Origin of the sequence: Streptacidiphilus sp. MAP5-3, assembly GCF_041262505.1 — a bacterium.
In the GTDB taxonomy this organism is placed as follows: domain Bacteria; phylum Actinomycetota; class Actinomycetes; order Streptomycetales; family Streptomycetaceae; genus Streptacidiphilus.
The window spans coordinates 57261-111940 of sequence record NZ_JBGCCL010000024.1 but is presented as its reverse complement, the minus strand read 5'-3'; the positions used below and the strand labels follow the sequence as shown (position 1 = coordinate 111940).

The 54680-nt window shown below is 71.8% G+C and carries 47 protein-coding genes and 1 pseudogene; 19 read left to right on the top strand and 29 right to left on the bottom strand.

Translation table 11 applies throughout. The features are described 5' to 3' along the window. Nucleotides 1–368: pseudogene (locus ABH928_RS28075) on the bottom strand (electron transfer flavoprotein subunit beta); the annotation flags it as partial. A gap of 359 nt (nucleotides 369–727) precedes the next feature. Between ABH928_RS28075 and ABH928_RS28070 the strand changes: the two are divergent. Next, entirely contained in the window at nucleotides 728–1486 is a 759-nt protein-coding gene (locus ABH928_RS28070) for a lysophospholipid acyltransferase family protein (protein ID WP_370071399.1), read from the top strand. A gap of 191 nt (nucleotides 1487–1677) precedes the next feature. Here ABH928_RS28070 and ABH928_RS28065 read toward each other — a convergent pair whose 3' ends face one another. From ABH928_RS28065 to ABH928_RS28035, 7 genes are all read right to left on the bottom strand, one after another. Then, entirely contained in the window at nucleotides 1678–2328 is a 651-nt protein-coding gene (locus ABH928_RS28065) for an ATP/GTP-binding protein (protein ID WP_370071398.1), read from the bottom strand. Continuing rightward, nucleotides 2309–2737, bottom strand: a complete 429-nt coding sequence (locus ABH928_RS28060) for a DUF742 domain-containing protein (protein ID WP_370071397.1) — start codon at nucleotides 2735–2737, stop codon at nucleotides 2309–2311. The genes ABH928_RS28065 and ABH928_RS28060 overlap by 20 nt, the downstream gene beginning before the upstream one ends. Before the next feature lie 5 nt (nucleotides 2738–2742). Next, nucleotides 2743–3171: a roadblock/LC7 domain-containing protein gene (locus tag ABH928_RS28055; protein ID WP_370071396.1), complete on the bottom strand. Its 429-nt coding sequence runs from the start codon at nucleotides 3169–3171 to the stop codon at nucleotides 2743–2745. Continuing rightward, complete coding sequence (locus ABH928_RS28050) at nucleotides 3137–5920, bottom strand: nitrate- and nitrite sensing domain-containing protein (protein WP_370071395.1); 2784 nt, start codon at nucleotides 5918–5920, stop codon at nucleotides 3137–3139. Before ABH928_RS28050 ends, ABH928_RS28055 begins: the two co-directional genes overlap by 35 nt. Before the next feature lie 41 nt (nucleotides 5921–5961). Then, nucleotides 5962–6741: an MHYT domain-containing protein gene (locus ABH928_RS28045; protein WP_370071408.1), complete on the bottom strand. Its 780-nt coding sequence runs from the start codon at nucleotides 6739–6741 to the stop codon at nucleotides 5962–5964. A 169-nt stretch (nucleotides 6742–6910) separates the two neighbouring features. Then, complete coding sequence (locus ABH928_RS28040) at nucleotides 6911–7624, bottom strand: hypothetical protein (protein WP_370071394.1); 714 nt, start codon at nucleotides 7622–7624, stop codon at nucleotides 6911–6913. 100 nt (nucleotides 7625–7724) lie between these two features. Then, nucleotides 7725–8021 (bottom strand): YiaA/YiaB family inner membrane protein, encoded by a 297-nt coding sequence (locus tag ABH928_RS28035; RefSeq protein WP_370071393.1) that lies wholly within the window; start codon nucleotides 8019–8021, stop codon nucleotides 7725–7727. Between the two features lie 94 nt (nucleotides 8022–8115). Here ABH928_RS28035 and ABH928_RS28030 point away from each other — a divergent pair, with 94 nt between their 5' ends. Continuing rightward, a complete protein-coding gene (locus tag ABH928_RS28030; protein ID WP_370071392.1) occupies nucleotides 8116–8910 on the top strand; it encodes a MerR family transcriptional regulator in 795 nt (264 codons plus the stop codon). A gap of 147 nt (nucleotides 8911–9057) precedes the next feature. Here the strand turns inward: ABH928_RS28030 and ABH928_RS28025 are convergent, their stop codons facing one another. After that, entirely contained in the window at nucleotides 9058–9927 is an 870-nt protein-coding gene (locus ABH928_RS28025; RefSeq protein ID WP_370071391.1) for a hypothetical protein, read from the bottom strand. Nucleotides 9928–10064: 137 nt separating this feature from the next. Here ABH928_RS28025 and ABH928_RS28020 point away from each other — a divergent pair, with 137 nt between their 5' ends. Then, the gene (locus ABH928_RS28020; RefSeq protein ID WP_370071390.1) at nucleotides 10065–11636 is read left to right on the top strand and encodes an MFS transporter; all 1572 of its coding nucleotides are present in this window, start codon (nucleotides 10065–10067) and stop codon (nucleotides 11634–11636) included. Between the two features lie 150 nt (nucleotides 11637–11786). Continuing rightward, a complete protein-coding gene (locus tag ABH928_RS28015) occupies nucleotides 11787–12167 on the top strand; it encodes a hypothetical protein (RefSeq protein WP_370071389.1) in 381 nt (126 codons plus the stop codon). 57 nt (nucleotides 12168–12224) lie between these two features. On the opposite strand, the gene ABH928_RS28010 is transcribed toward ABH928_RS28015, so the two are convergent. After that, entirely contained in the window at nucleotides 12225–13106 is an 882-nt protein-coding gene (locus ABH928_RS28010) for an SDR family oxidoreductase (RefSeq protein WP_370071388.1), read from the bottom strand. A gap of 83 nt (nucleotides 13107–13189) precedes the next feature. Here ABH928_RS28010 and ABH928_RS28005 point away from each other — a divergent pair, with 83 nt between their 5' ends. The 3 genes from ABH928_RS28005 to ABH928_RS27995 all read left to right on the top strand — a co-directional run bounded on the left by ABH928_RS28005 (nucleotide 13190) and on the right by ABH928_RS27995 (nucleotide 18133). Then, complete coding sequence (locus ABH928_RS28005; protein WP_370071387.1) at nucleotides 13190–13771, top strand: TetR/AcrR family transcriptional regulator; 582 nt, start codon at nucleotides 13190–13192, stop codon at nucleotides 13769–13771. 160 nt (nucleotides 13772–13931) lie between these two features. Next, the gene (locus ABH928_RS28000) at nucleotides 13932–15092 is read left to right on the top strand and encodes an exonuclease SbcCD subunit D (protein ID WP_370071386.1); all 1161 of its coding nucleotides are present in this window, start codon (nucleotides 13932–13934) and stop codon (nucleotides 15090–15092) included. Then, nucleotides 15092–18133: an AAA family ATPase gene (locus ABH928_RS27995; protein ID WP_370071385.1), complete on the top strand. Its 3042-nt coding sequence runs from the start codon at nucleotides 15092–15094 to the stop codon at nucleotides 18131–18133. The genes ABH928_RS28000 and ABH928_RS27995 overlap by 1 nt, the downstream gene beginning before the upstream one ends. Before the next feature lie 63 nt (nucleotides 18134–18196). Here the strand turns inward: ABH928_RS27995 and ABH928_RS27990 are convergent, their stop codons facing one another. Further along, nucleotides 18197–18922 carry an MBL fold metallo-hydrolase gene (locus ABH928_RS27990; RefSeq protein ID WP_370071384.1) on the bottom strand — a complete coding sequence of 242 codons (726 nt, stop codon included), beginning with the start codon at nucleotides 18920–18922 and terminating at the stop codon, nucleotides 18197–18199. A gap of 234 nt (nucleotides 18923–19156) precedes the next feature. After that, nucleotides 19157–21664 (bottom strand): Tex family protein, encoded by a 2508-nt coding sequence (locus tag ABH928_RS27985; RefSeq protein WP_370071383.1) that lies wholly within the window; start codon nucleotides 21662–21664, stop codon nucleotides 19157–19159. A 109-nt stretch (nucleotides 21665–21773) separates the two neighbouring features. Between ABH928_RS27985 and ABH928_RS27980 the strand changes: the two genes are divergently transcribed. Then, on the top strand, nucleotides 21774–22262 hold the full coding sequence (locus tag ABH928_RS27980; RefSeq protein WP_370071382.1) for an N-acetyltransferase family protein: 489 nt from the start codon (nucleotides 21774–21776) through the stop codon (nucleotides 22260–22262). After that, a complete protein-coding gene (locus tag ABH928_RS27975; RefSeq protein WP_370071381.1) occupies nucleotides 22259–23047 on the top strand; it encodes a hypothetical protein in 789 nt (262 codons plus the stop codon). Before ABH928_RS27980 ends, ABH928_RS27975 begins: the two co-directional genes overlap by 4 nt. A 17-nt stretch (nucleotides 23048–23064) precedes the next feature. Here the strand turns inward: ABH928_RS27975 and ABH928_RS27970 are convergent, their stop codons facing one another. Both ABH928_RS27970 and ABH928_RS27965 read right to left on the bottom strand, forming a co-directional pair. Beyond that, on the bottom strand, nucleotides 23065–23382 hold the full coding sequence (locus ABH928_RS27970) for a Uma2 family endonuclease (RefSeq protein WP_370071380.1): 318 nt from the start codon (nucleotides 23380–23382) through the stop codon (nucleotides 23065–23067). Between the two features lie 313 nt (nucleotides 23383–23695). After that, a complete protein-coding gene (locus ABH928_RS27965; RefSeq protein WP_370071379.1) occupies nucleotides 23696–24565 on the bottom strand; it encodes a thioesterase family protein in 870 nt (289 codons plus the stop codon). Between the two features lie 84 nt (nucleotides 24566–24649). On the opposite strand from ABH928_RS27965, the gene ABH928_RS27960 reads away from it, so the two are divergent. After that, the gene (locus tag ABH928_RS27960) at nucleotides 24650–25426 is read left to right on the top strand and encodes an SDR family NAD(P)-dependent oxidoreductase (protein WP_370071378.1); all 777 of its coding nucleotides are present in this window, start codon (nucleotides 24650–24652) and stop codon (nucleotides 25424–25426) included. A 16-nt stretch (nucleotides 25427–25442) separates the two neighbouring features. Here the strand turns inward: ABH928_RS27960 and pgi are convergent, their stop codons facing one another. The 4 genes from pgi to ABH928_RS27940 form a co-directional block, all read right to left on the bottom strand. Beyond that, nucleotides 25443–27089 carry a glucose-6-phosphate isomerase gene (pgi, locus tag ABH928_RS27955; RefSeq protein WP_370071377.1) on the bottom strand — a complete coding sequence of 549 codons (1647 nt, stop codon included), beginning with the start codon at nucleotides 27087–27089 and terminating at the stop codon, nucleotides 25443–25445. A gap of 151 nt (nucleotides 27090–27240) precedes the next feature. After that, on the bottom strand, nucleotides 27241–28461 hold the full coding sequence (locus ABH928_RS27950) for a sensor histidine kinase (protein ID WP_370071376.1): 1221 nt from the start codon (nucleotides 28459–28461) through the stop codon (nucleotides 27241–27243). Beyond that, nucleotides 28458–29093, bottom strand: a complete 636-nt coding sequence (locus tag ABH928_RS27945; RefSeq protein WP_370071375.1) for a response regulator — start codon at nucleotides 29091–29093, stop codon at nucleotides 28458–28460. Before ABH928_RS27945 ends, ABH928_RS27950 begins: the two co-directional genes overlap by 4 nt. A gap of 654 nt (nucleotides 29094–29747) precedes the next feature. Continuing rightward, nucleotides 29748–30392, bottom strand: coding sequence for an RraA family protein (locus tag ABH928_RS27940; protein WP_370071407.1), 645 nt, complete (start codon nucleotides 30390–30392; stop codon nucleotides 29748–29750). A 110-nt stretch (nucleotides 30393–30502) separates the two neighbouring features. On the opposite strand from ABH928_RS27940, the gene ABH928_RS27935 reads away from it, so the two are divergent. Further along, nucleotides 30503–31159, top strand: a complete 657-nt coding sequence (locus ABH928_RS27935) for an MOSC domain-containing protein (protein ID WP_370071406.1) — start codon at nucleotides 30503–30505, stop codon at nucleotides 31157–31159. 43 nt (nucleotides 31160–31202) lie between these two features. Here the strand turns inward: ABH928_RS27935 and ABH928_RS27930 are convergent, their stop codons facing one another. The 3 genes from ABH928_RS27930 to ABH928_RS27920 form a co-directional block, all read right to left on the bottom strand. Continuing rightward, entirely contained in the window at nucleotides 31203–32204 is a 1002-nt protein-coding gene (locus ABH928_RS27930) for an alpha/beta fold hydrolase (protein ID WP_370071374.1), read from the bottom strand. Between the two features lie 69 nt (nucleotides 32205–32273). Next, nucleotides 32274–32765, bottom strand: coding sequence for a type II toxin-antitoxin system PemK/MazF family toxin (locus ABH928_RS27925; RefSeq protein WP_370071373.1), 492 nt, complete (start codon nucleotides 32763–32765; stop codon nucleotides 32274–32276). A gap of 91 nt (nucleotides 32766–32856) precedes the next feature. Then, the gene (locus tag ABH928_RS27920; RefSeq protein WP_370071372.1) at nucleotides 32857–33417 is read right to left on the bottom strand and encodes a YceI family protein; all 561 of its coding nucleotides are present in this window, start codon (nucleotides 33415–33417) and stop codon (nucleotides 32857–32859) included. A 107-nt stretch (nucleotides 33418–33524) separates the two neighbouring features. Between ABH928_RS27920 and ABH928_RS27915 the strand changes: the two genes are divergently transcribed. Then, nucleotides 33525–34067 (top strand): MarR family winged helix-turn-helix transcriptional regulator, encoded by a 543-nt coding sequence (locus ABH928_RS27915; RefSeq protein WP_370071371.1) that lies wholly within the window; start codon nucleotides 33525–33527, stop codon nucleotides 34065–34067. 86 nt (nucleotides 34068–34153) lie between these two features. Further along, the gene (locus ABH928_RS27910) at nucleotides 34154–35746 is read left to right on the top strand and encodes a CHAD domain-containing protein (protein WP_370071370.1); all 1593 of its coding nucleotides are present in this window, start codon (nucleotides 34154–34156) and stop codon (nucleotides 35744–35746) included. A 56-nt stretch (nucleotides 35747–35802) separates the two neighbouring features. Here ABH928_RS27910 and ABH928_RS27905 read toward each other — a convergent pair whose 3' ends face one another. After that, nucleotides 35803–36393: a DUF1062 domain-containing protein gene (locus tag ABH928_RS27905; RefSeq protein WP_370071369.1), complete on the bottom strand. Its 591-nt coding sequence runs from the start codon at nucleotides 36391–36393 to the stop codon at nucleotides 35803–35805. A 403-nt stretch (nucleotides 36394–36796) separates the two neighbouring features. Here ABH928_RS27905 and ABH928_RS27900 point away from each other — a divergent pair, with 403 nt between their 5' ends. Continuing rightward, complete coding sequence (locus ABH928_RS27900; protein ID WP_370071368.1) at nucleotides 36797–38065, top strand: PHB depolymerase family esterase; 1269 nt, start codon at nucleotides 36797–36799, stop codon at nucleotides 38063–38065. On the opposite strand, the gene ABH928_RS27895 is transcribed toward ABH928_RS27900, so the two are convergent. Both ABH928_RS27895 and ABH928_RS27890 read right to left on the bottom strand, forming a co-directional pair. After that, on the bottom strand, nucleotides 38037–38771 hold the full coding sequence (locus tag ABH928_RS27895; protein WP_370071367.1) for a pentapeptide repeat-containing protein: 735 nt from the start codon (nucleotides 38769–38771) through the stop codon (nucleotides 38037–38039). The two genes, ABH928_RS27900 and ABH928_RS27895, sit on opposite strands and share 29 nt — an antisense overlap. Before the next feature lie 65 nt (nucleotides 38772–38836). Next, on the bottom strand, nucleotides 38837–40507 hold the full coding sequence (locus ABH928_RS27890; RefSeq protein ID WP_370071366.1) for a purple acid phosphatase family protein: 1671 nt from the start codon (nucleotides 40505–40507) through the stop codon (nucleotides 38837–38839). A gap of 476 nt (nucleotides 40508–40983) precedes the next feature. Here ABH928_RS27890 and ABH928_RS27885 point away from each other — a divergent pair, with 476 nt between their 5' ends. Continuing rightward, nucleotides 40984–41973, top strand: a complete 990-nt coding sequence (locus ABH928_RS27885; protein ID WP_370071365.1) for a pseudouridine synthase — start codon at nucleotides 40984–40986, stop codon at nucleotides 41971–41973. Between the two features lie 51 nt (nucleotides 41974–42024). Here the strand turns inward: ABH928_RS27885 and ABH928_RS27880 are convergent, their stop codons facing one another. Together ABH928_RS27880 and ABH928_RS27875 are read right to left on the bottom strand one after the other, a co-directional pair. After that, entirely contained in the window at nucleotides 42025–43953 is a 1929-nt protein-coding gene (locus ABH928_RS27880; protein WP_370071364.1) for a long-chain fatty acid--CoA ligase, read from the bottom strand. Nucleotides 43954–44079: 126 nt separating this feature from the next. Continuing rightward, nucleotides 44080–45369: an acetyl-CoA C-acetyltransferase gene (locus ABH928_RS27875; protein ID WP_370071405.1), complete on the bottom strand. Its 1290-nt coding sequence runs from the start codon at nucleotides 45367–45369 to the stop codon at nucleotides 44080–44082. A gap of 125 nt (nucleotides 45370–45494) precedes the next feature. Here ABH928_RS27875 and ABH928_RS27870 point away from each other — a divergent pair, with 125 nt between their 5' ends. From ABH928_RS27870 to ABH928_RS27860, 3 genes are all read left to right on the top strand, one after another. Further along, nucleotides 45495–46889 carry a 3-oxoacyl-ACP reductase gene (locus ABH928_RS27870; protein ID WP_370071363.1) on the top strand — a complete coding sequence of 465 codons (1395 nt, stop codon included), beginning with the start codon at nucleotides 45495–45497 and terminating at the stop codon, nucleotides 46887–46889. A 4-nt stretch (nucleotides 46890–46893) separates the two neighbouring features. Beyond that, a complete protein-coding gene (locus ABH928_RS27865) occupies nucleotides 46894–47781 on the top strand; it encodes a MaoC family dehydratase (protein ID WP_370071362.1) in 888 nt (295 codons plus the stop codon). Between the two features lie 85 nt (nucleotides 47782–47866). After that, nucleotides 47867–48328, top strand: a complete 462-nt coding sequence (locus ABH928_RS27860; RefSeq protein ID WP_370071361.1) for an SCP2 sterol-binding domain-containing protein — start codon at nucleotides 47867–47869, stop codon at nucleotides 48326–48328. Nucleotides 48329–48393: 65 nt separating this feature from the next. Here the strand turns inward: ABH928_RS27860 and nadE are convergent, their stop codons facing one another. The 3 genes from nadE to ABH928_RS27845 form a co-directional block, all read right to left on the bottom strand. Then, entirely contained in the window at nucleotides 48394–49233 is an 840-nt protein-coding gene (gene nadE / locus ABH928_RS27855; RefSeq protein ID WP_370071360.1) for an ammonia-dependent NAD(+) synthetase, read from the bottom strand. 115 nt (nucleotides 49234–49348) lie between these two features. After that, on the bottom strand, nucleotides 49349–51073 hold the full coding sequence (locus ABH928_RS27850; protein ID WP_370071358.1) for a class I adenylate-forming enzyme family protein: 1725 nt from the start codon (nucleotides 51071–51073) through the stop codon (nucleotides 49349–49351). 191 nt (nucleotides 51074–51264) lie between these two features. Further along, entirely contained in the window at nucleotides 51265–53466 is a 2202-nt protein-coding gene (locus tag ABH928_RS27845) for a putative Ig domain-containing protein (protein ID WP_370071356.1), read from the bottom strand. Nucleotides 53467–53840: 374 nt separating this feature from the next. Here ABH928_RS27845 and ABH928_RS27840 point away from each other — a divergent pair, with 374 nt between their 5' ends. Further along, the gene (locus tag ABH928_RS27840; RefSeq protein ID WP_370071354.1) at nucleotides 53841–54596 is read left to right on the top strand and encodes a peptidyl-tRNA hydrolase; all 756 of its coding nucleotides are present in this window, start codon (nucleotides 53841–53843) and stop codon (nucleotides 54594–54596) included. Nucleotides 54597–54680 lie beyond the last annotated feature (84 nt).

Below are 54680 nucleotides of genomic sequence, written 5' to 3'. Positions count from 1 at the left end.
GTCGACGCCATCCCGCACACGACCAGGTCGAAACCGGTCTGCTCCACGGCCTTCGCCAGCACCAGCGAGGTCGCCATCACGTCCGAACCGTGAATATCCTCGTCATTGACGTGCACGGCCTTGTCCGCACCCATCGACAACGCCTTACGCAGCGCGTCCTTCGCGTCGTCACCACCCACGGTCACCACGGTCACCTCGGCGTCACCCGACGCCTCCTTGATCCGCAGCGCCTGCTCCACGCCGTACTCGTCCAGCTCGGACAACAGGCCGTCCACACCGTCACGGTCGGTCGTGAAATCCTCCGCGAACCGCCGCTCACCAGTCGCGTCGGGCACGTACTTCACACAGACAACGATCCTCAAGCTCACGACCTGTCTCCTGTACTGGTCACGTTGTTACTGCCAGGTAGCTTACGCCCTGCCGCGCGCCGACGAGAGGACACCCACCCTTGAGTGCTGTTCGAGGCCCATACTCCCCCACCGCGCCGAGAAGGGAATGCCGAGGGTGGCGCAACCACCTGTGACATCGACCCTATTGACCCTCGGTTGACCACCAATCGATCACCGATTGACCACCGCCGACAACGGTCCGGATGTGACGACAATCTCCCGCCCCGGCCTGCTCCCTACGTGACACGAGGTGCCCCAAAGGGGCACCATCTGACGTCAGCAACTTACGCTGACGTAACCGTAGGCTCGGGCACAGGCCCGCTGACGTTGGGCTGACTGTGGCAGATCTGGTGTACCCGCCGGTCATCGGGGCGGCGCTGACCGCATTCCGCGCGCTGGACCTCAAGATCGAGATCGTCGGCGCGGAGAACGTACCGCGCCAGGGCGGGGCCGTGCTGGTCAGCAACCACATCAGCTACCTCGACTTCCTCTTCGCCGGGCTCGGCGCGTTCAAGTCCGGCCGGCGCATGACCCGCTTCATGGCCAAGGACGACGTCTTCAAGCACCGGATCTCCGGCCCGCTGATGCGCGGCATGAAGCACATCTCGGTGGACCGCTCGGACGGCCAGCCCGCCTACGACGAGGCCGTTCGGGCGCTGCGCGCGGGCGAGGTCGTCGGCGTGTTCCCCGAGGCGACGATCAGCCGGTCGTTCATGCTGAAGAAGTTCAAGACGGGCGCGGCGCGGATGGCCGCCGACGCGCAGGTCCCGATGCTGCCGATGGCTCTGTGGGGCACCCAGCGGCTGTGGACCAAGGGCCGCCCGAAGAACCTGACGCGCCGCCACACCCCCGTCGCCATCTACATCGGCGAGCCGATCACCCTGTCCGAGAAGGACCGCCCGGTCATGGTCACCCGCCGCCTCCGCGCGGCCATGACCGACCTCCTCGAGCGCGCCCAGCGTGCCTACCCCGACCAGCCCTCCGGCCCCGACGACCGCTGGTGGCTCCCCGCAGCCCTCGGCGGCACGGCGCCGACCCCCGAGGTCGCGGAGGCGGAGGACGAGGCGGCCGCTGCACGCCGGGCGGAAGACGCCTGATTTTCTATCGCGCCGCAGTTGCACCGCCATTGCGGTTGCCAGGTGCGGAAGTTGCACTACCCATGGGCGCGGGGAACTGCGCGAGACACCACTGATGAGCGGATGGCCCTGCTCGATCCGGGCTCTACCGCACAGGGTGGCTTGTCGCGCAGTTCCCCGCGCCCCTCATATTGCAGCTGCCTGGTTGTCGCTCAGCGGAGCATCCGCGCCGCGTGCAGGCGGCTGGCGTGTTCGACCAGGGCGATGAGGACCTTCTTGCCCGAGTCGCGCTCGCGTGCGTCGCACAGCAGGACGGGGGTCTCGGCCTCCAGGTCGAGGGCGTCGCCGACCATTTCGACGGCGTGGCGGCGGGCGCCGCTGAAGCAGTTGACGGCGACGACGAAGGGGATGCCGCGGCGTTCGAAGTAGTCCACGGACGGGAAGCAGTCCTCCAGGCGGCGGGTGTCCGCCAGGACGACTGCGCCCAGGGCGCCGTGGGCCAGTTCGTCCCAGAGGAACCAGAAGCGGTCCTGGCCGGGCGTGCCGAACAGGTACAGCGAGAGTCCGTCGCGGATGGTGATCCGGCCGAAGTCCATGGCCACCGTCGTCGTGGTCTTCTGCTCGACGCCGCCGAGGTCGTCCACGCCGCGGCCGGCCTCCGTCAGGAGTTCCTCGGTACGCAGCGGGCGAATCTCGCTCACCGCGCCGACCAGCGTGGTCTTGCCGACACCGAAGCCGCCCGCGACAAGGATCTTCAGGGCGAGGGCGGGATCGTCGGGCGGCTCTTGAGCGTCGTGCTGGGCGTCGTGGTGAGCGTGCGTCTTGGTAGGGGTGGGGACGGCGTCAGAGTGCACGGAGGCCATTGATCACTTCTCGCAGGATGCGCTCGTCGGGGAGCATGGCGGGAGGAACGGGGCGGCTGACGCGGATCAGACCCGCGTCCAGGAGGTCGCCGAGCAGGACGCGGACCACGCCGACCGGGAGGTCGAGGTCGGCGGCGATCTCGGCCACGGACTGCGGGCGGTAGCGGCACAGACTCAGGATCGCGACGGACTCGGGCGCGAGGCCGGGTTCGGAGCCGTACGGGCCGTCCCCGGCGTAGGGGGCGTCCGCGCCGTACGGGGTGTCCGCGCTGTACGGGGTGTCGGCGACGACCATCGCGATCAGGTCGAAGACCTCGCTGGCCGGCCTGGTCCGGCCCTTGGTCAGGGCGTAGAGGCGGACCATCGGGCCCGCCTCCTCGTCGAACCAGTTGGGATCGTTCGGATCCATCACTCTCATCCCGCTGACGGCGAGTCCGCCGCGGTGCGCGGCGGCGTGTACAGGTGCTCGCCCACCCGGCGGACCAGGCGGGCCATCTCATAGGCGATCAGGCCGATGTCGGAGTCCGCGCCCGCGAAGACGGCCAGGCAGGTTCCGTCCCCGGCCGCGACGACGAAGAGGAAGCCGCCGTCAAGTTCGACCATGGTCTGCCGGACGTCGCCCGCGTCGAAGTGGCGGCCTGCGCCCTTGGCCAGGCTGTGGAAGCCGGAGGCCACGGCCGCGAGGTGGTCACCGTCCTCCCGGCTCAGCCCGGCGGAGACGCCCAGCGCCAGACCGTCGCGGGAGAGCACGACGGCGTGGCGCACCTGGGCGACGCGGGAAACCAGCTCGTCGAGGAGCCAGTTGAGCTCACCGGTGGGGGTCGGATTGGTCGTCGCGGCCATCTGCGGCCTTCCTCTCGAAGTCTGGTTCCTGGATCTTCAGATGGCGGGTCGGTCCGTTCATCGCCGGTCCGTTTGCCGCCGCGCCGCGACCACGGGTCCAGCCGTCGCGCAGCGCGGACATGGTGGCCCTGGCCTGCTCGGGGCTGCGTTCCGGCGTGCCGTCGGAGCGGTCGGGCGCCCGGTGTGTCTCGGTCGGCGCTTCGCGCAGCTGCACGGCGAGGCTGGCCTGCCGGACCCGTCGCGGAAGCTCGTCGCCGTTGCGGCGCAGCGGGGTCGGGGCGGGGACGGCCTCGGCTCGGTCAGGCCCAGGCTGGCCGGGCGCGATCCGGTCGGGCGCCACCTGCCGGTCCCTCCGCGGGTGCTGACGATGCGGCAGGCTCGACGGGCCTTGCCCGTGCTGCGGCGCATGGGCGGTCTCGGCAGCCTCGGCGGTCGGCGCCGACCTGCGCTGCGCCGGGGGTCGCGTCGGAGGCCCGGTCGGAGGCCGGGTCGGCAGTACGGTCCCCGCCTGCGCGGACGGCACTCGCACAGGCGGCGCTGTCGGCACAGGCGGAACAGTCGGCACAGGCGGAACGCTCGGTCGGGGCGGAGCCGCCAGCGGCGGGAGGTCGAGCTCGGCGTCGATCGGCGGCGCGGTGACGATCGCCGGACCGCCCGCGTCCCGCTGGCGTTGGCGGCCGGTCTCCAGCAGCGCGTTCGGGAGCAGCACGACGGCCGTCGTCCCCCCGTACGCGGACGGCCGCAGGCTGACCCGGACGCCGTGGCGGCGGGCCAGGCGGCTGACCACGAAGAGGCCGAGCCGGTCGCTGTCGAAGAGGTCCGCCTGCTGGGCGTCGGCGATCTTGCGGTTGGCGTCGCCGACGGCGTCCTTGCCCATGCCGAGGCCGCGGTCCTCGATCTCCACCGCGTAGCCGGTGCCGACCTGTTCGCCGGTGACCTGGACCCGGGTGTGCGGGGGCGAGAACGCGGTGGCGTTCTCCACCAGTTCGGCCAGCAGGTGGGTGAGGTCGGCCACCGCCGCGCCGACCACCGAGACCCCCGGCAGGGCGCGGACGTCCACCCTGGCGTAGTCCTCGACCTCGGCCACGGCCGAGCGGACCACGTCCAGCAGCGGGACCGGCTTGCGCCAGGCGCGGCCGGGCGTGGCGCCGGAGAGGATGATCAGGCCCTCGGCGTGGCGGCGCATCCGGGTGGTGAGGTGGTCGAGCCGGAACAGGTCCTCCAGCTCGGCCGGGTCCTCGGTGCGGCGCTCCATCACGTCCAGCAGGATCAGCTGACGGTGCACCAGCACCTGGCTGCGTCGCGCCAGGTTGACGAAGACGCCGGAGACGCCCGACAGCACCTCCGCGCGTTCGACGGCGGCGGTGAGCGCGGCGCGCTGGACGGTGTTGAGCGCCTCGCCGACCTGGCCGATCTCGTCGTCGCCGGGCTCGATCACGGGGGCCTCGGACTCGATGTCGAGCTCCTCCCCCGCGCGCAGCCGCCGCATCGCGTCGGGCAGCCGGCGTCCGGCCAGCTCCAGCGCGGAGTTGCGCAGGCCGACCAGCTCGACCACCAGGCCGCGGCCGATCCGCACCGAGATGATGAGCGAGAGCGAGACTGCGGCCAGACCGAGGACGACGGCCAGGCCGTTCTTGCTCAGCAGCCCGAGATAGGGGTCGTTCTGGGCTCCGGTCGCGGTCTCACGCGCCTGGGTGAGCACGGTGTCGAGCTGCTGCTCGACCCCGGTCGCGGTGGCGGTCCACCCCGCGCCGGCGGCCTGCACGGCGCGGGTTCCGCCGCCGCTGACCCGGACCGCGTCCTCCAGTTGGGCCAGCGCCACGGCCTGCTGACCCGCCGTCACCTGCTGGAAGGCGGCGCTGTCGGTCGCCGCCAGGTCCGGCGCGGCGGTCTGTGTCAGCGCCTGGCGCGCGTAGCGGGCGCCGACGAACTCCTGGTACTGGTCCGCCGTCATCCGGCCCTGCGCCTGGGCCGCCTGGACGGCGGCGTCCTCGCGGGTCAGCATGTCGCGGGCCTGGGAGAGCTCCAGCAGCACCCGCGCGTCGGAGGCGGCCGAACCGTTCTGCGCGCCGGTGATCGCCCCGGTGACGCTGCTGAGCGAGCCGACGACGCCGAAGCCGCTGTCGATCACGCCCGTGTAGGACGTCGACGCATCCGGCCAGCTCAGCTGACCGCCGGTCACCCGGTCGCGGAGCTGCTGGAGCGAGGCGGTGGCAGTGTCGAGCGCGCCGATCCGGGAGACCAGGGTCGCGGACAGGCCGCTGGCTGCGTCCTCGCCGCGCAGCACGTCCTGGTTCATCGTGCCGACCGCCATGTCGGAGAGGTGCTGCCTGCCCTGGTAGGTGGCCAGTCGGTCCGCTGCGGGCGCGGCCAGGTAGGCGAGCGCGGCGGTGCGTTCGGCCTGGACCGCGTCGACGGTGGCGCCGATCGGGGCGAGCAGGGTCTGGTCGACCTGCTTGAGCTGGATCAGCTCGTCGACGGACTGCGCGGTGGTGACGGTCGCGAAGGCCCAGAGCGCGAGCAGGGAGACGACGGGGACCATCAGCAGCGAGATGATCCTGGCGCGGACGGTCCGCGGTCGCAGCCGCACCGAGACGGTCAGCGGGCGGGACCGGTAGCCGGACGGGCGGTGCGCCGCGCCCAGCCCCTCGTCGGCGGGGCGACCGGCATGGGCGGGGCGCGGACGGGTGCGGTTCGCGCCGTCGGGGTTCTTGGCCGCCCTGGGAGGCTCGGGAGCCTTGGAAGTCATGGAAGTCTTGGGAGACTTGGGAGGCTCTGGGGACGCTGCGGTCATCGGGTCACCGCCGGGAGTTGGCGCAGGCCTTCGGCGCTGGCGTTGGCGGCACGTTCCTGTGCGGTGGGCGAGAGCGCGACGAACGCGGACGTCAGGAAAAGGTACGAGCCCAGGCCCACCGCGAGCGGGAAGATGAACTGCATCAGCGACGCGCCCGGCAGCGGGGTGTTGGACGGGTGCACCTGCACGCTGACCGCGCGCATCCCGGTGTAGTGCATCGAACTGACGGCCAGACCCATCACCATCGCCGCTCCGGCCGCCGCCAGCGGGCCGCTGACGTTCAGTCCGGCCCACAGCGCGGCCGTCGACGCGACCACGGCGATCACGACGGAGAGCGCCACCGTGGTCGGGTCGTAGTGCAGGGTGCCGTGCAGGTCGAGGGCCATCATGCCCAGGTAGTGCATGGCCGCCACGCCGAAACCGGTGGTGACCCCGCCGGCCAGCAGCGAGCGCCACTTGTGCGTGCCGTAACCGACGGCGAAGAGCCCGAAACCGACGAAGGCCATCGCACTGGCCAGGCTGAGCACCGTCAGCGGGACGTTGAAGCGGATGTCGGTCCCGGTGACGGTGAAGCCGAGCATCCCGATGAAGTGCATCGTCCAGATGCCCGCGCCGATCGCCGAGGCGGCGGTCAGCAGCCAGTTGCGCTTGGACCGCCCGGTCGCGGCGACCGCGCGGACGGTGCAGCGCAGCCCTAAGGCGGAGCCGAGGACCGCCATCAGATACGACAGGATCGGCGTGAGCCAGCCGTAGCCCAGCTCGGTCATGCTCCCCATGGCGCCCATGCGGCGGCCCTCCGTGCCCTCCGTGGTCCGGCAGAGGTCACGGACGCTATTCCGCGGTTCACTCGAAATCGCGGACATGGGCAAAAGCCCGGCGGGGAAGGGCGGGGTGTGCTGGACTAATGGGGCTTGTGCCCACCGGGCCCCAACACGTTCCTACCGCCTACTGCAGCACGTTGACGGCGCGGGCGATGATCAGCGCCAGGGCCAGCAGCGAGATCATCGACTGAGAGGCCATCAGCAGCTTCGCCCAGCGGGAGAGCGGCATGGTGTCGGTGGGGCTGAACGCGGTCGCGTTCGTGAAGGCAACGTAGAGGTAGTCGGCGTACTCCGGCTCCCAGTCGGGCGGCGCTATCCCCTGCTGCTGCATCTGCGGGAAGAGCAGGTCGGGGTACTGGTGCGTGCCCGCCGCCCGGGCCAACGGGCCGCCGCGGTCCCACTCCCAGTACCAGAGGCTGAAGGCGATGATGTTGGTCAGCCAGACGCCCGCGCCCGTCATCAGCAGCTGCACCGGGGTGAACCCGTGCGAGCCCTGGATCAGATCCCGGCCGAGCAGCACCGCGGACCACCCGTTGGCCAGGCTGACCGCTGCGGCCAGCAGCAGGCCGAGCACGCGCACGGCTCGCGACTGCTTGGCGATGCGCCGGTGCGGGTTGACCACGACCAGTGCCACTATCAGCGCGGCCTCCAGCACGGGCAGCAGCCAGTGCGGGTGGATCGTGAGCCGCTCCGGCAGCATCCACTGGATGACGATGGCCACGAGCAGCGCCGCGGTCACGCCCCAGCGCTGCTCGCCCTCGGTCCGCCGCAGCCACGCGGGGAGGGCGTCGGCGGGGGCGGACGTGTGGTGATCGTTCGGCTCGATGTGCTCTGTCACGGCGGACATTCTGCCGGGCACCGGTAAGGACGCCTCAACACCGACGCGTCGGACAGGCGGTGCGCGTCAGTATGCGGTGCACGTCAGTAGGCAGTGCACGTCAGGACGCGTCCACCCGGAACGGGTCGTGCTCGGCGAGGAGCTTGTCCAACCTGGCCTGGTCGACGCGGCTGCTGTAGCGGCCCTCGTCCTGGCGGTCGCGGACGACCTTGGCCAGGGTGAAGGCGGAGGTGACGACGTAGAGGAGCCCCAGCGCGAGGAACGCCCGCTCCCACGCGTCGGTGTGCAGGTAGGCGATGCCGAGACCCATCGCCGCCAGCGAGGCCGTGAAGGAGATCACGGCCTGGACGGAGTAAGCGCTGGTCGTGCCCGGTCTGACGGGCGGAGTGTTGGCCATGTCGGCAGAATGCGCGCCACGAACCCGACGCGCATGAGTACGCGTACTCAAAGGAGCATGATCCACAGGCGTCCGGATCGCTACTCTCGACCACGTGAACGAGAGCGGAACCTCCCACCCACGCGAGCCCCACGAGTACTGCGAGCCCCGCGAGTACCGCACCGAGGAGCTGGCCCGCGAGGCGGGCATTCCGGTGCGAACCCTCCGCTTCTACCGGGAACGCCGGCTTCTTCCGCCGCCCCGCCGCGAGGGCCGGATCGCCTGGTACAACGAGGACCATCTGGCCCGACTCCGGGTCATCGCCGACCTGTTGGAGCGCGGGCACACGCTCGGCGGCATCGCCGAACTGCTGGCGGCGTGGGAATCCGGCCAGGACGTCGCCGAGTTGCTCGGCCTGCGGGCCGCGATCGCCGAGCCCTGGTCGCAGGAGACCGAGGTCCCGTTGACCCGCGAGCAGCTGCTCGCCAACTTCCCGGAGGAGGAGGCCGAGGCCGCGCTGACCACGTCGCTCGAGCTGGGTTACCTCAGGCCGCAGGGCGAGGACGCCTACGTCCACGTCAGCCGCCGCCTGCTGGACGCCTCCGCGGCGCTGGTCGGCGAGGGCGTGCCGCTCGCCGCGGTCCTCACCACCGCGCGTGGGGTCCGCGCCAGCGCCGACGCCCTCGCCGACCAGTTCGTCGACCTGATCGTCGACCAGCTGCTCTCCGGCCTCGACGACCCCCTCCCGCCGGGCGAACCCACCCGCCTCGCCGACGCCCTCACCCGCTTGCGCGGCGTGGCGCGCACCGTCGTGGACGTCGAGTTCTCCCTCGCGATGGACCGCCGCGTCCAACGCGAGGTGAAGCGGATCTCGCCGCGCTTGGCGGAGGGGTTGGGCGCGGGAGACTGAGCGGTCGACGCTGCGCCCCCGCAGGTAGTTGCACCTCCAGGGCCAGCGAAGGCCCAGCGCGTCGCGCCGGCTCGGCGGAGCCGCACATCAGCCCGGCTCGGCGGAGCCGCACATCAGCAGGGCCCCCGCGCCCGTGGGTGGTGCGACTCACTCCGCAGGAAAAGCCTCCGGCCCGCCCCTGCGGAGGTAGCGCTCCATGACAGTCGCGCTCCAGGGCCGGACCAGCTCGTGCAGGCGACGCGTGCGGTCCCAGCCCAACGCCTGCCAGGGCGCCAGCCCCAGGCGGTCCGTCAGATCCTCGATCTCCTCGCGGATCTCGCGTCCGCGCAGGGTCAGTTCGCCGTCCTCCGTCAGCAGGCCGCGGTCGTGGAGGCGTTGCTCCGCCGCCTCCCACTCCGCGTCGGTCCAGCCGCGGCGCGGCTGGATGGAGGCGCGGCTCTCGTGGCCGGTCGCGACCGCGTTCACCAGGACCTCGACGGCGTCCAGGCCGGAGGCCAGCAGCGCGGTGTTGTGGCCGTCACCGCGCCACTCGCGGAACGTGGTGATCGACTGCCACAGCGCCAGGTGCGGCGCGTCCGGCAGCGGCAGCGCGGCGTTCGCCGCACCCAGCGGGCGGCCCGCCGGGCGGCAGGCCTGCGCGGCCTCCGTGGCAAGCTCCGCCGCCTCTGCCATGTCCGCGGAGGCCAGCACCTCCTCGCCCAGCACGTCGCGCAGCGCGGCGTCGGTCGCCTCCAGTCGCAGGGCGAGCAGCTTGTCAGGGGCTGCGGCGGCGCGGACCGCCGCCATCCACCGGGCGACCATGGCGGGCTCGAAGTGGTAGAAGATCGCCTCCACCAGGCCCTCCGACGCCGCGCCCAGCGGGGCCGAGCGGCCGGCGAAGTAGGCGCCCCACCGGTCCAGGCCGACCTTGTCGAACACCGGGACCGAGGCCGGGCTGAAGATCAGGGCGGCGTGGTACGCGTCCAGGCAGTCGCGCATCGCGCGGGCCGCACGCAGGTCGAAAGGTCGAGTCGTCATCGCGACAGCGTAGAGCCGGGGTGCCCCTCCGGTGAAGAGGTTGACTAACTAAACCTTTCTCGCCTAAAGTTTCGACAGATTTACTTCATGCTCTCAAGTATCCACACACTGAAACACCTGGCGAAGGACCCGCTCCGATGAGCAGCACTCCCCTCTCCCCCCGTCGCGGGAGCACCCCGCTGATCCTGGCCCTGGGCCTGGCGGCCATGGTCGTCTCCATGGCCCAGACCCAGGTCGTGCCGATCCTGGCGCTGCTCGGCAACGACCTGCACGCGTCCAGCGCGGGCGTCAGCTGGGTGACAACGGCCACTCTGCTCTCCGCCGCCGTCTTCACCCCGCTGCTCGGGCGGGTCGGCGACCTGTACGGCAAGAAGCAGACGCTCGTCGCCGTGCTCGCGGTGATGGTCGCGGGCTCGCTGCTGGCCGCCACGACCACCTCGCTGACGCTGCTGATCGTCGGGCGGGTGCTGCAGGGCTCGGCCACCGCGATCTTCCCGCTGGCACTGTCGATCATCCGCGACCAGGTGCCGCACGAGAAGCTGCACGGCGCGATGGCGCTGGTCAGCAGCACGCTGGCGTTCGGCTCCGGCCTCTCGCTGGTGATCACCGGCCTGCTCACCCAGGGCCACAACCCCAACTACCACTCGGTCTTCTGGGTCTCCACCGGCCTGTCGCTGCTCGCGCTGATCGCCGTCGTCTTCCTCGTCCCCAACCGCGGGCACGCCACCGGCGGGCGGATCGACTACCTCGGCACGGTCACCCTGGCCGGGTTCCTGGTCCTGCTGCTGCTCGGCATCTCGCAGGGCCACGAATGGGGCTGGTCGTCCGGCTCGATCATCGGCTGCTTCGCGGGCGCGATGGTCATGGCGGTCGTGTGGGTGCTGGTCGAACGCAAGGTCGCCGCACCGCTGGTGGACATGCGGATGTTCGCCCACCGTCAGGTCGCCTTCACCAACGCCGCCGGACTCTTCGTCGGTTTCGCCTCCTTCGCGCAGTTCATCGGCATCTCGTACCTGGTCCAGATGCCGCATCAGCTGACCGGCTACGGCTTCACCGCCTCGGTGCTGCGCGCCTCGGTCGAGTACCTGCTGCCGAGTTCGCTGATCGCGCTGATCGCCGCCCCGATCGGCGGCGTGCTGGTGCGGAAGATCAGCGCGCGCGGCACTCTCGCGGTGGGCGCGGTCTTCGGCGCGGCCGGCTTCGCCTGGCTCGCGTTCGGGCACGGCAGCAGCACCGGCGTGATCCTGGCCGGACTGCTGACCGGTACGGCGATCGCCTTCGGCTACGCCTCGATGCCGGCGCTGATCGCCGCCAGCGTGCCGCTGGAGCAGACCGGCATCGCCAACGGGATCAACTCCATCTCCCGGTCCGTCGGCAGCTCCGTCGCCTCGGCGGTGGTGACCTCGCTGCTGGCCTCCAAGCTGATCCACGGGCTGCCGCCAGGCGTGCCGCCGCTGCCGCAGGAGAGCCAGTTCACCACGAGCTTCGTGATCGGCATGGCGGCCATGGTGCTCACCGTCCCGGTGGCACTGATCGGCCTGAGCCGGCACCACCGACCGCTGACCACCGTTACAGCATCGTCAATTCCGGCCAAGGACGCGGCGAACACTTCGACCGCAGCCGTCACGGACGCCGTTGCCGCCGAGGCCCTCGCGCCGGTCGCGGACGGAGCGGAGGCCCCCGCCGAGGCGTTGGCCGAGCGGGACTGACCTGCTGTTTTGCGCCCGCCCTGGACCCGGCATTCCCTGCCGGGCCCCGGGCGGGTATCTTTGCGCCGCCACATGACCGGCTCACGTCACAAGGTGCACATCACCTGTCTCCTCTTACTTCGCGATCATCGGATGAGTAGCCTCTCCCCCGTGCCTGCACTCCCGGATGCCCCGACCGCGGTCGGCAGCTTCGCCGCGATCTGGAGTCGCGCGCTCTATCCGTCCGCGCGGAGCGGGCTGACGCGCGATCAGTTGACGCTGCTGCTGACCCCGCTCGCGGGGCAGCTGCGCGACGCCCTGCACCAGGACCGGTTCGACCCGCGCCCGGCCCGGGCCATCGGCTCGCAACTGGTCCGCAGCCACTCCGACGAGCCCGATGCCCTCGCCCAGACCCTGGGCGTCCTCGACGCCTACCTGCTGCTCTACTTCCCTCCGCCGAAGGAGTTCTCCGGCCCCATCGCCCGCGCCCGCTCGGCCCGCCTCCAACACGCCGTCGCGGCAGGCTTCGTGGAAGCGCTGCGGAACGGCTGACGCGCTTCAGCGGCCGCCGGTCGGTCCGGTGGTCGTCTCAGGCCGTCTCAGGTCGTCTCAGGCTTCGATGTTCTCCAGGTCGTCGAGCAGGCTCGGGTGCGTCGGCTCCCAGCCGAGAGCGGTGCGGGTGCGACCGCTGGATGAGGGCTGGTCGGTCGCGAAGATCGGGCCGAGCGGACCGAAACGGTCCTGCGGCACCGACGTGACCGGGAGGTCGAGCCGCCGCCCGATGACCGCGGCGATGTCGCAGACCGCGTCACCCTCGTCGGCAACGGCGTGCCACGAGCTTCCCGCTGGTGCCTTCTCCAGCGCGAGGCGGAACAGGACGGCGGCGTCGAGCGCGTGGACGGCGGGCCAGCGCTGCGCGCCGTCCCCGGGGTAGCCCGCGACGCCGGTGCGCCGGGCGATGTCCGCGAGCAGCCCGGCGAACCCGCCCCGGCCCTGGTTGTGGACCGTGCGCGGCAGCCGTACCGCCGAGCTGCGCACGCCGCGTGAGGCGAGAGCGAGTGCGCGCGATACCGACTGACTGCGTCCGCCGACGGGTCCGTCGGTCGGCAGCGAGTCTTCCTCGGTCGATGCGCGTCCCGCCACGTGGGGCGTGCCGGACACGGTGACCAGCGGTCGATCCGTGCCGACGAGGGTGTCGCCGAGCGTCGCGAGCGCGGCACCCTCCTCGGCGACGGCCTTGGCAAGCGCCTCGGGCGAGCTGAAGTCGTTGCCGAAGGCGAGGTGGATGACGCCGTCTGCCCGTTCGGAGCCGGTTCGCAGCACCTCGAGGTCGGTGAGTCCGCCGCGCAGCACGTCGGCCCCGGCGGCTTGTGCGCTCGCCGCGGACGCGTCGGAGCGGGCGAGGGCGGTGACGGAGTGGCCTGCGGCGAGCAGTTCGGCGACGACGGCCGTGCCGATCAGGCCCGTTCCGCCGGTGATGAAGACGCGCATGGTGGACTCCCAGAGTGATGCGACTACTGTCCCATCACCGTACACCGCGATGCGACACATGTCGCATCATCTAGAATGGCCATATGCCCAGATGGAAGCCCGATGCCCGACAGCGCCTGGTGGTGGCGGCGCTCGGCCTGTTCGCCGAGCAGGGTTACGACGACACGACGGTCGCTCAGATCTCCGAGCGGGCGGGGCTCACCCGGAGCACGTTCTTCCGCCACTTCACCGACAAACGGGAGATCCTCACTACGGGTCAGAAGGCCCTCAGCCGCCTGCTGGCCGAGGGCATCGATGCCGCCCCAGCGGACGCGACACCGATGACGGCCGTCGCAGCCGGCCTGGAACGCGCATCGGGCGAGATGACATCGTTCAACCGCGAGCTCAGCCCGCTGCTGCACGCGGCCGTCGAGGCGAACGAGGAGCTGCAGGAGCGCAACGCGCTGAAGAGCATCGGCATGGCCGCGGCCATGGTCGACGCGTTGCAGCGACGGGGCGTCCCGGAACCCGTAGCGCACGTGGCCGCCGAACTCGGCGTGCTCGCGTTCAGGCTCGGATTCAGCCGGTGGGCCGACCCCAGTCGCGACGAGGACCCCGGCGAACTGGCCCCGCACACCGGAGCCGCATTCGACGAACTGCGCGCGGCAGCCGCAGACCTGCACTGAGGGGCGGGACTGACCGGAGTTGTCAGTGGCACCTGTGATACTCGGTGCGGGTTGTGCGAAGCCGGGATGTGCCGACGTGCCGGTCCTCGCGTGACCCGTCCGGATCCGGTGCTGACTCGATGGTGTGGAGCGTGGCAAAGATGCAGGTGGGGGCGCCGGCGTGAGATTTCTGCACACCTCCGACTGGCACCTGGGCAGGTCGCTGCACCGGGAGAACCTGCTGCCCGCGCAGCGTGCCTTCCTGGAGCACCTCGTCCGCACCGCCGAGGCGGAGTCCGTCGACGCCGTGCTCGTGGCGGGTGACGTCCACGACCGGGCGGTGCCGAGTCTCGGGGCGGTCGAGCTGTTCGACGAGGTGCTGCACAAGCTGGCCGCGCTCGGCATCCCGGTGGTGCTGATCAGCGGGAACCACGACAGCGCGCAGCGGCTCGGGATCGGCGCGGGCTTGATCGCTCGCGCCGGGGTCCACCTGCGGACCGACCCGGACGCGGTCGCCGAGCCGGTGCTGCTGCGGGACGAGCACGGCGAGGTCGCCGTCTACGGCCTGCCCTACCTGGAGCCCGCGCTGGTCGGGCGGCGGGTCGGGGCCGAGGAGGTCAGCCACGCCGCCGTGCTCGGCGCGGCGATGGACGCGGTCCGCGCGGACCTGGCAGACCGTCGACAGGCACAACGCGGCTGCCGGTCGGTGGTGCTGGCGCACGCGTTCGTCATCGGCGGCGAGGTCAGCGACAGCGAGCGGGACATCTCGGTCGGCGGCGTGCCGAGTGTGCCCGCGTCCGTCTTCGACGGCGTCGACTACGCGGCGCTGGGCCATCTGCACGGCTGCCAGACCGTCAACGAGCGGGTGCGCTACAGCGGTTCACCGCTCGCGTACTCCTTCTCGGAGGCCGACCACCGCAAGTCGATGTGGCTGGTCGATCTCGGCCCGCGGGGCGAAGTCGCGGCCCGGCGCGTCGACTGCCCGGCGCCGCGCCGCCTGGTGCGGCTGCGCGGCGAGTTGCACGAGCTGCTCACCTCCCCCGACCACGACGACGTCGAGGACTGCTGGGTGCAGGCCACGCTGACGGACGCGGCGCGCCCGGCGCAGGCGATGGAGAAGCTGCGTCAGCGCTTCCCGCACACGCTCCAGCTGGCCTTCGAGCCGCAGAACCGCGCCGACGACGGCCTCGCCTCCTACGGCTCGCGCGTGCGTGGGCGGGACGACGGCGCGGTCGCGCTGGGCTTCGTCCGCCACGTGCGCGGCTCGGCGGCGAGCGAGTCGGAGTCGGCGCTGCTGGTCGCGGCGGTCGAGGCGGCGGCGCGGACCGAGGGGGACGACTGATGCGACTGCACCGGCTCACCGTCACGGCCTTCGGGCCCTTCGGCGGACGCGAGGAGGTGGACTTCGACGCGCTGGCCTCCGGCGGGCTCTTCCTGCTGGCGGGCCCGACGGGCGCGGGCAAGACGAGCGTGCTGGACGCCGTCTGCTTCGCCCTCTACGGCTCGGTCCCCGGCAGTCGTGGCCGGGCCCGCAGCCTGCGCAGCGACCACGCCGCGGCCGGGCAGCTGACCGAGGTCGAGCTCGAACTGACGCTGGGCGGCCGACGGTTGCGCATCCTGCGGCGCCCCGAGCAGCACCGGCCCAAGCGTCGCGGGGAGGGCAGCACGCCGGAGAAGGCGCAGACCCTGCTCAGTGAGTGGTCGGCCGAGCTCGACGAGTGGCGTCCGCGCAGCGGCTCGCACCAGGAGATCGGCGCGGAGCTGCAGCAGCTGATCGGCATGAGCCGGGACCAGTTCTGCCAGGTCGTGCTGCTGCCGCAGGGCGAGTTCGCCCGGTTCCTGCAGGCCAACGCGCAGGAGCGCAGGGAGCTGCTGGGCCGCCTCTTCGACACCGGCCGCTTCGGCGCGGTGGAGGCGTGGCTGACGGAGCGTCGGCAGCGCTGCGAGAAGGAGGCCCAGTCCGTCCAGGCCGACATCGCCGCCCGGGTGGAGCGCCTGTCCGAGGCTGCCGGGGAGCTCGCCCCGGCCGCTACCGTGCCCGAGGGGGTTCCGGCGCCGGACGAGGCGCTCGCCTGGGCGGCGGCGCTGCGCGAGGGTGCCGCGCTGCGGCAGGAGGTGGCGGAGGTCCGCCACACCCTGGTCGCCGAGCGCCGCGCGGCGGCGGACGAACGCCTGCGCGCGACACAGGAGCTGTTCGACCGTCAGCAACGCCACCGGCGTGCGCTGGACACGCGCGACGCCCTGGTCGCCGAGCAGCCCGCCCAGCAGGAGCGGGAGCAACGCCTCGCCCGCGCCGAGCGGGCCGCCACGGTCACCCCGCTGCTGCGCCGCCTGGCCGAGGCCGAGCGGGAGGCCGAGCGGGCCGCCACGGCCCGCGAGCGGGCGCTCAACGCGCTCAACGCGCTCACCGCGCTCCCGGCTGAGCTCCGCGACGCCGACGTTCGTGCCGCCGATGTGCGCGACGCCAACGTGCGTGCTGCGGATCTCCGCGCCAAGGAGCGCGAAGCGCTGGGCCGTACCGGGGAGTTGCGCGCCCTGCTCCAGGCCGAGCAGCGGCAGGCGGCGATCGTCCGCGAGGCGCAGCAGTTGGAGCGACGCGCTGCCGACGCCGAGGACGAGCGGTCCGAGGCCGAGGCCTGGCTCGCCGACGAGTGGCCGCGCGAACGCCAGGCCGCCCAGCGTCACGCGGAGGCCGCGCGCGAGGCGGCCACCGGCCGGGACGCGCTCGCCGAGCGGCTGCGTGCCGCCGCACAGCGGCTGGAGTCCGGTCAGCGCCGGGACGGGCTGTCCGCGCGGGTCGCCACGGGCGAGCGCGCGGTGGCCGGGCTGCGCGAGCAGCGGTCCGGCGCACAGGAGACCTGGCTGGAGCTGAAGCAGCGTCGGATCGAGGGCATGGCCGCCGAGTTGGCCGCCCGGTTGCAGCCGGGCGAGCCGTGCGCGGTCTGTGGGGCCACCGAACACCCGCGCCCCGCCGAGGCCGCGCCGGACCAGGTCACCCCCGAGGCGGAGCGGACGGCCGAGGCCGCCTACCGCGCGGCGGAGCAGCAGTTCCACGAGGCCGAGCAGCAGTTGGCGCGCCTCGCTGCCGACTCGGCCGCCGCTGAGGCCCTCGCCGACAGCCGCGCCACGGCCCAGCTGGCCCAGGAGGCCGAGACGCTGCGGCGCGAGCACGCCGACGCCGAGCGGGCCGAGGCCGCAGGTCTGGCCGCCGCACGGCAGTTGGAGCGGCTGGAGCGCGAGCACGAGCGGCGTTCGGCGGCGCTCTCGTCCGCACGCGAGACCCTGGCCGCCGCGGAGGAGGCACTCTCCCGGCTCACCGCCGAACGCGAGCAGCTCGACGTCCGGCTTGCCGAGGCCCGCGCAGGAGCGCCCTCGGTGGCGGCCCGGATCGCCGCGCTGGAGGCCCGGGGCGCGCTGCTGGGCCAGGCTGCCGAGGCGGTCACCGCCGCGTCCGCTGCGGCGGACGCGGCGTCAACGGCCCGTGCGGCGGCGGAGGAGGAGTGCACGGCGGTCGGTTTCCCGTCCCCTGCGGAGGCGCAGCACGCCGCGCTCGGCGCGGCCGAGGCGGACGCCCTGCGAGCGGCCGTCACGCGCCACGGCGAGGGCCTGGCCCGTACCCGCGCGGAGGCGGCGTCCCCGGAGCTCGTCGCCGCGGCGGCGCTGCCGGAGGCCGATCCCGCCGTCGACCAGGCGCGGGCGGCGGCAGTGGAGGCCGCGCTCTTCGACGCGCACGCCGCGCTGGAGAGCGCGACGCACCGGGTCGCCCAACTCGCCCGGCTCAGCGGGCAGCTGGTCGAGGACGTCACCCGCCTGCGCCCGTTCGCTGAGCGGCTGGCCACGGCGACGGAGCTGTCCCAGCTGGTCGCGGGCACGAGCCGGAGCAACGAGCTGCGGATGTCGCTGGAGAACTACGTGCTGGCCGCACGGCTGGAGCAGGTGGCCGCGTCGGCGGGCCTGCGACTGGCCGCGATGTCCGGCGGCCGGTACACCCTGGAGCACACCGACGCCCGCTCCCGCAACAACGCCCGCTCCGGGCTCGGCCTCCAGGTCCTGGACGCCTGGACCGGCCGCTACCGCGACACCTCGACCCTGTCCGGCGGCGAGTCCTTCTTCGCCTCCCTGGCCCTCGCGTTGGGCCTGGCCGACGTGGTGACGGACGAGGCGGGCGGCATGCCCCTGGACACCCTCTTCGTCGACGAGGGCTTCGGCTCGCTCGACGCGGACGCGCTGGAGGAGGTCATGTCCGTCCTCGACTCACTGCGCGAGCGGGACCGTGCGGTCGGCATCGTCAGCCACGTCTCGGAGCTGCGGGACCGGATCCCGAACCAGTTGCACGTCCGGAAGGGGCGAGCAGGGTCGCGGTTGAGCCAGACAGAGTGCTGAGCCAGGCGGGGTGTGTTCAGCCAGGCGGAGTAGAGCCACCTCTTCCAAGCGGGGGCCTAAGCGTCAGTCCGTCAGCGCCTCGACCACCGCCCGGAGTGCAACGTCAGCCCCGCCGACGATCGCGTCGCCGTGTCCGAAGCAGGCGACGTCGACGGAGTCGAGCTGCGGCAACCGCTTCAGCGACTCCCCCGCCTGCCTGCGGTTGACGTTGAAGATCCCGCGCATAGTGTGGCCCTCCACGTTGGCGACCGTGTCGCCGAGGAAGAGCACGCCGTGCTGCGGCAGGTGGTAGGCCGCGCTGCCCGGGGTGTGGCCCGGGAGGGCCACCACGCGGGTGCCACCGCCGACGTGGAGGGTGTCGCCTTCGTCCAGATCGGTGATCGCCTTGACGGGCGGCACGTCCGGCATGGGAGCCAGGTTGGCGTGGAACTCGCGCTCCCACTCCGGCGCGTCGGAGAGGTCCGGCGGGATCACCGGCTGCTCACCTCGGACGACCGCGGCGTCGAGGCGGTGGGCGAGAACCTCCACCCCGCCCCAGGCGGCCACCTCCGCCGCCGCGCCCGCGTGGTCGCGGTGGAAGTGGGTGAGCAGCAGCCGACGCACGTCGCCCGGATCGGCGCCGAGCTCACGCACGGCTGCCGCGATCCCGGGGCCGGAACCGGCGGGACCGGCGTCGATCAGGGTCAGCGTGCCGTCGTCGTCCCGCCAGACGAAGCCCTGACCCACCCAGAAGTTCAGCTGGTGCAGGCGACCCGGCAACAGCTCGACGATCTCGATGTCCGTCTCCATGACCTCACCGTAGGCCGGGGACGGTCCGCCTGGCCGGAATCGTTCGCCGACGGCGCAACGGGTGTTGCCTGGGGTGGAACGCGAAGAGGCCCCTGCCGCACGGGGGGACGGGAGGGGCCTCGGCACTCATGGTACGAGCTGTCGGACCGTCAACAATGCCAAATCCACGTCAGGATTCACTGAGCCATCGATCACTGGCAAGGTTGACGGTCCCATCCGTATGGTTCGTGCCCGCTATTTCGCCAAACCGGCGCGTCGCAGGGCGTCCGCCATCGCGCTGTTGGCGATCCCGCCGTCGCGCGGGGCCGGAGTGCGGCGGTCGCCGCCGCGACGGTCCCGGTTGCCGCCCTGACCGCCCTGACCGCCTTGCCCGCCCTGGCCCTGGCCAGGGTTCTGGCCACCGCCCTGGCCGCTCTGACCGCCCTGGCGCTGGCCACGGTTCTGCCCGCCGCCACCCTGGGCCTGGCCGCCCTGGCCGCCCGGACGCTGCCCGCCCTGACGCTGGCCGCGCGGGCCCCGGTCGCCGCGCTCGCCACGCTCGCCACGGTCTCCGCGCTCCCCGCCCGCCTGGGCGTCGTCGTCCAGACGCAGCGTCAGCGAGATGCGCTTGCGCGGGATGTCCACGTCCATCACCTTCACGGTGACGATGTCGCCGGACTTGACCACCTCGCGCGGGTCCTTGACGAAGGTCTTCGACAGCGCGGAGACGTGGACCAGGCCGTCCTGGTGGACGCCGATGTCGACGAAGGCGCCGAAGGCGGCGACGTTGGTGACCGTACCCTCCAGGACCATGCCCGGGGTGAGGTCGCCGAGCTTCTCCACGCCCTCCTTGAAGGCGGCCGTCTTGAAGGCCGGACGCGGGTCGCGACCGGGCTTCTCCAGCTCGCCCAGGATGTCGACGATCGTCGGCACACCGAAGGTGTCGTCAGCGAAGTCGGTCGGCCTGAGCGCACGCAGCTTCGCGCCGTCGCCGATCAGCGCCTTGAGGTCGCCACCGGTCGCGGTCAGGATCCGGCGGACCACCGGGTACGCCTCCGGGTGGACGCTGGAGCCGTCCAGCGGGTCCTCGCCGCCGGGGATCCGGAGGAAGCCCGCGCACTGCTCGAAGGCCTTCGGGCCGAGCCGCGCGACGTTCTTCAGCTCCTTGCGGCTGCGGAACGGACCGTTGGCGTCGCGGTGGGCGACGATGTTGTCCGCCAGGCCCGCGCCGATGCCGGAGACGCGGGTCAGCAGCGGCGCGGAGGCCGTGTTGACGTCCACGCCGACGCCGTTGACGCAGTCCTCGACCACCGCGTCCAGCGAACGCGACAGCTTGGTCTCGGAGATGTCGTGCTGGTACTGGCCGACGCCGATCGACTTGGGGTCGATCTTGACCAGCTCGGCCAGCGGGTCCTGCAGGCGGCGGGCGATGGAGACCGCGCCGCGGATGACGACGTTGAGCTCCGGCAGCTCCTGCGATGCGAAGGCGGAGGCCGAGTAGACCGACGCGCCCGCCTCGGAGACGACGGCCTTGGTGAGCTTCAGCTCCGGGTGACGCTTGATCAGGTCCAGCGCCAGCTTGTCCGTCTCGCGGGAGGCGGTGCCGTTGCCGATGGCGATCAGGTCCACCTGGTGCTGGGCGCAGAGCTTGGCCAGCGTGGCGATCGACTCGTCCCACTTGTTGGCCGGGACGTGCGGGTGGATGGTGTCGTGCGCGACGACCTTGCCGGTCGCGTCGACGACGGCGACCTTGACGCCGGTGCGGAAGCCCGGGTCCAGGCCGAGCGTGGCGCGGGTGCCGGCGGGGGCGGCGAGCAGCAGGTCGCGCAGGTTGGCGGCGAAGACGCGCACCGCCTCGTCCTCGGCCTCGGTGCGCAGGCGCAGCCGCAGGTCGATCCCGAGGTGGACCAGGATCCGGGTGCGCCACGCCCAACGGACGGTGTCCTTGAGCCACTTGTCGGCCGGACGGCCGCGGTCGGCGACGTCGAAGCGGTTGGCGATCCGGGACTCGTAGCCGCCGGGGGCCTCCGCGTCGGCCTCGTCGGCGTAGGGCTCCATGGTGAGTTCGAGCACGTCCTCCTTCTCCCCGCGCAGCATGGCCAGCACGCGGTGGGAGGGCAGCTTGACGTAGGGCTCGGCGAAGTCGAAGTAGTCGGCGAACTTGGCGCCGTCCTGCTCCTTGCCGTCGCGGACCTTGGCGGCCAGCCGACCGCGTCCCCACATCCGCTCGCGCAGCTCGCCGATCAGGTCGGCGTCCTCGCCGAAGCGCTCGACCAGGATGGCGCGGGCGCCGTCGAGCGCGGCTGCGGCGTCGGCGACGTTCTCGCCGAGGTAGGCGGCGGCCTCCGTCTGCGGGTCGCGCGTCGGGTCGCCGAGGAGGGCGTCGGCGAGCGGCTCCAGGCCGTTCTCGCGGGCGATCTGGGCCTTGGTGCGGCGCTTGGGCTTGAACGGGAGGTAGATGTCCTCCAGGCGCGCCTTGGAGTCGGCGGCGCGGATCTGCGCCTCCAGGGCCTCGTCGAGCTTGCCCTGGCTGCGGATCGACTCCAGGATCGCGGCCCGGCGCTCCTCCAGCTCGCGCAGGTAGCGCAGGCGCTCCTCGAGCGTGCGCAGCTGGGCGTCGTCGAGCGACCCCGTCGCCTCCTTGCGATACCGGGCGATGAAGGGGACGGTCGCCCCTCCGTCGAGCAGTTCCACGGCGGACTGCACCTGTGCGGGACGGACGCCGAGTTCCTCGGCGATGGTCTGCTCAATGGACAGGGTCACTCTTGGTTACCGCTCTCTCGCTGGATACGTGCGGCGCCATTCTGTCCCGACCGGCGCGGCGAGGAAAACCACCTCGCGTTCGGGCGGGTCGCGGTGTCACGATCACGCCATGCACATCCGCGAGGCCACGGACGCCGACTGGGCGTCGATCTGGCCCTTCTTTCATGAGATCACGGCGGCCGGAGAGACCTTCACCTACCCGACCGACGTCGACGAGCCGACGGGCCGCGCGATGTGGATGGTCCGCGCGCCGGGCCATGTCGTTGTCGCGGTGGACGACGACGGCACGGTGCTCGGCACGGCCAACGTGTACGCCAACAAGATGGGCCCGGGCGCGCACATCGCCAGCGGCAGCTTCATGGTCGCCGCTGAGTACTCCGGCCACGGCGTCGGCCGCGCGCTCTGCACCTACCTGCTGGCCTGGGCGCGCGAACACGGCTTCCGCGGGGTCCAGTTCAACGCGGTAGCGGCCAGCAACACCCGTGCGGTGAAGCTCTACGAGTCGCTCGGCTTCGAGGTCATGACCACGATCCCGGAGGGCTTCCGCCACCCGACGCTGGGCTATGTGGGGCTGCACATCATGTACGTGAGGCTGTGACGAACGTGCGGGACTGGGATTCGCTCACCCTCGCCGAGCAGACCCTGCTGCGCGCGGGGGCACGGAATCTCCTCGCGGCGTGGACGCCCGAGCACTACTCCACGGCGCAGCGGTGGGTCGGAGACGCGGACGCACCGTTGCGCAGCCTGACGACGGAGGAGTCGCGTGAGCGGGCGACCGAGCTGATGCCGGTCGCACTCGACCTCCACGAGCGTGGTGAGCTCTTCGTCGCCAAGGCCACGGGCCAACCCTGGGCCTACACACACGAATTGCTGCCGCCGACCGAACAACGCGCGTTCCTCGCCGATCCGGAGAACTGGCTCGTGAAGCCGGCCACCGAGCCTGCAGGGCGTCGCATCGCCCTCGCCGTCCAACCGGCGTTGCGCGAGCATCTGACCGCCGTCGTGGACCGCCTCGACCCGAAGGACCATCCCACGCTGAGCGCCGACGAGCACGAGCACATGATCTGTGCCTTCGAGTACAGCGGCTGGCTGACCGGCCCGTACGGCATCTGGCAGGAGATGCGGCAGGGGCTCGACGAGGCCGCTCGGCTGGCGTTCGTCGACGAACAGGTGGCCCCGCTGCTCCCACTGGTCCGCAACGGCTGGATCGAGGTCCGCCATGTGGCCGCCACCGACTCAGCGGACTACACCGTGATCCCCCTGGAGCAACTGCGCACGGCGCTGGCCGACCCTGCGATCCGCTACGAAGGCGACGATTGGGGCATCGGCGTCACCTGCGGCCTGACCTTCGCCGGTGTCGCGGTCTCGCGCCGGCCCAGGTAGACCTCAGCGCACGGCCGTCAGTCCTGGTAGAGGCGCAGGCCGGAGGTATCGACTGACCACGGCCCGACGGCGATGCGGTCACCGAAGGCGAAGGGGACCGCTTTGCGGTAGCGGATTCCGTCCGGCCCGTGGCTGGGCTCGGAATAGACGATGCCGTCACCCTTGCGCGGATCGACGATCAGATAGAGCGGCACGCCCATCGCCGGGTAGTCCCGCGCCTTGACCTCCAGGGCATTGCGCGGGTTGCTCGGGGACACGACCTCGGCCGCAAGCAGCACGATGCGGCTGCTGACCCGGCTTCCCACGGAGTCAACCTCGGACTCGGGCACCACCATCAGGTCAGGAACCTTACGCAGCCCGTGACCGGGTCCTCCGTGTCCGTGTCGGAGAACGCGGCAACGCTCGGGTCCTGCTGTTCGATCTGACGACGGAGCCGCACCACGTTGACCCCGAGCTGACCGCTGGGGCTCATCATCATCACGGTGACCTGGCCGTCGGTGATCTCGACCTTCCAGTGCTCCTACTGACGGTCGGTCACCTCGGCCAGCTCGTCCGCGACGGCGCGCAGCCGAACGATCTCCTCCACAGCCAGCTGGGGACGGTCGTCGGTCATGCATCGAGCCTATAGCCGTCCCGGTCCACGCCTCCTCAGCGCGGCACGACCGCCAACTGGCGCGACTGCGCGACCAGGCGGTCGCGGGAGTCCCAGATCTCGCAGTCCTCCTCCAGGTAGCCGCCCGCGAGGTTGCGGGTGGAGTGGGTCACGCGGAGCCAGCCCGGGGCGGGGAGGGCGCGGATGTGGGCGGTGAGTTCGACGGTCGGGGTCCAGCCGAAGAGGCCGAGGTCGAAGGTGACCGGCGGGAGTGCGTCGAGGGCGAAGAGGAGCGAGAGCGGGTCGGACTCGCGGCCGTCGGCGAGGCGGAGCCAGCCCTGGAGGCGGCCCTCGCCCGAGGGCTTGCCGAGGGCCCAGCCGACGTAGGCGGGGTCGAGGCGCAGGTCGATCCGCTCCAGCAGGTTGGCGGAGGCGAGGAACTCCGGCGGGGCGTGCTCGGTGCCGATGCACTGCTCGACCGGAGGCAGCTGCGGCGGGGTCGCGCTGGTGCGGACGTCCTCGTCGGCGCGGGCCAGGTCGCCGAAGTGGGCCAGCACGCGCAGCCGTTCGAACGTGCGGCCCTCGTCGTCGGCCTGCAGCAGCGAGGCCTGTCCGGTGGAGTGGCTGCGGGCGGTGCGGACGGTCTCGACGCGGAGCTCGGCCGGGCCGGGGCGGGAGGCGCTGACGTAGTAGCCGCTGACCGAGACGGGGTACGGGTGCGAAGCCCCTGCTGCCGCGAAGTGCTCCCCCACGGCGCGCGCCGCGAGGGAGAGCAGCAGGCCGCCGTTGATGCCGCCGCCGATCTGCCAGCCCTTGTCCAGCTCGGCGTCGAAGACGCTGGTGGTCGCGGCCATCGTCCCGGCCGTCGTCCCGGCGGCCTCGTCGGGACGGCGGACGACGGCGGTGCCCTCGTCGAACTCGCTCACGGTGCACTCTCCCATAAGTTACTTATCAGTAGCTAACTACACCTTCGCTTCCAACGTCAAGACGCATCTGCTACCACCACAGACATGCTTCCTTATGCGCTGGACGGACGGGTGGCCATCGTGACGGGCGCCGGCAGCGGCATCGGGCGGGCGACCGCCCGGGTGCTGGCCGAGGCGGGGGCGCGCGTCGTCTGCGCCGACCTCGACGGCGAGGCCGCCACCGCGACGGCGAAGGAGTGCGACGGCATCCCGGCCGCCGTGGACGTCTCCCGCCGGGCGGCCGTCTTCGCGCTGGTCGAGAGCACCGCCGAGCAGCAGGGCAGGCTCGACATCCTCTGCAACGTCGCCGGGGTGATCCGCACCGGGCTGGTCGTCGACGTCCCCGAGGAGGACCTCGACGCGGTGATGGACGTCAACTTCAAGGGCACCTTCCACGCTTGCCAGGCGGCGGCGCGGATCATGTGCGCGCAGGGCGGCGGAGCCATCGTCAACACCGCGTCGGGCGCGGTGGACAGCGCCACGCCCGCGATCATGAGCTACTCGGCCTCCAAGGCCGCCGTGGTCCAGCTCACGAAGAACCTGGCCGCCGAGGTCGGCCGCTACGGCGTGCGGGTCAACGCGGTCGCACCCGGACTGGTGCGCACCGCGATGACCGCGCGTCACTACCTGCGCCCCGACGGCAGCGTGGACGAGGCCGCCCGCGCCGCCGGGGAGAAGCCGCTGCGGCGGATGTCGCCGCTCGGGCTGATCGGCGAGCCCGAGGACATCGCCTACGCCTTCCACTACCTGGTCAGCGATGCCGCCCGGTTCGTGACCGGACAGATCCTGCGTCCCAACGGCGGCGTGGCGATGCCCTGGTGAGGGCTTCTCCGATACCTCAGCGCCCGCGCAGCTCGCGGTAGCGGGTGGCCAGGCCGGCCGTGGAGGAGTCGAGCGCGGTAAGGCCGGTGCCGTCGACGAGCGCGGGCTCGATCCGCTTGGCCAGGACCTTGCCGAGCTCGACGCCCCACTGGTCGAAGGAGTCGATGTTCCAGATCGCGCCCTGGACGAAGACCTTGTGCTCGTAGAGCGCGATCAGCTGGCCCAGCACGGACGGGGTCAGCTCGCCGGCCAGGATGGTCGTGGTCGGGTGGTTGCCGCGGAAGGTCTTGTGCGGCACCAGCTCCTCCGCGACGCCCTCGGCGCGGACCTCCTCCGGCGTCTTGCCGAAGGCCAGCGCCTGGCCCTGGGCGAAGAGGTTGGCCATCAGCAGGTCGTGCTGCGCGACCAGGCCGGGCGCCAGGTCGGCGACCGGGCGGGCGAAGCCGATCAGGTCGGCCGGGATCACCTTGGTGCCCTGGTGCAGCAGCTGGTAGTACGCGTGCTGGCCGTTGGTGCCGGGCGTGCCCCAGACGACCGGGCCGGTCTGCCAGTGCACCGGCTCGCCGTCGCGCTGCACCGACTTGCCGTTGGACTCCATGTCCAGCTGCTGCAGATAGGCGGTGAACTTGGACAGGTAGTGCGAGTACGGCAGCACGGCGTGCGCCTGCGCGTCGAAGAACGCCCCGTACCAGACGCCGAGCAGGCCGAGCAGCAGCGGCACGTTCTGCTCCGGCGGCGCGGTGCGGAAGTGCTCGTCGACCAGGCGGAAGCCCTCCAGCATCTCCTCGAACGCCTCCGGGCCGATGGCGATCATCAGCGAGAGCCCGATGGCGGAGTCGAAGGAGTAGCGACCGCCGACCCAGTCCCAGAACTCGAACATGTTGGCCACGTCGATGCCGAACTTCTCCACCTCGGTGGCGTTGGTCGACAGCGCGACGAAGTGCTTGGCCACGGCGCTCTGGTCGGCGCGCAGCTCGGTGAGCAGCCAGTTGCGGGCGCTGGTGGCGTTGGTGACGGTCTCGATGGTGGTGAAGGTCTTCGAGGCGACGATGAAGAGCGTCTCCTCGGCGTCCAGGTCGCGCACGGCCTCGTGCAGGTCGGCGCCGTCGACGTTGGAGACGAAACGCACCGTCAGGTCGCGGTCGCTGAAGCTGCGCAGCGCGTCGTAGGCCATGGCCGGACCCAGATCGGAGCCGCCGATGCCGATGTTGACGATGTTGCGGATCCGCTTGCCGGTGTGACCGGTCCACTCCCCCGAGCGGACCCGGCGGGCGAAGTCGGCCATCTTGTCGAGCACGGCGTGGACTTCGGGGACCACGTTGACGCCGTCGACCTCGATCACCGCGTCACGCGGCGCGCGCAGCGCGGTGTGCAGCACGGCGCGGTTCTCGGTGATGTTGATCTTCTCGCCGCGGAACATGGCGTCCCGGAGGGCCTCCACCCCGCGCACCTGCGCGAGCTGGCGCAGCAGCGCGAGGGTCTCGTCGGTGACGAGGTGCTTCGAGTAGTCGACGTGCAGGTCGCCGACCTGCAGGGTGTAGGACTCGCCACGCTTGGGATCCTCGGCGAACAGCGTGCGCAGGTGGGTGTCCCCCAGCTCCGCGCGGTGTTCGCGCAGCGAGTCCCAGACCGGCAGCTGGTCCAGACGCGTTCCCTCAGCCATGCGCACTACTCCATCCTGGATTCGGTCGTCGGAACGAGCCTATGCGTTCGAGCAGACGGGAGGTTGCAACCCGATAGGGGCGCGGGGAACTGCGCGCGAAAGCGCGGATGTGAGCCTCTGTTACAGCGCGGGGAAGTTGCAGTGTCCTCAGTTACCGTCCGGCGACCGTCAACGGCAGACTCAAGCGGACCTTGAACCCGCCGTCCGCCGTCGGCCCGGCCGCGAGCGTGCCGCCGAGCAGCGCGGCGCGTTCGCGGAGCCCGACGATGCCGTGGCCGCCGCCGGGCAGCGGCTCCCATGACGCCACGGCGTGTTCCGCCGGATCCGGGGCGATCTCCAGCGGCGCGCCGTTCGTCACGGCGACGCGCAACGAGTCGTCGCGGAGCTCCACGCGGACCTGCGTCTCCGCGCCCGGCGCGTGCTTGCGGGCGTTGGTGAGGGCCTCCTGGACCGTGCGGTACGCGGCGCGTTCGATCGGTTCGGGCAGGACCGGCATGTCGCCCTGCGCGTAGCCGACGACCTCCAGCTCGGCCCCCGCCTCGGACTCCGCGACCAGGCGCGGCAGATCGGTCAGGCGCGGCTGCGGGACCAGCTCGGTCGGGCCCGCGCCCGCCGCCCGCAGCACGAGGATCATGCTGCGCAGCTCCTCCAGTGTCGCGACCGCCAGGCCGCGCATCGTGCCGGCGGCCTCGCGGACGTCCGGGTCCTTCGCGGTGACCTGGAGCGCGCCCGCCTGGACCGCGATCAGTCCGGCCTGGTGCGAGACGACGTCGTGCATCTCGCGGGCGATCCGCGCCCGTTCGCGCGCGATGACCGTCTGCGCGTGCAGTTCGCGTTCGTGGTCGCGCAGGGTGGCCAGCTCGACGATCCGCGCGGAGAGCGCCTCCCGCGTCTGCAGCAGCAACCCGAGCGCGGTCGGTCCTATCGAGAACATCACGGCATAGATCAGCTGCTGGATGTGGTCGCTGGCCGACTCGGTCATGACCTTGCTGAGCGGCCACGGCAGGAAGATGCCGATGCCGACGACGGTCGCCGCGACCCACGCCTGCCAGTCCACCCGGCGTGAGCGGGCGACCGTGTAGAGGGCGACCAGCGACGCGACCAGCGCGGTTCCGGCGAAGAGGCCGGTGAGGGTGCCGAAGAGGACCAGTCGGGGCCAGCGGCGACGGCCGGCCAGCACCACGCAGGAGACCATGGAGGCCCAGAAGGTCCAGTCCTTCGAGCCCGGGTAGTTCAGCCCGGCGTCCAGGAACGCCGCAGCCATCAGCACCAGGGTGACCGCGGCGTCGCGCAGCGGCTTCGGCAGCCGCATCACCCACGCCTTGACCCGTCTGCTGAAACGAACGGCCCAGAGCTTGAGCCGACGTCTCACAGTTCGCTCTCCTCGATCAGGCCCGCCCGCTCGGCCAGCACGGCCGCCTGGATCCGGTTGGTGACGCCCAGTTTGGTGAGCACGGCGCTCACGTAGTCCTTGACGGTGGCGGCGCCCAGGTGCATCCGGGCGCCGATCTCGACGTTGGAGAGGCCGTGGCCGAGGAAGCCGAGGACCTGACGCTCGCGGTCGGTGAGGGTCTCCACCGCGGCGGCGGCCGGGTGGTCGTTCTTCCGGCGGGTCTGGCCGAGGCGGCGCAGCACGGGAGTGGAGAGGCAACCGGCTCCGGTGGAGACCGCGCGGACGGAGCGGGCCAGCACCTCCGGCTCGGTGTCCTTGAGCAGGAAGCCGCTGGCACCCAGCCGCAGCGCCTGGTCGAGGTACTCGTCGGTGTCGAAGGTGGTCAGCATGGCGACGTACGGCGCGTCGGGCAGCTCGCGGATGCGGCGCAGCAGCGTCAGGCCGTCGACGTCGGGCATCCGGATGTCCAGCAGTACCACGTGCGGTTGGTGGCGACGCACCTCGGCGACGGCCTCGATGCCGGAGCAGGTCCCGACCACTTCGATGTCCGGTGCGGTGTTCAGGATCATCGCCAGGCCGGAGCGGATCAGCGCCTCGTCGTCGACGATCATCGCCCTGATCGGACTGCCCGCTTGCGAGGGAACCACGTGCCTGTTTCCTACCCTGTGCGTTCCAGCCTGCGATGGGAGAACCCCGCGCGACCGTACCTCAGGGTTCATATTTATGAAAATCGAACCCCCGATCGGCGGTGGGATCACCTCCGAACGGGGGTGCCGGTTCCGGTTCGAGTACGACCATGATGGCCGAGCTGCACGGCAACGTGCCAGGTGGCGGGCACTACGGGGGGGTGCCCGTCTCCACGGGACCTTCGCGGGCGCCCGATTTTTTCGATTGATCCCATTTTGTTGCTGCCCGTTGGTCTTTCAGCCGTATGGCTACTACGCCCGATTTGTCAGCATTTGTCATACAGAAGGCGTAAGCGTCGCGACAGGTTCCGCCGCGACGACGCGACGCCGGCCCAGCGCGTTCCCGACCGACACGAGCACCGCGCCGACGGCGAGGAACCCCGTACTGGGAGAGCGCGGCGGCGGTCAGCCCGCCGAACTCCGAGCGCGCAACCGCGACCACGCGCCGCTCCGTCTGTTCCCGCATACCGCTCCCGGCGTTCGGTCCGACGACCGGTCCGGCGATCATCTTCTCCGATGATGGGAGCATTTCGGGCGAATGAGGAGATGTCACGTCACGCCAAGACCGCCGACGGCTGGTCAGTCGGTGAAGCCGCCCTCGGCGAGGAGGGTGTCGATGCGGGTGCGGTGGGCGGCTTCCCAGGAGTCGAGGGATTCCGTCGCCTCCTTGGCCAGCTTGGCGCGGGCGGCGGTGAGGATCTCGGTGGTCCGGGCGTGTGGGGTGACGACGATGCCCTCCTCGTCGGCGACGACCAGGTCGCCCGGGTGGACGGTGACACCGCCGCAGGTGACGGGCGCGCCGAAGGGGCGGACGGCCCGCTTGGTGCCCGGGATCGGGACGACGCCGCGGGCGAGGACGGGGAAGCCCATGGCGCGGATCTCCGCGAGGTCGCGGATGACGCCGTCGAGGACGAACCCGGCGATGCCGCGGCGCTGTGCCACCGCGCAGACGTTGCCGCCGGCGAGGGCGAAGTCGGTGTCGCCGCCCGCGTCGACGACCACGACGGAGCCGGCCGGGGCTCGGTGGATGGCGGCGTGGAGCATCAGGTTGTCGCCCGGCGGACAGCTGACCGTGAAGGCCGGACCGGCCAGGCGCGGCATCGGCGCGTAGAGCGGGCGGATGGCGTGGTCCATGACCTGCGCGCGGCCCAGCAGGTCGGCAAGGGTGGTGGGCGGCAGCGCGGCGAAGTCGGCAGTCGCAGCGGAGCCGACGGCGTCGGTCATGGCGTCGGTCATGTGGTCACGCTAACGGGCGATGGACCACGCGGCGTCCGAGCTGCCCGAAATCGATTCGTGCCGGCTGCGGTCCTGGTCGTAACGTCAGGAGGATGACGATGAACGTGCTCTCGGTGAACGTCGGCCGGGCCCGGTCGAACCCGTGGAAGGGGATCGAGGCCACCGGCATCGACAAGCAGGCCGTGGACGGTCCGGTCGCCGTCACCGTGCCGGGCCCCAAGGGCAGCGGCGAGGTGGGGCTGGCCGGGGACCGCGTCTACGACGTCGACCACCACGGCGGGCCCGACCAGGCCGTCTACGCCTACGCGCGCGAGGATCTGGACCGCTGGGAGCCCGAGCTCGGGCGGACGCTGCCGAGCGGCGTCTTCGGCGAGAACCTGACCACCGTCGGCGTCGACGTCAACGGGGCGCTGATCGGCGAGCGTTGGCGGATCGGGCGGGACCTGGTGCTGGAGGTGTCCGCGCCGCGCGTGCCGTGCTTGACGTTCCAGGGGTGGCTGCAACGTGCCGGCTGGATCAAGCGGTTCACCGAGGCGGCGGTGCCGGGCGCGTACCTTCGCGTGGTCACGCCCGGCGAGGTCCAGGCCGGTGACCCGGTCGTCGTCGAGCACCGGCCGGACCACGACGTGACGGTGGCCCTCGCCTTCCGTGCGGTGACGCGCGAGCCGGAGCTGCTGTCCCGGCTCCTGGCGGCCGACGCGCTGCCCGCGAAGACCCGTGCCAAGATCCGTTCCCGGCTCGGCATCGAGGACTGAGCCGAGAGGACCGGGCCGAGAGGACTAGCCAAGGCGGCGGGGCCTACTCCGGCAGCGAGGCCAGGAAGTCGGTCAGGGCCGCGTTGACCTCGGCCGGGCGCTCCTGCTGGGTCCAGTGGCCGCAGCCCGGGAGGGTGATCGTCGGGCGCAGCGTCGGGTTGAGCGCCTGGAGTGCGGGCAGCAGCTGGTCCATGCCGGGGAACGCGCCGACCAGGTCGCGGTCGCCGAGCACGTAGAGCGCGGGGACCTGGATCGGCAGACCGTCCCAGGCAGCGGACAACTCCCAGTTGCGGTCCAGGTTCCGGTACCAGTTCAGGCCGCCGGTGAAGCCGTTGCGCGCGTACTCCGCGGCGAAGGTCGCGATGTCGGACTCGGTGAGCCAGTCCGGGAGTTCCTTCGGCTCGCCGAGCGAGTCGAGGAAGCGTCCGCTGTCCGGCAGCAGCGGCTGCGGGGGCGGGTCGGTGAGCGGGTTGTCGCCGCTCGCACCGTAGAGGAAGCGCCGGAAGACCTCGTCCGCCGGCGTGCCGTTGAACTCGGTGTCGGCTCCGCCCGGACGGCAGAAGTAGGTCCAGTAGAAGCGCCCGTCGAACATCGCGTCCATCGCGGCGAGCGGCGCGACGTCCTGCGAGCGCGGCTGCGGCGGGACGCTCAGGCCGACCACGCCGCGGACCAGGTCCGGACGCAGCTGCGCGGTCAGCCAGGCGACCGGCGCGCCCCAGTCGTGGCCGACGACGGCGAACCGCTGCGCGCCCAACTCCCGGACGAGTGCGACGACATCGCCGACCAGGTGCGGGAGCGTGTACGCCTCGACGGCTTCGGGCGCGTCGCTGCGGGCGAAGCCGCGCTGGTCGGGGGCGACGACGCGGTAGCCTTCGGCGGCCAGCGCGGGGAGTTGGTGCCGCCAGGAGTACCAGCACTCGGGAAACCCGTGCAGCAGCACCACCAGTGGACCGTCCGCCGGACCAGCCGCCGCGTAGTGCAGCGTGAGCCCGTTCACCCGGACGGTGTGGTGCTCGACGCCTTCGACGTGCGTCACCTCGGTCACGGCAGTCCCCTCCCCGCTTCGCGTCAAGTCAGGGTCAGACTATGCGGGTTGACGGGACATGTCACCAACTCACCAACCGTAGAGGCGGCGCAGGCGTTCCGCGACGACGAGGAAGCGCGGGCGGTCCAGCGCGCTGGCCTCGCGGCGCATGCCGGTGGGGTGGACGCGGAAGACGCGCTCCAGGTTGACCCAGGAGGCGCGGGCCTCGCGGTCCCAGGGGCCCTCGCCGAGGGCGACCCACTCGGCGACGTCGGCACCGGTGGTGGCGTCGTGACGCTTGCTCGTGAGTTCGACGGCCAGCAGCGTGCCGGTGTGCTCACGGGCCACGATCAGGACGGGACGGTCCTTGCCGCGTCCGTCGTTCTCCTCGAACGGGACCCAGGTCCAGACGATCTCGCCGGGGTCGGGCTGCCCGTCGTGCTGCGGCGAGTAGGAGGTGTGCACCGACCCGAGACGCCGCGGCTCCACCTGCACGGTTGCGGTGGAGCCGTAACGGCCGTGTTCCTGCTGGCTGTTCTCGGTGTGCTCACGGTTCTCGTGCTTGCCTGTCAGATTGAACATCACGACAGGCTACTTGCACGGCAGTTGCGCCGTGCTACCGCACCGCGGTGCTGCAGTGCTGCGGTGCTGCAGTGCTGCGATGCCGGAGCGCTCAGGCCTCGGCGACGTTCTTGACCAGGGAGATCTCGAACTCGAGCACGATCTTGTCGCTGACCAGGACGCCGCCGGTCTCCAGCGCGGCGTTCCAGGTGATGCCGTAGTCCTTGCGGCTGATGGCGTGCTCCCCCTCGAAGCCGAGGCGGTGGTTGCCGAACGGGTCGGTGGCCGAGCCCTCGAAGCTGAACGGGATGGCCACGGACTGCGTGACGCCGCGCACGGTCAGGTCGCCGGCCAGCTCCAGGCTCTCGCCGTCGAGCGTGGCGCCGGTCGAGCGGAAGGTGATGGTCGGGTGGTTGGCGACGTCGAGGAAGTCGTTGGCGCGCAGGTGACCGTCGCGGTCGGCGTTGCGGGTGTCGATGGAGTCGACCTCGATGGTCAGCTCGACCGAGGACTGCTCCGGCTTCTCCGCGTCGACCTGGACCGCACCGTTGAAGGCGTTGAAGGAACCACGGACCTTGGTGACCATGGCGTGACGGGCGACGAAGCCGATCCGGCTGTGGGCGGGGTCGATGCTGTAGCTGCCGGTCAGCGCGGGGGTGATGGCGGTAGTCATGGCGTTCCTCCTGGGACGGGCGGGGCCGATGTGGCCGGTGGTTGAACTTTCATCTACCACGATACCGGCCATGGATGACATGTCAACCATCGATGTAGAATGAATCCATGACCACCACGCCGCCTCCTCCCCCCGCATCCGCGACCGCAACCCCCGTTCCCGCCCCCACCCCCGCCGAGCCGCGCTGGCTCAGCCCGGACGAACAGCGCCTCTGGCGTACCTTCCTGCAGATGCAGAAGGAGCTGGAGGCCCAGCTCAGCCGCCAGATGCAGAGCGACTCGGAGCTGTCCATGGCCGACTTCTCGGTCCTGGTGCAGCTGACCGACGCGCCCGCCGGCCAGGCCCGGGTACTGGAGCTGGCCCGGGACCTGCGGTGGGAGAAGAGCCGGCTGTCGCACCACCTCACCCGGATGGTCAAGCGCGGCCTGATCGAGCGCGCCGAGTGCGAGAGCGACGGCCGCGGCTCGTTCGTGGTGATCACGGAGTCGGGCCGCCATGCGATCGAGGACGCCGCGCCCCGGCACGTCGAGACGGTCAGGAAGCTCTTCTTCGACCCGCTCAGCGAGGGCCAGCTCATCCAGCTCGGGGAGGTGGCGACGCGAATACTGGCCGCCATGCAGGGTTGCCCGGAGTCCGTTCCGGACAACTGAACAGCTGTCCGGGAACATACGGACCAGACGGGCCGGTGGACAGGCCGGTGAATGAACCGGTGGACGGACCAGAAGGAGCTGCGGCCATGGCACGGAAAGCGGCGCGCGCGACGGCTCAGGTGGAGCGGGAGCGCAAGTTCGAGGGCGACGCCGGGCACGGTTCCGGCTCCGGCGCCGCGGTCCGGCTGACCGGCCCGGCCCCGCTGCGCGGGGTCGCCAAGGGCGTCGCCGCCGACACCGAGCTGCTGGACGCCGTCTACTACGACACCCCGGACCGCCGACTGCTCTCCCGCCGGATCACGCTGCGCCGCCGCACCGGCGGCCACGACGCGGGCTGGCACCTCAAGCTGCCCACCGCCGACGGAGCGCGGCTGGAGCTGCACGTAGCGCTCGACGCCGCTGCGTCTGCGCCTCCGCCTGCCGCTGCGTCTGAGGCGGGTGTTCCGCACGTGCCCGACGAGCTCGCCGCGCGGGTCCGCGCGTACGTCCGCGAGGTCCCGTTGACGCCGGTCGCCCGGCTCCGGACCGTGCGGCACCGCACGCTGCTCCTGGACGACGCCGACCGGCCGCTGGTCGAGGTGGCCGACGACACGGTCACCGCAGAGCGCCTGGACCCGGACGGCACGGTGGTCGGCTCGTCGTCCTGGCGCGAGGTGGAGGCCGAACTGGTCGGCGGTGACGAGGCGCTGCTCGACGCGGTCGAGGCCCGGCTGCTCGCCGACGGCCTGCGGCGCAGCGCCAGCGCGTCCAAGGTGGCCCGCGCGCTCGGGCAGCCGACGAGGCCGGGATCAACCGCCCCCGCAGACCCGCAGCGCACGGGAACCGTCGGCGCGCTGGTCGCGACGCTGCTGCGGCAGCAGGTGGACCGCCTGCTCGCCTGCGACGCCGAGGTCCGTGTCGACGCGCCGGACGCCGTGCATCAGATGCGCGTCGCCGCACGGCGGTTGCGCAGCACGCTCCGGGTGTACGAGCGGCTTCTGCGGGTGGACGAGATCGCCTCCGTGGAGGAGGAGTTGCGGCAGCTCGGCCGGACGCTCGGCGTCGCGCGCGACCGCGAGGTGCTCGGCGAGCGGCTGCTGCGCGAGCTGGCAGAGCTCCGGCCCGAGGAGCGTCCCGGCCCGATCCGGCGGCGGCTCTCCGCCTGGTCCCGGCGCGGCTACCGGTCGGCGTGGCGACAGGCATTCCGGGAGCTGGACGGCGCACGGTACTTCGCGCTGCTGGACGCGCTCGACGCGCTGGCGGATGCGCCTCCGCTCCGCAAGCGCGCACGGCGGCGCGCCGAAAGGGAGCTCCCGCGCCTGCTGGAACGAGAACGCCTCCGGGTCGCCCGCCGGGTCCGCGAAGCGCGACGGCTCCCGTCGGGCACCGCGGCCCATGACGCGGCGGTCCATGCGGCGCGGCGCGCGGCGAAGCGCGCCCGGTACGCGGGCGAGGGCGCGGGCCAACCGGGCTACGCCACGGCGATGAAGGATCTGCAGACCCTGCTCGGCGACCGCCAGGACGCGCTGCTCGCCGCACAGGCGCTGCCGGAGCTCGCCGCCGCGGCACAGACGGCGGGCGAGCCGGGGTTCGCGTACGGGGTGCTGTACGCGCGCCAGCAGGCCGCGGTCGCCGCGGCGGAGGCGGAACTGCCCGCCTGCTGGGCGGCGGAGGCGGCGGAGCTGGTGCGGGACAAGTGAGCGACACGAGGTCTCCGGCGCCACCCGGCACCGGAGACCTCGTCAGCTCAGTACTCCTACGCCTGCTCTGCGTTGACGACGAAGCTGAAGTCGCCGTGCGCCTTGGCGTCGGCATTCAACGGCAGCAGGACCCGTCGCGCCTCGACGAGGTTCCTGACCTTGGACCGGCTCGCACGCAGGCCGAGCATGAGCAGCCGCTCCACCCGTATCGGCGCCGGGAGTTCGAACCGGACATGCACCTCGGCGGTCATCCCTTCGGGGGTGTCCTCGAACGGCACGTCCGTGGCGAGCTCCCACGTGCCGGCCCAGTCGAGCCGGTACTGGGACTTGGCGGCGAGCGAGGCGCTCATCGTCAGTTCGCGCACCACGCCCGCGTCGTTCTCCTCGAACCGCACGCGGCGGGCGGGGTCGAGCGACTGCACGTGGATGCGCTCGTGCACCGGGATCTTCGAGGTGCGGTCGCACTGCTCGCACGAGATCAGCATCCACACGTCGAGCAGCTTGCCGCTGGCGTTGACACGGATCTTGCCCGAGGGGTGATGACGCGTGGACCTGCAGTCCACGCAGGGCCGGACGATGGCGGGCAGGCCGAGTTCGTGGACCACCCACAGGGACTTGCGGTCCGGGACGACGGTCGATCTGGGCACTGAATGCATGGCTGTATACGTGGTTGTATGCATGAAAGAGATGGCTTCCGGGATTCGGACGGCACATAGCGAGACATCGCCGGCAGCGAGTTGAGGGCATGACGCATCGCCCCACCGACTCGGCGCGCGGCGGAGTACCCGGCCCACCGAACGGGGCACGGGTGCGGAGGAAACGCGAGCACCGGCCGGGGGTGGTCACCGGCCGGTATCGCTGTCGCTAGTTGCTACCGAAACACGGGAGACATGGTGATCACCGCGAGCGCGCGGCGCAACGGGTTTTCACGTCCTCCGGTGTGCCGGCGCCATGCGCTGCGGCCCGCTTGTGGTGTGCCCGCACATGTCGCGGAGGGGACGCGCGCTCCTACGGTCCCCCTGGTCTCACCCCCACCCCCAGGAGCTCGCCATGAACGCCACGCGTTCCCTCCTAGCGACCGCTGCCGCCGCAGGCCTCGCGCTTGCCGCGCTGATCACGCTGCCGAGTGCCGCCCGCGCCAACTCCGGTTCGCTGACCCAGGTCAGCAGCTTCGGCAGCAACCCCGGCAACCTCGCCATGTACGAGTACGCGCCCGCGAACCTGCCCAGCGGCGCGCCGGTCGTCGTCGCGCTGCACGGCTGCACGCAGTCCGCGAGCGACTACTACAACGACTCCGGCTGGCCCCAACTCGCCGACCAGTACGGATTCGCCGTCGTCCTCCCGCAGACGGACTCGACCAACAACGCGCTGTCCTGCTTCAGTTGGTTCGACTCGACCAAGGACACCCGGGGCAACGGCGAGGCGGCGTCGGTCATCTCGATGGTGAACCACGCCGAGCAGCAGTACGGCTCGGACACCAAGCGGGTCTTCGTCACCGGCCTCTCCGCGGGCGCGGGCATGACGGCGGACCTGCTGGCCGACTACCCCGACGTCTTCGCCGCCGGGTCGGTCGACTCGGGGCTGCCCGCGCAGTGCGCGACGACCGAGACCGCCGCGACGGGCTGTCAGGACAACAACCAGAACCTCACCGCCGCCCAGTGGGGCAACCTCGTCCGCAACTCCGACCCCGGCTACAGCGGGCCGTGGCCGCGTGTCGCGATCTGGCAGGGGACGGCCGACACCACCGTCTACCCCGTCAACGCGACCGAGCTGATGGACCAGTGGACGAACGTCCGGGGCATCTCCCAGACCGCGTCCAGCACCCGGTCACTGACCGGCGGCTCCACCGAGAGCAGCTACGACGACGCCAACGGCAATCCGGCGGTCCAGGTCTACAGCATCTCCGGGATGGCCCACGGCCTCGCGGTCAACCCCGGGACCGGGCCGACCCAGTGCGGGACGACCGGTGCGTACTTCCTTGACTACATCTGCTCGTCTTACTACACGGCGCAGTTCTGGGGCCTGACCGGCAGTACGTCGACGGCGACCCCGACGCCCACACCCACGCCGACCACGAGCGCCAGCGCGAGCCCGAGCACGTCGGCCAGCGCCAGCCCGTCCTCCACCTACACGCCGTCCTGTTACGACGCCTCGAACTACGCCCAGGTCCAGGCCGGTCGGGCCTACGACTCCGGCGGATACGCCTATGCCGACGGCTCCGCCGCCGACCTCGGCCTGGACAACGTCTTCTACACCCACACGCTGGAGGAGACCGCGCCCGGCTACTACGTCATCGCCGACTCCGGCTGCCCCGCCTGACCGTAGCGGGACGCAGCGGCTCGCCCGCCTCGCGGACGGTCAGGCCGAGCGAGGCGGCGAGCGCCGGGGCCAGCTCCAGCAGTTGCAGCGGCGTGACGGCCGCGCCGCGCAGGGCGTCGACGCCGTCGGCGAGGTCGAGCACGGCGGCCTCGCGCAGGTCCACCTCGGCGAGCTTGGCGCTGTGGAGGTGGACGCCCTCCAACCGGCTGCCCGGGAAGGAGCAGCCGGTGAGCGCCGCGCCGGAGAGGTCGACCTCGCGCAGCACGCAGTCGTGGAAGACGACCTGTTGCAGCTTGGCCCCGCGCAGGTTGACCGAGTCGAACTTGCAGCCGTGGAAGACCACCCGTTGCAGCGACGCGGCGTGGAACTCCAGCCCGGCGAGGACCCCGCCGATCAGCTCCGCGTCCAGCCAGCCGCTCTCCACCAGGTCGCAGCCGACCAGTCGGACGCCCTGCATCCAGACGTCGTTGAACCGGGCCCGCCGCAGCCGGACGTCCTCGAAGGAGGTGGCCGTCAGCGCCGCCTCGACGAAGCGCGCGCCGTCCGCCCGCTCCTCCTCGAAGGCGGCCCCGTCGACGTGGACGGTGTCGAACGACTCCTCCGGGCCGAGCCGCCCGCCCGCGGGGAAGCGGCGCAGGTGCGGCGCGAAGGGGAGGTCGTCGAGCTCGCGCGGAGCCGGGGCGCTGGACGGCAGTGGTGACGGCATACCCGCAGGCTAACCGTCACCACCGACAAACCCCGCGACCAGCCCGGTGCACCAGTCCGGACCTGTCAGCCGTCGCTCCGCTTGCGGTGGAGGACAAAGCTCTCCAGCGGCGTGATGGAGCCGTCCGGCTGGCCGACGTTGTAGTACGTGACGTGCATCCGCGTGGTGTCGCCGGGGCACGTGCCCGGGTCGACGGTGAAGGCCGCGAAGCCGTAGGCGTGCTCCGCGTCGCGGTAGGCCGACCACGGCGTGCCCTCGTCGACATAGACCGGCGGACGCTTGCCGTTGGGACCGGGCGCCGCGCCGACACCCGTGATCACCTTGGCCTTGCCGACCGGGAAGAGCTCGCCGTTGGTGGGCGCGGAGTTGCCGCCGCCGCCGAGGACCATGTGCACGGTGCCGAGCGAGGTGTCGATCGACTCGGTCGCGGTGGAGACCGGGTTCGGCGTCAGCGTCTCGCTGCCGGAGACGGTGCCGCGGACGGCCAGCGAGCGCTCGTAGTGGTGCTCGTGGCCGCAGAGGACCAGGTCGACGCCGTAGCGGTCGAAGAGCGGACCCCACTGCTGCCGCACGCCGAGGTCGGAGCCGTTGGCGTCGGCGGAGCTGATCATCACCTGGTGCATGCAGACCACGACCCAGTCGACGCCCGTGTCGGCGCGCGCCCTGCGCAGGTCGGCCTCCAGCCAGTCGCGCTGCGCGCCGCCGCTGTAGCCGTGCACGTAGTTGTCGCCCGCGTCCTGGTAGGCCACGTCGTCGTTCTGCAGCACGACCACGTGGACCGAGCCGGCCGTGAAGGAGTACCAGAGCCCGGCCGTCTCCGCGTCGCTCGAACCGTTTCCCGGCAGGGCGAAGCGGGTCTGGAAGGCGGAGAAGCCGATCGGCCCGTTGGCGTGCTCGTCCTCGTGGTTGCCCGCGGCGGGCATCCAGGCGCGGAAGCGGGCGGAGCGGCTGTTGTTGGCGTGGAAGCCCTGCCAGGTGCGCAGCCGGTCGGCGCTGATGTTGGCGTAGCAGAGGTCGCCGTTGAGGAGGTGGAAGAGCGGGTCCACCTGCTCGATGCCGCCCACGATGTCGGCGGAGGCCGGCGAGCCGATGCCCGCGTCGACGACGGTGAAACCGCCGTTGCCGTTGGGCTGCCAGACGGTGTTCGGGACGGACTGGTCGCCGAAGCTGGTGAAGGTGAGCGGACGGCGACCGCGCGGCGCGGTGCGGAAGGTACCCGCGTCGGGTCGGCTGCCGGCATGCAGCGCGGCGTAGGTGTAGTACGTGTCGGGCCGCAGGCCGGTCAGCCGGGCGTGGTGCACGTACACGGTGCGGCTGCTGACGCCGTCGACGTAACTGACGGTCTCCGCGCCGACACTGCGGCCGAAGCCGCCCTCGACTGTGCCGTACGTCACGCGCGGCTCGCCGACCGGTGTCTCGGTGGTCCAACTGACCGTCATCTGCGTGGCCGGGTCCTCGCCGAAGGTCAGGTGCAGTCCCTCGACCGGAGGGGCGCCGAGCCGCTCCGGCGCGGTCAGCAGCAGCGGCGAACCGTTTCCGCCCGTCGTCGTGCCCGTCCTGCCCGATCCCGCCGCCGACGCGGGCGACGCGCCGACCAGACTCGCCCCGACAGCCAGCGCGCCACTCGCGCCGACCAGGCGCAGAGCGGTCCTTCGGTCAACGCTCGTTGACGAATCGTCACCTTGACTTGACGCCCTGTCGGCCGAGCGAGTGGTGGGCTTGGGCGCGTCGTTCACCTGGACTCCCAGAGCAGTGACTACAGGACGGAGGGCGCACGGAACGCCACCACGCTAGGGGGTGCCGGTGCCACGCAAGGGATCGGACAGGCAACGACCCGATGAACGGTGGATGACCCGGCGGACGCTCCGTCAGCTCCAGTTGACGGATGTCCGCCTCGAATTCGTGCTGCCACGCCGCGTCAGAAAGGTGATGTGAGTGGTGATACGTTGACGTCGGCCGCAACACTCAAGCGGTTTGCCCCAAGTGTCCATTTCGGTTGATTCGCCTGATATATTCCTGAGCGAGTTGAACGACGACACGGGCGGCCCTCGGGCGGTGCGGAAGGTCAAGGCCGGTGCCGGGCAACGGGGGTGAGCCACCCCTCCGCTGCTCGTGACGCCAACACGGCCTCGCGATCACCGCAGCGACCCATCGGCCGCCCGCTGTTGTCGCCCTGGCCGGACCGACCCACAAGGCCGAGGAGGGTGGACCGATGCGTCGCCGACGAGCGGCACCGCCCGCGCCCCTCCCGCAACGGGACGGCATCGACCCGGTACGGCTCCGCCTCCCCGATCCCGGTGTCTGGCCGACCGTCCGCGCCTACCTCGTGCACCGGCTGCCCGGCGTACCGCCGGAACACTTCGACGCGATGCTGGCCGCCGGGGAGATCTGGGACGAGCACGGCCCGCTGGCCCCTGACGCCCCCTACCGTCCGGGTGACCACGTCTGGTTCCACCGCGAGTTGGCGCCCGAGACGCCGGTGCCGTTCCCGCTGACGGTGCTCCATCGGGACGAGCGGATCCTGGTCGTCGACAAGCCGCACTTCCTGGCCACCACCCCGCGCGGACGGCACGTGACCGAGACCGCCCTGGCCCGGCTGCGCCGGGATCTGGACCTACCCGAGCTGAGCCCCGCGCACCGGCTGGACCGGCTGACCGCCGGACTGGCGCTCTTCGTGGTCCAGCCGCGCCGGCGCGGCGCGTACCAGACGATGTTCCGCGACCGCCGGGCCCACAAGGAGTACCGGGCCGTGGCGCCCTACCGGCCCGAACTGGCGCTGCCGGTCACCGTGCACAGCCACATCGTCAAGGAGCGCGGGATCATCGCCGCCCACGAGGTGCCGGGCGCGGAGCCGAACGCCGAGAGCCGGATCGAGCTCGCCGACCACCGCGACACGCCCGGACTCCCCGACGAAAGCCTGGGGTTGTACCGGCTGGTGCCCACCACAGGCCGGACGCACCAGCTGCGGCTGCACATGAGCAGCCTCGGCGTCCCGATCCTCGGCGACCCGGTCTACCCCGTCGTCCGGGACGAGCCCGCCCCGGACGACTTCTCCGAGCCGTTGCAACTGCTGGCCTCGGTGCTGGAGTTCACCGACCCGGTGACCGGCGAGCCGCTGCGCTTCACGACCAGCCGGACGCTCGCGAGGTGGCCGGACCCTGTGCCCCCGCCGTCCACCACCGACACGCCCGGATGGCCGTAGCGGCGGTGGTACGGGTCGATCACGCCATCGAACTCGCTGCCGCCGAAGACCTCACCCGCCGTAGAGCTCCTCGATCTCGCGCGCGTAGGCGGTCGTCACCGCATGGCGCTTGACCTTGAGGGACGGGGTCAGCAGGCCGTTCTCTTCGCTGAACTCCCCTGCCACCACGGTGAACCGGCGGATCGACTCGGCCCGCGACACCGCCTCGTTGGCGTAGTCGACCGCGCGCTGCACCTCGGCCAGCAGCTCCGGGTCCTGGCGTAGCTGCCCGAACGGCGTGTCCTTGGCGCGCTTGCGGACGGACAGCCAGTGCTCGACGGCCTCCTGATCCAGCGTCACCAGTGCGGCGATGTAGTGGCGGCCGTCGCCGACCACCATGCACTGACCGACGGGAGGACGGCTGCGCAGCCGGTCCTCCAGGACGCTCGGCGAGACGTTCTTGCCGCCGCTGGTGATCAGGATGTCCTTCTTCCGCCCGACGATGGAGAGGTAGCCCTCGTCGTCGAGCCGCCCCAGGTCGCCCGTGGCCAACCACGAGCCAGGCAGGGCGGCCTGGGTGGCCTCCAGGTTGTTCCAGTAGCCGGTGAAGACGCTTCCGCCGCGCAGCATCACCTCGCCGTCGGCCGCGATCCGGATCGTCGCGCCCGGCACCGGCCGTCCGACACTGCCGGGGCGGGGGTCCAGCGGCGGCATCACGGTGGTGGCGGCGCTGGTCTCGGTGAGGCCGTAGCCCTGGTAGACGAGGATCCCGCAGCCGAAGAAGAAGCGCGCCAGCCTCGGATCCAGCGCCGAGCCGCCACTGACCGCGTACCGGACCGATCCGCCCAGCGCCTTGCGCACCCGACGGTAGACCAGCAGGTCGTAGAGCCCGTGCGCGACGCGGAGCAGCAGGTCCGGCCCGTCGCCGGTGCCGAGCAGCCGCCGCATCTCCGCTTCCCCGTAGGCGACGGCGATCCGGTCCGCGCGGACGAACGACGTGCCACGGCCCATCCGTTCGGCCATGGCACGGGCGGTGCCGTGCACCTTCTCGAAGAAGTACGGGACGGCGACCAGGAACGTCGGCCCGAACCGCTCCAGCTCCGGCCGCAGTTCGTCCGGCTTGATGGAGGGGAACAGCCCGAGGGTGATCCGCCCGATCAGGCACGCCAGTTGCAGCATCCGCCCCAGCACGTGGGCCAGCGGCAGGAACAGCAGCGTCGTCGGGTCCTGGTGGGTCGCCTCGACGAAGACCGGCTGCAGCAGCTCGACCAGGTTGGCTGAGCCCGCATGGAGGTTGGCATGGGTGAGCACACAGCCCTTGGGGCGCCCGGTGGTTCCGGAGGTGTAGACGAGGGTGGCGACCGTGTCCGGGGTGAGCGCCGACCGTCGGGCCTCCACGTCGGCGTCCGGCACGTCCCGGCCGAGGTCGGCGAGGAATCCGAGCAGGTCCTCGTCGACGGACGGGACCGGCATCCGGGTCGGGGTCGGGAGTCCGTCGAGCACGGGGGCGGCCAGCTTGGCCAGTTCGGGGCTCTCCAGCAGGAGCAGGACCGCGCCCGAGTCGCGCAGGATCCAGTCGACCTGGTCGGCCGAGCTCGTCGGGTAGACGGGGACGGTCTGGCAGCCCGCCGCCCAGACGGCGAAGTCCAGGACGGTCCACTCGTAGCGCGTCCGCGCCATCAGCGCGACCCGGTCGCCCAGCTCCACGCCCGCCGCGATCAGGCCCTTGGCGGTGGCCCGCACCGCGTCCGCGAACGCGGCGGCGCTGACCGGCTGCCAACTCCCGCCCACCAGGCGGCGCAGCGCGACGTACTGCGGCGCTGCGGCGGCGTTGTCGAACGGGATGTCCGCCAGGCTCCCTCGCGTGGGCTCCGGCACCAGCGGCGCGGCCCGCACCTCCCGGACGACGCCGTCCTCGCGGACGATCTCCACCTCGACCCGCTCCGCGAGTTCGGGCCGCGCGCGAGCGGCTCTGAGGTCCCGGAAGAAGGTGGTTCCCATACGCGGCTCCTGTGAGTGGGGGTGGTGCGGCGTGGGGCGGTCCAGACGTGGATGAGGCGCAACGGCTGCGGAAGCCGGGCAGGGGCAGGGGCAGGGGCAGGGGTTTGAGCTCGGCGGGGCGCCGGCCTACCGCGGCTGCGGCGCTTCGAGCAGCGCGGTGACGCCCTGACCGCCCGCCGCGCAGATGGAGATGAGGGCACGGCCGCCGCCACGCTCGTGCAGCAGCTTGGCGGCCGTGGCGACGATCCGGCCGCCGGTGGCGGCGAAGGGGTGGCCCGTCGCCAGCGAGGACCCGTTGACGTTCAGCCGGTCGCGGTCGACCGAGCCGAGCGGAGCATCAAGGCCCAGCCGGTCCTTGCAGAAGTCCGCGCTCTCCCACGCGGCCAGCGTGGCCAACACCTGAGAGGCGAAGGCCTCGTGGATCTCGTAGAGATCGAGCTCGCCCAGCGTCGTCCCGGCCGCCGCCAGCAGCTCGGGCACCGCGAAGGCCGGTGCCATCAGCAACCCGTCCTCGCCGCCGACGAAGTCGACCGCAGCCGTGCGGGAGTGCGTGAGGTATGCCAGCACCGGCAGGCCGCGCTGCGCGGCCCACTCCTCGCTCGCCAGCAGCACCGTCGACGCCCCGTCCGTCAGCGGCGTGGAGTTGCCCGCCGTCATCGTCCCGTCCGCGCCGCCGAAGACCGGCTTGAGCCGGGACAGCTTCTCCGCCGTGCTGTCGGGTCGCAGGTTCTGATCCTTCGTCAATCCTCGGTAGGGGGTGAGCAGATCGTCGAAGAAGCCCTCCTCGTAGGCGCGGGCCAGGCGCTGGTGGCTGGTGGCCGCCAGGGCGTCCTGGTCCGCACGGCTGACGCCCCACTGGACGGCGGTCCGGGCCGCGTGCTCGCCCATGGAGAGACCGGTGCGCGGCTCCGCGTTGCGCGGGATGTCCGGCACGAGGTGGCGAGGACGCACACCGGCCAGGGCGCGCACGCGTCCGCCCAGGCTGCGCGCCCGGCGTGCGCCGAGCAGTGCGCGCCGGAGCTCGTCATTGACGCCCAGCGGCGCGTCACTCGCGGTGTCGACACCACCCGCGACGCCGCAGTCGACCTGACCCAGCGCGATCTTGTTGGCGAGCAGGATCACCGCCTCCAGGCCGGTGCCGCAGGCCTGCTGGAGGTCGTAGGCGGGGGTGCGCGGGTCGAGCGCGCTGCCGAGGACCACCTCGCGCGCAAGGTTGAAGTCACGGCTGTGCTTGAGCACCGCACCGGCCACGAACTCCCCCAGCCGGACGCCGGTCAGGCCGTGCCGGTCGACCAGCCCGGCCAGTGCCGCGCCCAGCATCTCCTGGTTTGACGCGGTCGCGTAGGGGCCGTCCGCGCGAGCGAACGGGATCCGGTTGCCGCCGACGATCGCCACGCGGCGCACGGCCGACGGCACGGCCGACCGATCGGCGGGCGACGCGGCAGGAGAGGCGGGGGATGGCACGTCGACGGCTCCTTGTGCGGCGGGCGAGCTAGTCCTTACTCTCTAGTAAACTTACTCAGCCGTAAGGAGAAATCAAGATGCCCGACCGCTACCTCTCGTGGACCGCGAGCGGCCCTGGCGGCTTCGTCGCGTCACGGCTGGGCCTGCCGCGACCCGAGCCGCTGATCCGGCGTCGGCCCGGGCGTCCCGACATCTCCGGGCCGGTGCTCGTCGGCGACGGCACCGGCGAGAGTGGCACCGGCGAGAGTGGTACCGGCACCGGCCGACTGGCCAAGCCGGTACGGGAGTTGCTGGACTCCTGGGGTGTCACCGTCCCGGATGCCGCCGACTCCCCCGCAGCCCTGGTCTTCGACGCCACGGGCATCACCAACAGCGCCCAACTCTCCGCGCTGCACGCCTTCTTCCGCTCCCGGATCCGCTCGCTCGCGCCCTGCGGGCGGGTCGTTGTCCTCGGTACTCCGCCCGAGCTGGCGGGCGACGCGCGCGAGGCCGCCGCGCAGCGTGCGCTGGAGGGGTTCGTCCGCTCGGTCGGCAAGGAGCTGCGGCGCGGTGCCACCGCCCACCTGCTGCTGGTCGCACCGGGCGCGGAGAACACCGTCGCCGGGACGCTGCGGTTCGTGCTCTCGGCCCGCTCCGCCTACGTCTCCGGGCAGGTGCTGCGGATCGCCCCGGTGGCCGGCGGGCAGGGGGACGAGGCGCTCGACTGGGGTGCGCCGCTGGCCGGTCTGGTGGCGCTGGTGACCGGCGCCGCACGCGGCATCGGCGCGACCGTCGCCGAGACGCTCGCGCAGGACGGCGCCACCGTCGTCTGCCTGGACGTGCCCGCGCAGTCCGCCGAGCTGCGAGCGGTGGCGGACCGGATCGGCGGGGCGACGCTGGAGCTGGACCTCACCGCCGTGGACGCGCCCGCGCGGGTCGCGGCCCACCTCCGCAAGCACCACGGCGGTGTGGACGTCGTCGTGCACAACGCGGGCATCACCCGCGACAAGACGCTCGGCCGGATGGAGGCGGCGCAGTGGGACGCGGTCGTCGCGGTCAACCTGACCGCGGTGGAGCGGCTGACGGAGGCGCTGCTGGAGAGCCCGTCGGCAGCGCAGTCCCCCGTACTGCGCGAGGACGGACGGATCGTCTGCACCTCCTCGATCAGCGGCATCGCGGGCAATGTCGGCCAGACCAACTACGCGGCCAGCAAGGCCGGTCTGATCGGACTGGTGCAGTCGCTCGCCGACGACCCCGGGCTTTCGAACCGTCGGATCACGATCAACGCGATCGCTCCGGGTTTTATCGAGACCCTGATGACCGCGGCCGTCCCGCTCTTCATCCGCGAGGCCGGACGCCGACTCAACAGCCTGAAGCAGGGCGGCCAACCGGTCGACGTGGCCGAGGCGGTGGCCTTCTTCGCGGCCCCGGCCAGCGCCGGCGTCAACGGTCAGGTGCTGCGCGTCTGCGGCCAGGCCCTGCTGGGAGCGTGATCGAATGATCACAACGGACTCGACAGACAGCGCGATCGACGTGATCGAACTGAGCGGAACTCCGTCGATCGCAAGCCTGTACGCCCGTGCCGTGCTGCCCAAGTCGCGCCGGGACGGCGCCTCCGTGCCCGAGCGCGCGGTACGGCTGCGCAACGTCGCGCCCGATCCGCAACGGCTGGACCGCTACCGCGAGCTGTGCGGGTTCGCGGCCGTGGACCGGCTGCCCGCGACCTATCCGCACCTGGTCGCGTTCCCGCTCTCGATGGCGCTGATGACGGCCAGGGACTTCCCGCTGCCGCTGCTGGGCCTGGTCCATCTGGCCAACCGGATCGAGCAGCTGCGACCGGTCGCCCCGGACACCCGCCTCGACCACCTCGTCCGGACCACCGCGCCGCGCCCGCACGCCAAGGGCCGCGTCTTCGACGTCGTCGCGGAGGCCACCACGGCCGACGCCGAGCGGGTCTGGCGCTCCGTCAGCACCTACCTGCACCGCGGACCTGGCGATGACGCCAAAGGCCCACGCCCGGTCGACGAGGAGCTGACCGGCGCGGAGCTGGACGCGTCGTGGACGCTGCCCGGCGACCTGGGCCGCGCCTACGGTGCGGTCTCCGGCGACCGCAACCCCATCCACCTGCACCCGCTGACCGCCCGCCTCTTCGGCTTCCGGCGCGCGATCGCACACGGCATGTGGACCAAGGCCCGCTGCCTGGCCGCGCTGGAGCCGCACCTGCCCGACGCGTTCACCGTCGGCGTGGACTTCCGCACGCCGGTGCTGCTCCCCGGCTCGGTGCGGTTCCGGGCGGCGCGCGTGGCGGAGCGGGACTGGTCCTTCCAGCTCACCGACCCGACGGCGGACCGCCGCCATCTGCTCGGCCGGGTCAGCGCCACATAGGGCCTGTCCGCCCGTGCACCCGTCCGCCCGTCCGCCCGTCGCGCGGGCATCACCCCACCCCACCCATCAGTCACAGGAGCCCGTCATGGCAGACACCACCGCAGCGCAGCTCGCCGAGCTGGACTTCGCCACCGTCTCCCCGCAGGAGTTCGCCCGGCTGGTCAACGGGCTCTCCGCCAAGGAGATCCGCGAGATCATGCGCGGCGAGCTGCGTCTCCAGGTCCTGCGCGAGGTCTTCGGGCGCATGGAGCGCCAGTTCCGCCCGGACAACGCCGGTCAGACCGTGGCGCTGATCCGCTGGAAGGTGGGCGAGGACGGCGAGAGCGTCTTCGAGACCGCCATCGACAAGGGCAGCTGCGCCGTGACCGAGGGCCGCAGCGAGGAGACCCCCAAGGTCACGCTGACCCTCGGTGACGCGGAGTTCCTCAGCCTGGTCTCGGGCAACGCCAGCCCGGTGACGATGTTCTTCTCGCGCAAGCTCAAGGTCACCGGGGACCTCAGCCTGGCCGCCCGGCTGACGCACTACTTCGACATCCCGAAGGCCTGACCCGGGGACGTCTACAGCTGTGGCCCGGAGCACGAGACCCCGGGCCACAGCAAAAGGCAGAACGCTCAGGGAGCGATCGGCAGCTGCCGCTTGTGCTCGGTCATGCCGTAGCGACGGACGATCGCCGCGAACGCGTCCTCGGCGACCGGCTTGCCTTCGAGGAAGTCGTCGATGTCGTCGTAGGTGACGCCGAGCGCGTCCTCGTCGGGCTTGCCCGGGTTCAGCGTCTCCAGGTCGGCGGTCGGGGTCTTGTGGACCAGCTCGGCGGGCGCGCCGAGCGCATCCGCGACGGCCCGGACGCGCCGCTTGGTGAGGCCGGTCAGCGGGACCACATCGGCCGCGCCGTCGCCGAACTTGGTGAAGAACCCGGAGACCGCCTCGGCGGCGTGGTCGGTGCCGACCACGAGCCCGTCGTGCGCGCCGGCCACGGCGTACTGGGCGACCATGCGCTGCCGGGCCTTGATGTTGCCCTGCACGAAGTCCTGGTGGTGCTCGTCGCGGAAGACCGCGTCACCGGCCAGGACGGCGTCCAGCGCGGCGTCGCTGGAGGGCTTCACGTCGACGGTCAGCACCTTGTCGGCGCGGATGAACTCCACCGCCAGCTGGGCGTCCTTCTCGTCGGCCTGGACGCCGTACGGCAGGCGCATGGCGTAGAAGGTAGCGTTGCCCCCGGCCTCGCGGACCCGCTCCACAGCGAGCTGGCAGAGCCGACCGGCGGTGGTCGAGTCCACGCCGCCGCTGATGCCGAGCACCAGCGCGCGCAGCCCGGTGGACGTGAGCCGCTCCGCGAGGAAGGCCACCCGGCGCTCGATCTCCTGCCCGGCGTCGAAGGTCGGGCTCACCTGGAGATCCCGGGCGATCTCCTGCTGCACCTGCTGCTGGGACGCGGACGCCAGGTCGGACACGCTTGCTCCTCGGTCGTAAGGCTTGCCTGCACTCTAGAGGAAGGCTACGACCCCCGACCCGGTGGCGTTCTCCGGGAGTGCCTCGACGGTGACGACTTCGCGGCGCCGCCTGTGGTCACTCCCTCCGGCCCTTGCGGGCGCGGAGTGCGCGCAGCTCGGTCTTGAGCACCTTGCCCGCCGCCGAGACGGGCAGCGCGGGCAGGAAGTACAGCTCCCTGATCCGCTGGTAGGGCGCGACACGGTCGGCCACGAACGCCGTCAGCCCCTCCGCCGACACCTCGGCGCCCGGACGCAGCACCACGTACGCGGCCGGGACCTCGCCCGCGTCCGGGTGCGGTGCGCCGATGACGGCGACCTGCGCGACCGCCGGATGCGCGGCCAGCACCTCCTCCAGCTGCGTCGGATAGACGTTGTAGCCCTTGTAGATCAGCATGTCCTTTGCTCGCCCGGAGAGGAACAGCTGACCGTCCTCGTCCAGCCGCCCGACGTCACCGGTGTTGAGCCAGCCGTCCACCCACTGCTCGGCGGTGAGCTCGGGGCGGTTCAGGTATCCGTCGACGATCTGCGGGCCGCGGGCGAAGACCACGCCGGTCTCGCCCACGGGCAGCGCCTTGGCCGGGTCGGCGGGCGAGCGGATCTCCAACTCGGTGTCGAAGAGCGGAACGCCCACGCTGCCGGGCTCGTTGGGGTGGTCGCGGTCAGGCGTGACCATGGTCAGCGCCATGGTCGCCTCCGTCATCCCGTAGCCCTCGGCGACGGCCGCGTTGGGGAACGCCGCGGCGAGGCGCGCGATGGTCGGCGAATCGAGCGGCGCGGCACCGGAGTTGACCAGGCGCACCGCCCGCAGGTCGTAGGACCCCGCGTCGATGGCGGCGAGCAGTGCGTGATGCAGGGCGGGCGAGCCGGTCAGCCCGGTCGCGCCGTTGCGCACCATGGCCGCGAGGAACGCGTGCGGCTCGAACCGGCCGTGGGCGACGACCGTCGTTCCGCCCAACACCGCGATACTGGCGCTGATCAGGCCCATGGCGTGGAAGACCGGGACCACGTTGACCCCGAGCTCCGCACCGATCTGCGCGGTCCACGGCGTTGCCGCGCCCGCGACCTGACGGAGCGTCACCATCCCGTCGGCGTCGTACTCGGGCAGCACGGCGGCACGAGCGCAGAGCGACTGCAGGACGTTGGCCCAGACATGGCGGTCGCGGACCCGAACCGCCTTGGAGCGGCCGGTGGTTCCGCCGGTGAAGGAGAGGTGGGCGAGGTCGTCCGGCGTTCGTACCGTGGCGGGAGCCGGCTCGGCGGCGAGCAGTTCGGCCAGTGGGACCACCCCGGCGGCCCCCGTGGACGCGGGGCTCGCGGTCGGCGGACCCGGCTTGGGCGGCGGCGCGGGCGCGGTCGCCGTCGGCGGCACCAGCACGATCAGCGGCGGCTCGAACTCCTCCACCGCCTGCGCCACGGCGGTCAGGTACGCGGGGTGGGTGACCAGGGCGGCGGCGTCGACCTCACGCAGCGCGGCGGCCAGCGCCTCCGGCGGCTGGGTGGGGTTGATCGGTGACACCGTCGCCCCGGCGAGCAGCGAGCCGTGGTAACTGACGGAGAACCAGAGGTTGTTGGGCTGCACCAGCGCGACCACACCGCCTCGGCCGATTCCGCGCTCCCGCAGCCCCTGCGCGAAGCGCAGCGCCTTGTCGAGCAACTCGGTGAAGCTCAGCCGTAGTTCGCCGTCGACCAGCGCGGTGCGCGAACCGTGGGCACGGGCCGCCGAGGGGAGCAGGGTGTGCAGCCCGGTGGTCGGATAGTCGAGCGTGCGGGGCATACCGACCGGCCAGAGGTCGCGGGTCATCCGACAACTCCCTTCGAGCGGGGGCGGAGCGCGCTCGTCAAGCTAGGCCCGCTGCCAGGCCCTGTCCATGCTTCGGGCAGAAACAGAAGTGCTGCCGGACAACACGGAGCCGGTGGCCGCGACGCGCTGAGCGTCACGGCCACCGGCCGGTTACTGCCGTGCCGTCGGATCAGATCCGATCAGCGGGTGTTTCAGGAGGCGTTCAGCGCCGTGTCGTCGACCACGAAGCTGGTCTGCAGGCTGGCGTCCTCGCTGCCGGTGAACTTCAGGGTGACCGTCTGCCCGGCGTAGCTGCTCAGGTTGAACGAGTGCTGGCTGTAGCCGTTGGCGGCGTTCAGGTTCGAGTAGGTGGCCAGGGTGCCGAGCACGGTGCCACTGCTGTTCAGAACCTGGACCTTGAGGGTGTCGTAAGCCGTGGTCGTGGTGGTCTCGGCGGTGTCGATGTGCAGCCAGAAGGAGAAGTTGGCGCTGCAGCCGGCCGGGATCGCGACCTTCTGGGAGAGGGTGTCGGTGTGGGTGGTGCCGTAACCGTCCAGCCACGCGTCCCAGGTGCCCGAGTGGGCCGGCTCACCCGACGAGTTGTACTGGCCGATGACACCGGAGGTGGCGGACCAGGTCGTGTTACCGGACTCGAAGCCGGGGTTGCCGAGCTTCTGGCCGGGGCTGGTGCAACCGCCGGTGGACGAGTTGACGGTCCAGGTGAAGGAGGTGCTGCCGGACGCGGTGCCCGAGGAGGCGGTGACCGTCACACTGTCGGTCCCGGCCGTGGTCGGGGTGCCGGAGATGAGACCGGAGGACGAGATCGACAGACCCGCCGGAAGACCGGTGGCGCTGTAGGTGAGCGACTTGCCCGCCGAGTCCGAACCGCTGATCTGCAGCGAGGCAGCGGTGCCGACCGTCGCGGTCTGGTTGCCCGGGTTGGTCACGCTGACCGTCTCGTTGCCGCCCTGCGAGTTGACGGTCCAGGTGAAGGAGGTGGTGCCGCTCGCGCCGGTGCTGTCGGTGGCCTTGACCGTCACGCTGGAGGTGCCGGCGGCGGTCGGGGTGCCGGAGATCAGACCGGAGGAGGAGATGGACAGACCCGCCGGAAGACCGGTGGCGGTGTAGGTCAGGCTCGCGCCGCCCGAGTCGGAGCCGCTGATCTGCAGCGAGGCGGCGGTGCCGACGGTCGAGGTCTGGCTGCCCGGGTTGGTCACCGTGACGGTGTTACCGCCGTGGTTGACGATGGCGTGCGACAGGTCGCACTCGTTGGTGTCGTTGGACCAGGTCGCCTGCATCGCGAACGAGCCGGTGCCCATGGAGACCATGCCCGCGCCGCCCGCCGTGCCCGGAGAGAGCCAGGCGCACTCGTCGCCGTTCTCCTGGCCGTTGTAGCTGCTGCCGGACTGCTGGTTGGTCCAACCGCCCGCCGGGAACTGGTCCGAGACCGTCTCCGCGAACTCGTGGCCCATCGTGATGGTCCACCCGTCCAGCGTTCCGGGCGAGTTGACGAACCCGACGCCACAGCCCGAACCGGAGTCCATGTTGTAGGGCTGGTTGGAGAAGGCCAGGTCGCCGTAGGGCGAGTTGACCGCACCGCCGGTCAGCGAGGAGTCGCCGGTGTAGTCGTGCCAGGCGCAGTACTGGCCCTGGTAGTTGTCCGGGTTGGTGCCCGTCGGCGACAGGATGACGTAGTAGGCGTCACGGTTGGCGGCGGAGGTGGTGTTCCCGAAGTGCGCCGCCGCGCTGACGGCCTCGGTGCCCAGCTGGTTGCCGGTCGCCGCGCTCGGCTCCGCCTTGGAGTTGTCGTACCAGACGCCGGACAGCACGCCGCCGCTCATGTAGGGGACGTAGCTGGCGCCGGACGCCGGGCAGCTGGTCGCCCCCGAGGAGACACCGGTGCCGTCACACCACTGCGTCAGCGTCGCCGACCACAGTTCGTTACCGGTACCGATGCCCTTGAACATCTCCTGCGCGGCCGGCGCGCCGCCGTCCGGGTCACCGGAGAACGTGTCGTCGCCGCTGCTGTTGGTGCTCTGGGTGCCCCACTGGTTGCCGTAGAAGACCAGGTAGACCTTGGCGTGACCGTCCAGCACACCGACGCTGTTGATGCCGCCGCCGTAGGACAGCGTCTCCGGACCCGTCGTGGCCTGCGGTGACTCGTGCGAGGCCGCCCACGACTTCATCTTCGCGTTCTGCGAGAGGGTCGGGATCACACCGTGCCGGTAGGAGTGTCCGGTGGCCGGGTTGTACGGATTGGCGGACTGGGTGCTTGCGGTCGATGCGCCGGCGGTGTGTGCCGGGGCCGCGTCGGCCTGTGTGGCCATGCCGAACGCGACTGCGCCGGCCAGGGAGAGCGAGGCGAGGCCGGCCATGGCCGCGCGTGCCGCTCCACCGCGAAGGGGGATGCCCATCGTCTGCGGATCCTCTCATGGAGAACGTCCTGTCGTGTACACATCATTTGGGTGTACACGTGACTGCCCGTAGCGCGTGGATCAGGGGAAACAGGGCTGCCACCACCTGTGGTGGTGTTGTGCATGCACAGCGAAGCAGGGGCCTGACATCTCGTCAACATGCACAGAACATGCACTTGTTGGGCGCAAGATCAGCAGATCTTACTGTCGAGTAGATCTGCGCTGGTCATGACGCATAAGCGCGCGTAGCAGAACGTGATCGAACCATCACCCTCAGAGGAACCTCAGAGGCGCGGACAGGGGAGGCGCGCAGGGGGCGCGCGGTGCAGAGGGCGCACCGGACGACCGCTCCACACGCCTGGGAGACTGGACCGGTGACGACCAACGCTGAGCACTCCTCTTCCGCACCCGCCCCGACCGACACTCCGTCGGCCAACCCCTTCGCCGACCAGGCCGAGTTGCGGGACAGCGCTCCGCAGTACGTGCTCCCCCTCGTCGTCCGGGTCGAGCGCGCGGACCCGCCCGGTCACACCGATGCCCTGGAGACGGCGGCACGCGCCGTGCTCGCCTTCCTGAGCGACGAGCGGGTGACCGAGCCGGACGGCGAGTGGGCCGAGGCCGTCGCGGCCTGGGAGGACGCCCGGATCCGCAAGGTGGTCCGCCGCGCCCGCGGCGGCGAGTGGCGCCGCGCGGCGGAGTTGCCCGGCCTCACCACGGTCGGCAAGGCCGCGGAGGTCCGCGTCTTCCCGCCGATCCCGCTGGACGGTTGGCCGAAGGAACTGGCCAAGCTCCAGGTCTCCGGCACCGAACTGACCGACGAGACTCCCCCTCCCCCGGCCGCCCCCGACACCCCGGTGCTCTGGCTCAACCCGGAGCTGACCATGTCCACCGGCAAGGCGATGGCCCAGGTCGGCCACGCCGCGCAGCTCGCCTGGTGGGCACTCGGGGGCGAGGCGCGCGCTGCCTGGCGCGCCGAGGGCTTCCCACTGGCGGTGCGCCCCGCGCAGGCCGCGCGGTGGGCGGAGTTGACGTCACCGGACGCGGGGCTGCCGCTGGTCCGCGACGCCGGCTTCACCGAGATCGCCCCGGGCTCCTGCACGGTGGTCGCCGACCACCCGGCCCTGCACTGAGCAAGCCTTTGGGGCCAAGTGGACGCTTGCTCGCCTGCAGAATCCCCGCGCCCCCGGTGGTGCACCTACCGGGCCGGGAGCACG

Excerpts from the sequence above, each read along its gene's own strand:
- ABH928_RS28065 (WP_370071398.1), bottom strand. The coding sequence starts at position 2,328 with ATGGCCTCCGTGCACTCTGACGCCGTCCCCACCCCTACCAAGACGCAC.
- ABH928_RS28060 (WP_370071397.1), bottom strand. The coding sequence starts at position 2,737 with ATGGATCCGAACGATCCCAACTGGTTCGACGAGGAGGCGGGCCCGATG.
- ABH928_RS28055 (WP_370071396.1), bottom strand. The coding sequence starts at position 3,171 with ATGGCCGCGACGACCAATCCGACCCCCACCGGTGAGCTCAACTGGCTC.
- ABH928_RS28050 (WP_370071395.1), bottom strand. The coding sequence starts at position 5,920 with ATGACTTCCAAGGCTCCCGAGCCTCCCAGGGCGGCCAAGAACCCCGAC.
- ABH928_RS28045 (WP_370071408.1), bottom strand. The coding sequence starts at position 6,741 with ATGGGGAGCATGACCGAGCTGGGCTACGGCTGGCTCACGCCGATCCTG.
- ABH928_RS28035 (WP_370071393.1), bottom strand. The coding sequence starts at position 8,021 with ATGGCCAACACTCCGCCCGTCAGACCGGGCACGACCAGCGCTTACTCC.
- ABH928_RS28025 (WP_370071391.1), bottom strand. The coding sequence starts at position 9,927 with ATGACGACTCGACCTTTCGACCTGCGTGCGGCCCGCGCGATGCGCGAC.
- ABH928_RS28020 (WP_370071390.1), top strand. The coding sequence starts at position 10,065 with ATGAGCAGCACTCCCCTCTCCCCCCGTCGCGGGAGCACCCCGCTGATC.
- ABH928_RS28010 (WP_370071388.1), bottom strand. The coding sequence starts at position 13,106 with ATGCGCGTCTTCATCACCGGCGGAACGGGCCTGATCGGCACGGCCGTC.
- ABH928_RS28005 (WP_370071387.1), top strand. The coding sequence starts at position 13,190 with ATGCCCAGATGGAAGCCCGATGCCCGACAGCGCCTGGTGGTGGCGGCG.
- ABH928_RS27995 (WP_370071385.1), top strand. The coding sequence starts at position 15,092 with ATGCGACTGCACCGGCTCACCGTCACGGCCTTCGGGCCCTTCGGCGGA.
- ABH928_RS27990 (WP_370071384.1), bottom strand. The coding sequence starts at position 18,922 with ATGGAGACGGACATCGAGATCGTCGAGCTGTTGCCGGGTCGCCTGCAC.
- ABH928_RS27980 (WP_370071382.1), top strand. The coding sequence starts at position 21,774 with ATGCACATCCGCGAGGCCACGGACGCCGACTGGGCGTCGATCTGGCCC.
- ABH928_RS27970 (WP_370071380.1), bottom strand. The coding sequence starts at position 23,382 with ATGGTGGTGCCCGAGTCCGAGGTTGACTCCGTGGGAAGCCGGGTCAGC.
- ABH928_RS27960 (WP_370071378.1), top strand. The coding sequence starts at position 24,650 with ATGCTTCCTTATGCGCTGGACGGACGGGTGGCCATCGTGACGGGCGCC.
- pgi (WP_370071377.1), bottom strand. The coding sequence starts at position 27,089 with ATGGCTGAGGGAACGCGTCTGGACCAGCTGCCGGTCTGGGACTCGCTG.
- ABH928_RS27945 (WP_370071375.1), bottom strand. The coding sequence starts at position 29,093 with ATGATCGTCGACGACGAGGCGCTGATCCGCTCCGGCCTGGCGATGATC.
- ABH928_RS27940 (WP_370071407.1), bottom strand. The coding sequence starts at position 30,392 with ATGACCGACGCCGTCGGCTCCGCTGCGACTGCCGACTTCGCCGCGCTG.
- ABH928_RS27935 (WP_370071406.1), top strand. The coding sequence starts at position 30,503 with ATGAACGTGCTCTCGGTGAACGTCGGCCGGGCCCGGTCGAACCCGTGG.
- ABH928_RS27925 (WP_370071373.1), bottom strand. The coding sequence starts at position 32,765 with ATGTTCAATCTGACAGGCAAGCACGAGAACCGTGAGCACACCGAGAAC.
- ABH928_RS27920 (WP_370071372.1), bottom strand. The coding sequence starts at position 33,417 with ATGACTACCGCCATCACCCCCGCGCTGACCGGCAGCTACAGCATCGAC.
- ABH928_RS27915 (WP_370071371.1), top strand. The coding sequence starts at position 33,525 with ATGACCACCACGCCGCCTCCTCCCCCCGCATCCGCGACCGCAACCCCC.
- ABH928_RS27910 (WP_370071370.1), top strand. The coding sequence starts at position 34,154 with ATGGCACGGAAAGCGGCGCGCGCGACGGCTCAGGTGGAGCGGGAGCGC.
- ABH928_RS27900 (WP_370071368.1), top strand. The coding sequence starts at position 36,797 with ATGAACGCCACGCGTTCCCTCCTAGCGACCGCTGCCGCCGCAGGCCTC.
- ABH928_RS27895 (WP_370071367.1), bottom strand. The coding sequence starts at position 38,771 with ATGCCGTCACCACTGCCGTCCAGCGCCCCGGCTCCGCGCGAGCTCGAC.
- ABH928_RS27885 (WP_370071365.1), top strand. The coding sequence starts at position 40,984 with ATGCGTCGCCGACGAGCGGCACCGCCCGCGCCCCTCCCGCAACGGGAC.
- ABH928_RS27880 (WP_370071364.1), bottom strand. The coding sequence starts at position 43,953 with ATGGGAACCACCTTCTTCCGGGACCTCAGAGCCGCTCGCGCGCGGCCC.
- ABH928_RS27870 (WP_370071363.1), top strand. The coding sequence starts at position 45,495 with ATGCCCGACCGCTACCTCTCGTGGACCGCGAGCGGCCCTGGCGGCTTC.
- ABH928_RS27865 (WP_370071362.1), top strand. The coding sequence starts at position 46,894 with ATGATCACAACGGACTCGACAGACAGCGCGATCGACGTGATCGAACTG.
- ABH928_RS27860 (WP_370071361.1), top strand. The coding sequence starts at position 47,867 with ATGGCAGACACCACCGCAGCGCAGCTCGCCGAGCTGGACTTCGCCACC.
- ABH928_RS27850 (WP_370071358.1), bottom strand. The coding sequence starts at position 51,073 with ATGACCCGCGACCTCTGGCCGGTCGGTATGCCCCGCACGCTCGACTAT.
- ABH928_RS27845 (WP_370071356.1), bottom strand. The coding sequence starts at position 53,466 with ATGGGCATCCCCCTTCGCGGTGGAGCGGCACGCGCGGCCATGGCCGGC.